The sequence below is a fragment of the Stenotrophomonas sp. YJH_SMC_37 genome (assembly GCF_059370035.1).
In genome coordinates this window covers 111712-166995 of the sequence record NZ_JCAFTG010000003.1, presented here as the reverse complement: position 1 = coordinate 166995, position 55284 = coordinate 111712, and the positions used below count along the sequence as shown (strand labels likewise).

The 55284-nt window shown below is 66.8% G+C and carries 55 protein-coding genes and 1 pseudogene (2 of these 56 cut by a window edge); 22 read left to right on the top strand and 34 right to left on the bottom strand.

Annotated elements, in window-relative coordinates; genetic code table 11:
• Positions 1-1668: the 3' portion of an efflux RND transporter permease subunit gene (locus AC5P8J_RS05495; RefSeq protein WP_495216672.1), read on the top strand. 1410 nt of this gene lie to the left of the window's left edge; only the last 1668 of its 3078 coding nucleotides appear in the window; its start codon lies beyond the left edge, outside the window; the stop codon is at positions 1666-1668.
• Positions 1669-1785: 117 nt separating this feature from the next.
• On the opposite strand, the gene AC5P8J_RS05490 is transcribed toward AC5P8J_RS05495, so the two are convergent.
• Complete coding sequence (locus tag AC5P8J_RS05490) at positions 1786-2529, bottom strand: SDR family oxidoreductase (protein ID WP_134735453.1); 744 nt, start codon at positions 2527-2529, stop codon at positions 1786-1788.
• Positions 2530-2635: 106 nt separating this feature from the next.
• Here AC5P8J_RS05490 and AC5P8J_RS05485 point away from each other — a divergent pair, with 106 nt between their 5' ends.
• Entirely contained in the window at positions 2636-3589 is a 954-nt protein-coding gene (locus AC5P8J_RS05485; protein ID WP_134735454.1) for a LysR family transcriptional regulator, read from the top strand.
• A 19-nt stretch (positions 3590-3608) separates the two neighbouring features.
• Here AC5P8J_RS05485 and AC5P8J_RS05480 read toward each other — a convergent pair whose 3' ends face one another.
• The 4 genes from AC5P8J_RS05480 to dkgB are packed head-to-tail and all read right to left on the bottom strand — an operon-like array spanning position 3609 to position 6676.
• The gene (locus tag AC5P8J_RS05480) at positions 3609-3932 is read right to left on the bottom strand and encodes a MoaF-related domain-containing protein (RefSeq protein ID WP_134735455.1); all 324 of its coding nucleotides are present in this window, start codon (positions 3930-3932) and stop codon (positions 3609-3611) included.
• A complete protein-coding gene (locus AC5P8J_RS05475; RefSeq protein ID WP_134735456.1) occupies positions 3929-4867 on the bottom strand; it encodes a cyclase family protein in 939 nt (312 codons plus the stop codon). The genes AC5P8J_RS05480 and AC5P8J_RS05475 overlap by 4 nt, the downstream gene beginning before the upstream one ends.
• Before the next feature lie 19 nt (positions 4868-4886).
• Positions 4887-5861 (bottom strand): TIGR03571 family LLM class oxidoreductase, encoded by a 975-nt coding sequence (locus tag AC5P8J_RS05470; protein WP_227844285.1) that lies wholly within the window; start codon positions 5859-5861, stop codon positions 4887-4889.
• 11 nt (positions 5862-5872) lie between these two features.
• Positions 5873-6676, bottom strand: coding sequence for a 2,5-didehydrogluconate reductase DkgB (dkgB, locus tag AC5P8J_RS05465; protein ID WP_478405286.1), 804 nt, complete (start codon positions 6674-6676; stop codon positions 5873-5875).
• 118 nt (positions 6677-6794) lie between these two features.
• On the opposite strand from dkgB, the gene AC5P8J_RS05460 reads away from it, so the two are divergent.
• The gene (locus tag AC5P8J_RS05460; RefSeq protein WP_111101885.1) at positions 6795-7697 is read left to right on the top strand and encodes a LysR family transcriptional regulator; all 903 of its coding nucleotides are present in this window, start codon (positions 6795-6797) and stop codon (positions 7695-7697) included.
• A 153-nt stretch (positions 7698-7850) separates the two neighbouring features.
• Here the strand turns inward: AC5P8J_RS05460 and AC5P8J_RS05455 are convergent, their stop codons facing one another.
• Positions 7851-8324, bottom strand: coding sequence for a MerC domain-containing protein (locus tag AC5P8J_RS05455; RefSeq protein WP_134729093.1), 474 nt, complete (start codon positions 8322-8324; stop codon positions 7851-7853).
• Between the two features lie 32 nt (positions 8325-8356).
• Between AC5P8J_RS05455 and AC5P8J_RS05450 the strand changes: the two genes are divergently transcribed.
• The 8 genes from AC5P8J_RS05450 to AC5P8J_RS05415 all read left to right on the top strand — a co-directional run bounded on the left by AC5P8J_RS05450 (position 8357) and on the right by AC5P8J_RS05415 (position 15020).
• Positions 8357-8890: a ZrgA family zinc uptake protein gene (locus tag AC5P8J_RS05450; RefSeq protein ID WP_134729095.1), complete on the top strand. Its 534-nt coding sequence runs from the start codon at positions 8357-8359 to the stop codon at positions 8888-8890.
• Positions 8887-9582 carry an ATP-binding cassette domain-containing protein gene (locus AC5P8J_RS05445; RefSeq protein WP_478405285.1) on the top strand — a complete coding sequence of 232 codons (696 nt, stop codon included), beginning with the start codon at positions 8887-8889 and terminating at the stop codon, positions 9580-9582. The genes AC5P8J_RS05450 and AC5P8J_RS05445 overlap by 4 nt, the downstream gene beginning before the upstream one ends.
• Positions 9575-10828 (top strand): ABC transporter permease, encoded by a 1254-nt coding sequence (locus tag AC5P8J_RS05440; RefSeq protein WP_111101888.1) that lies wholly within the window; start codon positions 9575-9577, stop codon positions 10826-10828. The genes AC5P8J_RS05445 and AC5P8J_RS05440 overlap by 8 nt, the downstream gene beginning before the upstream one ends.
• A gap of 2 nt (positions 10829-10830) precedes the next feature.
• Positions 10831-11382, top strand: coding sequence for a DUF3299 domain-containing protein (locus AC5P8J_RS05435; RefSeq protein WP_021202315.1), 552 nt, complete (start codon positions 10831-10833; stop codon positions 11380-11382).
• Positions 11372-11992 (top strand): DUF3299 domain-containing protein, encoded by a 621-nt coding sequence (locus tag AC5P8J_RS05430; protein ID WP_478405284.1) that lies wholly within the window; start codon positions 11372-11374, stop codon positions 11990-11992. The genes AC5P8J_RS05435 and AC5P8J_RS05430 overlap by 11 nt, the downstream gene beginning before the upstream one ends.
• Entirely contained in the window at positions 11992-12738 is a 747-nt protein-coding gene (locus AC5P8J_RS05425; RefSeq protein WP_021202317.1) for a hypothetical protein, read from the top strand. The genes AC5P8J_RS05430 and AC5P8J_RS05425 overlap by 1 nt, the downstream gene beginning before the upstream one ends.
• A gap of 181 nt (positions 12739-12919) precedes the next feature.
• Entirely contained in the window at positions 12920-14452 is a 1533-nt protein-coding gene (locus AC5P8J_RS05420; RefSeq protein WP_134735464.1) for an MFS transporter, read from the top strand.
• Positions 14453-14456: 4 nt separating this feature from the next.
• Positions 14457-15020 (top strand): TetR/AcrR family transcriptional regulator, encoded by a 564-nt coding sequence (locus AC5P8J_RS05415; RefSeq protein ID WP_111101893.1) that lies wholly within the window; start codon positions 14457-14459, stop codon positions 15018-15020.
• Between the two features lie 330 nt (positions 15021-15350).
• Here the strand turns inward: AC5P8J_RS05415 and AC5P8J_RS05410 are convergent, their stop codons facing one another.
• On the bottom strand, positions 15351-16247 hold the full coding sequence (locus AC5P8J_RS05410; RefSeq protein ID WP_227854200.1) for an AraC family transcriptional regulator: 897 nt from the start codon (positions 16245-16247) through the stop codon (positions 15351-15353).
• A 106-nt stretch (positions 16248-16353) separates the two neighbouring features.
• Between AC5P8J_RS05410 and AC5P8J_RS05405 the strand changes: the two genes are divergently transcribed.
• The gene (locus AC5P8J_RS05405; RefSeq protein ID WP_019659816.1) at positions 16354-16890 is read left to right on the top strand and encodes a carboxymuconolactone decarboxylase family protein; all 537 of its coding nucleotides are present in this window, start codon (positions 16354-16356) and stop codon (positions 16888-16890) included.
• Between the two features lie 39 nt (positions 16891-16929).
• Here AC5P8J_RS05405 and fdhD read toward each other — a convergent pair whose 3' ends face one another.
• Complete coding sequence (gene fdhD, locus AC5P8J_RS05400; RefSeq protein WP_021202320.1) at positions 16930-17778, bottom strand: formate dehydrogenase accessory sulfurtransferase FdhD; 849 nt, start codon at positions 17776-17778, stop codon at positions 16930-16932.
• Between the two features lie 244 nt (positions 17779-18022).
• On the opposite strand from fdhD, the gene AC5P8J_RS05395 reads away from it, so the two are divergent.
• Positions 18023-20305, top strand: a complete 2283-nt coding sequence (locus AC5P8J_RS05395; protein WP_021202321.1) for an FdhF/YdeP family oxidoreductase — start codon at positions 18023-18025, stop codon at positions 20303-20305.
• Between the two features lie 18 nt (positions 20306-20323).
• On the opposite strand, the gene AC5P8J_RS05390 is transcribed toward AC5P8J_RS05395, so the two are convergent.
• The gene (locus tag AC5P8J_RS05390; protein WP_021202322.1) at positions 20324-21340 is read right to left on the bottom strand and encodes a DUF4034 domain-containing protein; all 1017 of its coding nucleotides are present in this window, start codon (positions 21338-21340) and stop codon (positions 20324-20326) included.
• Positions 21341-21972: 632 nt separating this feature from the next.
• Here AC5P8J_RS05390 and AC5P8J_RS05385 point away from each other — a divergent pair.
• On the top strand, positions 21973-22509 hold the full coding sequence (locus AC5P8J_RS05385; protein ID WP_019659812.1) for a DUF411 domain-containing protein: 537 nt from the start codon (positions 21973-21975) through the stop codon (positions 22507-22509).
• A 116-nt stretch (positions 22510-22625) separates the two neighbouring features.
• Here the strand turns inward: AC5P8J_RS05385 and blaL1 are convergent, their stop codons facing one another.
• Positions 22626-23495: a L1 family subclass B3 metallo-beta-lactamase gene (gene blaL1 / locus AC5P8J_RS05380; protein ID WP_021202323.1), complete on the bottom strand. Its 870-nt coding sequence runs from the start codon at positions 23493-23495 to the stop codon at positions 22626-22628.
• 203 nt (positions 23496-23698) lie between these two features.
• On the opposite strand from blaL1, the gene AC5P8J_RS05375 reads away from it, so the two are divergent.
• Both AC5P8J_RS05375 and AC5P8J_RS05370 read left to right on the top strand, forming a co-directional pair.
• On the top strand, positions 23699-23965 hold the full coding sequence (locus tag AC5P8J_RS05375) for a hypothetical protein (protein WP_021202324.1): 267 nt from the start codon (positions 23699-23701) through the stop codon (positions 23963-23965).
• Between the two features lie 9 nt (positions 23966-23974).
• Positions 23975-25147, top strand: a complete 1173-nt coding sequence (locus tag AC5P8J_RS05370; RefSeq protein WP_021202325.1) for a low temperature requirement protein A — start codon at positions 23975-23977, stop codon at positions 25145-25147.
• Positions 25148-25248: 101 nt separating this feature from the next.
• On the opposite strand, the gene AC5P8J_RS05365 is transcribed toward AC5P8J_RS05370, so the two are convergent.
• From AC5P8J_RS05365 to pip, 8 genes are all read right to left on the bottom strand, one after another.
• Positions 25249-25764: a DUF1697 domain-containing protein gene (locus AC5P8J_RS05365; RefSeq protein WP_021202326.1), complete on the bottom strand. Its 516-nt coding sequence runs from the start codon at positions 25762-25764 to the stop codon at positions 25249-25251.
• Positions 25761-26402: a response regulator transcription factor gene (locus tag AC5P8J_RS05360; protein ID WP_021202327.1), complete on the bottom strand. Its 642-nt coding sequence runs from the start codon at positions 26400-26402 to the stop codon at positions 25761-25763. Before AC5P8J_RS05360 ends, AC5P8J_RS05365 begins: the two co-directional genes overlap by 4 nt.
• Entirely contained in the window at positions 26395-27450 is a 1056-nt protein-coding gene (locus AC5P8J_RS05355; protein ID WP_019659806.1) for a sensor histidine kinase, read from the bottom strand. Before AC5P8J_RS05355 ends, AC5P8J_RS05360 begins: the two co-directional genes overlap by 8 nt.
• A 235-nt stretch (positions 27451-27685) precedes the next feature.
• A complete protein-coding gene (locus AC5P8J_RS05350) occupies positions 27686-28423 on the bottom strand; it encodes an MgtC/SapB family protein (RefSeq protein ID WP_021202328.1) in 738 nt (245 codons plus the stop codon).
• A gap of 30 nt (positions 28424-28453) precedes the next feature.
• The gene (mgtA, locus tag AC5P8J_RS05345; protein ID WP_227854198.1) at positions 28454-31213 is read right to left on the bottom strand and encodes a magnesium-translocating P-type ATPase; all 2760 of its coding nucleotides are present in this window, start codon (positions 31211-31213) and stop codon (positions 28454-28456) included.
• A gap of 63 nt (positions 31214-31276) precedes the next feature.
• Positions 31277-31576: a hypothetical protein gene (locus AC5P8J_RS05340; protein WP_005413574.1), complete on the bottom strand. Its 300-nt coding sequence runs from the start codon at positions 31574-31576 to the stop codon at positions 31277-31279.
• A gap of 291 nt (positions 31577-31867) precedes the next feature.
• The gene (locus AC5P8J_RS05335) at positions 31868-32167 is read right to left on the bottom strand and encodes an EF-hand domain-containing protein (protein WP_021202331.1); all 300 of its coding nucleotides are present in this window, start codon (positions 32165-32167) and stop codon (positions 31868-31870) included.
• A gap of 206 nt (positions 32168-32373) precedes the next feature.
• Positions 32374-33321, bottom strand: coding sequence for a prolyl aminopeptidase (gene pip / locus AC5P8J_RS05330; RefSeq protein WP_495216665.1), 948 nt, complete (start codon positions 33319-33321; stop codon positions 32374-32376).
• Between the two features lie 114 nt (positions 33322-33435).
• On the opposite strand from pip, the gene AC5P8J_RS05325 reads away from it, so the two are divergent.
• Together AC5P8J_RS05325 and AC5P8J_RS05320 are read left to right on the top strand one after the other, a co-directional pair.
• Positions 33436-34101, top strand: a complete 666-nt coding sequence (locus AC5P8J_RS05325; RefSeq protein WP_227854196.1) for a TraX family protein — start codon at positions 33436-33438, stop codon at positions 34099-34101.
• A 452-nt stretch (positions 34102-34553) separates the two neighbouring features.
• Positions 34554-34910 carry a hypothetical protein gene (locus AC5P8J_RS05320; protein WP_227854195.1) on the top strand — a complete coding sequence of 119 codons (357 nt, stop codon included), beginning with the start codon at positions 34554-34556 and terminating at the stop codon, positions 34908-34910.
• 97 nt (positions 34911-35007) lie between these two features.
• Here the strand turns inward: AC5P8J_RS05320 and AC5P8J_RS05315 are convergent, their stop codons facing one another.
• On the bottom strand, positions 35008-37206 hold the full coding sequence (locus AC5P8J_RS05315; protein ID WP_495216663.1) for a TonB-dependent receptor: 2199 nt from the start codon (positions 37204-37206) through the stop codon (positions 35008-35010).
• A gap of 241 nt (positions 37207-37447) precedes the next feature.
• Here AC5P8J_RS05315 and AC5P8J_RS05310 point away from each other — a divergent pair, with 241 nt between their 5' ends.
• Positions 37448-38050, top strand: a complete 603-nt coding sequence (locus AC5P8J_RS05310; protein WP_021202336.1) for a TetR/AcrR family transcriptional regulator — start codon at positions 37448-37450, stop codon at positions 38048-38050.
• A 36-nt stretch (positions 38051-38086) separates the two neighbouring features.
• Positions 38087-39175, top strand: coding sequence for a DNA glycosylase AlkZ-like family protein (locus AC5P8J_RS05305; RefSeq protein WP_495216661.1), 1089 nt, complete (start codon positions 38087-38089; stop codon positions 39173-39175).
• A gap of 252 nt (positions 39176-39427) precedes the next feature.
• On the opposite strand, the gene AC5P8J_RS05300 is transcribed toward AC5P8J_RS05305, so the two are convergent.
• The 3 genes from AC5P8J_RS05300 to AC5P8J_RS05290 all read right to left on the bottom strand — a co-directional run bounded on the left by AC5P8J_RS05300 (position 39428) and on the right by AC5P8J_RS05290 (position 41378).
• On the bottom strand, positions 39428-40021 hold the full coding sequence (locus AC5P8J_RS05300) for a mechanosensitive ion channel domain-containing protein (protein WP_111098501.1): 594 nt from the start codon (positions 40019-40021) through the stop codon (positions 39428-39430).
• A gap of 6 nt (positions 40022-40027) precedes the next feature.
• Entirely contained in the window at positions 40028-40894 is an 867-nt protein-coding gene (locus AC5P8J_RS05295) for a glucose 1-dehydrogenase (RefSeq protein ID WP_227854192.1), read from the bottom strand.
• Between the two features lie 100 nt (positions 40895-40994).
• On the bottom strand, positions 40995-41378 hold the full coding sequence (locus AC5P8J_RS05290; RefSeq protein ID WP_058982857.1) for a sensory rhodopsin transducer: 384 nt from the start codon (positions 41376-41378) through the stop codon (positions 40995-40997).
• Positions 41379-41437: 59 nt separating this feature from the next.
• Between AC5P8J_RS05290 and AC5P8J_RS05285 the strand changes: the two genes are divergently transcribed.
• Positions 41438-42424 carry a TIGR03885 family FMN-dependent LLM class oxidoreductase gene (locus AC5P8J_RS05285; RefSeq protein WP_227854191.1) on the top strand — a complete coding sequence of 329 codons (987 nt, stop codon included), beginning with the start codon at positions 41438-41440 and terminating at the stop codon, positions 42422-42424.
• Here the strand turns inward: AC5P8J_RS05285 and AC5P8J_RS05280 are convergent.
• On the bottom strand, positions 42394-43980 hold the full coding sequence (locus tag AC5P8J_RS05280) for an alpha-amylase family protein (RefSeq protein WP_134729172.1): 1587 nt from the start codon (positions 43978-43980) through the stop codon (positions 42394-42396). The genes AC5P8J_RS05285 and AC5P8J_RS05280 overlap by 31 nt on opposite strands.
• A 161-nt stretch (positions 43981-44141) precedes the next feature.
• Here AC5P8J_RS05280 and xth point away from each other — a divergent pair, with 161 nt between their 5' ends.
• Positions 44142-44933: an exodeoxyribonuclease III gene (xth, locus tag AC5P8J_RS05275; RefSeq protein ID WP_134734803.1), complete on the top strand. Its 792-nt coding sequence runs from the start codon at positions 44142-44144 to the stop codon at positions 44931-44933.
• Here xth and AC5P8J_RS05270 read toward each other — a convergent pair whose 3' ends face one another.
• The 11 genes and pseudogenes from AC5P8J_RS05270 to AC5P8J_RS05220 form a co-directional block, all read right to left on the bottom strand.
• Positions 44934-46652: a sensor domain-containing diguanylate cyclase gene (locus AC5P8J_RS05270; RefSeq protein ID WP_134734804.1), complete on the bottom strand. Its 1719-nt coding sequence runs from the start codon at positions 46650-46652 to the stop codon at positions 44934-44936.
• 120 nt (positions 46653-46772) lie between these two features.
• Positions 46773-46967, bottom strand: coding sequence for a hypothetical protein (locus AC5P8J_RS05265; protein ID WP_019659790.1), 195 nt, complete (start codon positions 46965-46967; stop codon positions 46773-46775).
• A complete protein-coding gene (locus AC5P8J_RS05260; protein WP_026346997.1) occupies positions 46967-47602 on the bottom strand; it encodes a DNA-3-methyladenine glycosylase in 636 nt (211 codons plus the stop codon). The genes AC5P8J_RS05265 and AC5P8J_RS05260 overlap by 1 nt, the downstream gene beginning before the upstream one ends.
• 72 nt (positions 47603-47674) lie before the next feature.
• Positions 47675-48634, bottom strand: a complete 960-nt coding sequence (locus tag AC5P8J_RS05255) for a cation diffusion facilitator family transporter (protein WP_111098495.1) — start codon at positions 48632-48634, stop codon at positions 47675-47677.
• Between the two features lie 69 nt (positions 48635-48703).
• Positions 48704-49288 carry an AprI/Inh family metalloprotease inhibitor gene (locus tag AC5P8J_RS05250; protein WP_021202346.1) on the bottom strand — a complete coding sequence of 195 codons (585 nt, stop codon included), beginning with the start codon at positions 49286-49288 and terminating at the stop codon, positions 48704-48706.
• A gap of 209 nt (positions 49289-49497) precedes the next feature.
• Positions 49498-49755 (bottom strand): hypothetical protein, encoded by a 258-nt coding sequence (locus AC5P8J_RS05245; RefSeq protein ID WP_134734805.1) that lies wholly within the window; start codon positions 49753-49755, stop codon positions 49498-49500.
• On the bottom strand, positions 49752-51104 hold the full coding sequence (locus tag AC5P8J_RS05240; protein ID WP_180832459.1) for a TFIIB-type zinc ribbon-containing protein: 1353 nt from the start codon (positions 51102-51104) through the stop codon (positions 49752-49754). The genes AC5P8J_RS05245 and AC5P8J_RS05240 overlap by 4 nt, the downstream gene beginning before the upstream one ends.
• Before the next feature lie 20 nt (positions 51105-51124).
• Positions 51125-52264, bottom strand: coding sequence for an SPFH domain-containing protein (locus AC5P8J_RS05235; protein WP_197577931.1), 1140 nt, complete (start codon positions 52262-52264; stop codon positions 51125-51127).
• A 101-nt stretch (positions 52265-52365) separates the two neighbouring features.
• A pseudogene (locus tag AC5P8J_RS05230) lies at positions 52366-53256 on the bottom strand (NAD(P)-dependent oxidoreductase); the annotation flags it as partial.
• Positions 53257-53301: 45 nt separating this feature from the next.
• On the bottom strand, positions 53302-54594 hold the full coding sequence (locus AC5P8J_RS05225) for a transporter (RefSeq protein ID WP_227854190.1): 1293 nt from the start codon (positions 54592-54594) through the stop codon (positions 53302-53304).
• Positions 54595-54640: 46 nt separating this feature from the next.
• Positions 54641-55284 carry the 3' portion of a hypothetical protein gene (locus AC5P8J_RS05220; protein ID WP_197574998.1) on the bottom strand. Its footprint extends 106 nt past the window's final position, so only the last 644 of its 750 coding nucleotides appear in the window; its start codon lies beyond the right edge, outside the window; the stop codon is at positions 54641-54643.

The window sequence follows — 55284 nt, the reverse complement described above, 5'->3', positions numbered from 1 at the left end:
GTGACCTCGGCATTGATCGGTGCATTGATCCTGGCACTGACCGTGGTGCCGTTGTTCTGCTACTGGTGGCTGCGGCGCGACCGCATGCGCGACGGCAATCCGCTGATGGACCGCCTGACCGGCTGGTACCGGCCGGTCCTGGAGCGCGCACTGGCCCGCCCGCGTGCGGTGGTACTGACCGCAGTCGCGCTGCTGGTGGGCACGCTGGCGCTGGGCACCCGCCTGGGATCGGAGTTCCTGCCCGAGCTGGACGAAGGCTCGATCTGGCTGACCGCCACGCTAGACCCCAGCACCAGCCTGGCCGAAGCGCAGCAGCAGTCGCGGCGCATCCGCGAACTGGTCGGCACGTTCCCGCAGGTATCGACGGTGGTGGCCAAGCTGGGACGCCCGGAAGACGGCTCCGATGCCAAGGGCGCCAACCAGATCGAGGCGCTGGTGGCGTTGAAGCCTGAGAAGGAATGGCCGAAGGGCGTGGACAAGCGGCAGCTGGTGAGCGATCTGCAGCGCACCTTGGAGCAGCGCATTCCGGGCCCCGAGTTCTCGATCTCGCAGCCGGTGCGCGACAACATCCTGGAGAGCATCTCGCAGATCAAGGGCCAGGTGGTGATCAAGGTCAGCGGCTCGGATCTGAACGTGCTCAACCAGCAGGCGCAGGCGATCCTGGGACAGGTGCGTAGCGTGGAGGGCGTAGAGAGTGCCTTCATCGACCGTGACGGTTCATTGCCGCAGCTGCAGATCGAGATCGATCGCGACCGCGCCGCGCGCTATGGCTTGAACGTGCGCGACATCGACGAGGTGATCGAGACCGCACTGGGCGGGCGCCAGGTCGGTGAATTGTGGGAAGGTGACCGCAGGTTCCCGATCACGCTGCGCCTGGACGACGCCGACCGTGACCTGCAACAGTTGCGCACGGTCCCGGTCGGCATCGGCGATGGCCACACGGTGACGCTGTCCGACGTCGCCGATTTCCGCATGGCCAGCGGCGCGATCAACATCTCGCGCGAGAACGCACAGCGCGTCAAGGCCGTGAGCATCTTCATCGCCGGCCGTGACATGGGCAGCGTGGTGGCCGACATGCGCAAGCGCGTGGACGCCAACGTGCAGCTGCCGGACGGCTACCGACTGGAGTGGTCTGGCGAGTTCGAGAACCAGCAGCGTGCGATGAAGCGGCTGGGCTGGGTGATTCCGCTGTCGGTGCTGATCATCTTCGTGCTGCTATTCGATGCCTTCAAGGACATCAGCAGCGCCGCGCTGATCCTGGCCAACGTGCCACTTGCGATGATCGGGGGCATCCTCGCCCTGTGGTTGACTGGGATTCCACTGTCGGTGTCGGCGGCGATCGGCTTCATTGCATTGTTCGGGCAGGCGGTGCTGAACGGGGTGGTGATGCTCAGTCGCTTCGCGCAGCTGCGCGAGCAGGGCATGGACCTGCTGCAGTCGGTCGTGCAGGGCTCGCTGCAGCGCCTGCGCACCGTACTGATGACCGCACTGCTTGCGATGTTCGGCCTGCTGCCGATGGCCACCTCGCATGCGATTGGTGCCGAGACCCAGAAACCGCTGGCGGTGGTGGTGATCGGCGGCCTGCTGTCGGCGATGCTGCTGACCCTGCTGGTACTGCCCACGTTGTACTACTGGGTGCATCGCCGCCGCGAGGCGCGCATCGCCTGACCTACCTGTAGAGCCGAGCGCATGCTCGGCTGCTTCTGGCCTTTGCGCGAAGAGCAGCCGAGCATGGGCTCGGCTCTACAAGGGCGTCGCGCCATGCGTGGATGCCACCTGTGCGGACTACACCATCCCGCCATTGGCGCGCAGCACCTGGCCGTTGATCCACCCGCCATCGGCACCAACCAGGAACGCCACCGCACCGGCGATGTCCTCCGGCGTACCCAGCCGCTCCAGGGGGTTCATCTTCGCCAACCGCTCGATCAGCTCGGGCGATTTCCCATCCAGGAACAGATCGGTGGCGGTCGGGCCCGGCGCCACGGCGTTCACGGTGATGTTGCGCCCGCGCAGCTCCTTGCTGAGGATCGCGCCCATGGTCTCCACCGCCGACTTGCTGGCCGCATACACGCTGTAGTTCTCCAGCCGGGTCCCGACCACGCTGGTGGACAGCGTGACGATGCGCCCGCCGTCGCGCACCCGTCGCGCGCTTTCGCGCAGCACGTTGAAGGCGCCCTTGAGGTTGATGCCGATCACCCGCTCGAACAGGGCGTCGTCGGTGTCGGCGAGCGGCGCCAGCTGCAATACGCCGGCGCTGTTGACCACCACGTCGATGCCGCCGAAACGGGCCTCGATGGCGTTGAACAGCTGGTAGACCGCCTGCGGATCGGCCACATCGGCCTGCAGCGCGATGGCCTGCGCGCCGGCTGCGTTGAGTTCGGCCGCCAAGGCTTCGGCGTCGTCGCGGCGGCCCGCATAGTTGATCGCGACCGCGTGGCCATCGGCGGCCAGGCGGCGGGAGATGGCCGCGCCGATGCCACGGGAGCCGCCGGTGACCAGAGCGACAGAGCGGGCGGGGGAGAGGGTCATGGTGGCTTCCACTGGGGCGCGCCGGAGCGGCGCAGGGCCATGTTCGCGCCATCGCACGTTCGGATAATCCTGCATAATCCGCCAACATCATCCGGATAGCCGAACAATGGACCGCTTTACGGCCATGCGCGCCTTCGTCCGTATCGTCGAGCGCCGTAGCTTCACCCGGGCCTCCGAGGACCTCGGCCTGCCGCGGGCCACGGTGACCGACGCGATCAAGGCGCTGGAACAGCGGCTGGGCGTGCGCCTGCTGCACAGGACCACGCGGCTGGTGGTGCCGACGTTGGAAGGCGAGGCCTTCTATGGCCGTTGCCTGCGCCTGATCGCCGACATGGACGATGCCGAGGCCGCCTTCCGTGACGCGCCGCCGCGCGGCCCCTTGCGCATTGAAGTGCACGGCACGCTGGGCCGGCACCTGCTGTTTCCGCAGCTGCCGGACTTCCTGCAGCGCTACCCGGAGATCGAACTGGACGTCAGCGAAGGCGACCGCTATGTCGACCTGCTGCGCGAAGGCGTGGATGCAGCGTTGCGGGTGGGGACGCTGGCCGATAGCGATCTGGCGGCGCGCCGGTTGACGATGCTGCGCGAGGTGACGGTGGCCTCGCCAAGCTATTTGCAGGTCAGGGGCGCGCCGGGCAGCATCGATGCCCTGCAGGACGGCCACCAGATGGTCGGCTATCGCTCCAGCGCCACCGGCCAGCTGATTCCGCTGGAGTTCCAGCAGGGCGGGCAGGTACGCTACGTGCCGCTGCCGGCGCGGGTGCGTGTGTCCGGTGCGGATGCGTTCCTCGGCGCCGCGCTGTCGGGCCTGGGCATCATCCAGGCTCCGCGCTACCGGATGGACCCGTATATCGCGCGCGGGCAGCTGGTGGAGCTGTTGCCGGACGCGCCGCCGACCCCAAGCCCGTTGAGCCTGGTCTACCCGCGCAACCGCACGCCGTCGCCGCGCTTGCGGGTGTTCATCGACTGGGTGGCCGGGGTGTTCGAGCAGACCGGGGTTGCCGGCCAGCGGCCGGCACTACCGGAGCGGCACGCGAAGCTGTCCGACCGCAGGGGGTAGTGCCGGCCGCTGGCCGGCATCACAGCGCGTGCAGCGGCCCCTGCATGCGATGGAAACTGCCATCGGTGGCGGTGAACCAGGCCAGCGAATGCCCGCACGCGAAGTCATCGACATGCACGACCGTAGCGCCATCGGCTTCCTGCCACGAAATGGCATAGACCCCGTCGCGGATCTGCTGCCACTCGCAGGCGGCTTCACCCTGTGCACCGGCATAGGCGCCTGAGACGATGGCGTACTGCACATGGCGGCCATCGGCACTGTATGCGTTGTCTGCCGTCAGGCCGTCATAGCTGACGCGGAAGCGGCGGCCGGCGAACAGTGGCAGGGTGGACGCCGCGTTCATCGGATCGCCACCGGGTTTATGTTGACCTGGGTCGAGCCGACGTACAGCGGCTGGCCGAGCACGAACAGGAATTCCCAGGCCTTGTCGCGCACCAGCGCACGGCTGTCGATCAGCTCCAGGTTGTAGATGCCGCGCTTGGCCAGCATGTACTGGTTGATCGGGAACTCCTCGGCACCGATCGGGTTCGGGTAGACCTCCGAGGCCCAGGTGTCGCCACCGAAGGCGACGATGCCCTGGTCGGCCAGCCACTTCGCCGCCTCCATGCCAATGCCCGGTTCCACTTCCAGGAACTGTTTGTCGTCCTTGCCGATCAGTTCCAGCCAGCCGGTGTTGAACAGCACCACGTCGCCCTTGCGCAGGCTCAGGCCCTGCTTCTTCAGCACGGCCTGGATGTCGGCCACGGTGAACTCGGTGCCGCCGGGCACGATCGCCTTGCCGTAGTACGCAGTCATGTCCAGCACGACGCCGCGGGTGACCATCGGCGGCACCTTCTCGACGCCGAGCTTGCGCACACCGTCCACGGTGACGAAGTCGGCGGCCTTGTTGCCGTTGTAGTAGACGTTGTCGATGCCGATATGGCCGATGCCGTTGAGCTGGGTGCCAACGCCGGTCCAGGCGTTCACCAGTTCATCGTTGAAGGTGAACTTGTTGGGCCCCAGCGACGTGCCGGCCTGCTGGCCGACCTGCACGTTGTACAGGCGGAAGCTGCGGTGGCGGAACGCGGGCAGGTTCTTGTCCACCGGCACCGCCAGCGGATAGGTCTTGCCGGTCCTGACCAGCGATACCGCGTGCTTGACCACGTCCGTGGTGAGCAGGTTGGCGGCGCCGATCTCGTCGTTGGCGCCGTAGGCAGAGGGGTACCAGTCCTCGGCGGTGGCCTGGAAGGACAGCGGCAGGGTGGCCAGCGCAAGCGCGGCCAGGGTCTTGATCTTCATGGCAAAGCTCCGGTAACTGTCAGGCCGTCGCGGGGGCGGCAAGCGGGGCATGCGGCGCAGCGGCGTCGGCATGGGCCGGGAAGTGCGGCAGCACGTACTCGGCGATCTCGTGGAAGGTCTCGGCCAACGGCCGTTCGTTGCGGCGGAACTGCAGGCCGATGTGGTCGACACCGGCCGCCTGCATGGCGTGCAGCTCGGCCAGCAGGGCCTTGCGGCCGCCGCGCAGCCCAAAGCGCCAGCGCTGCAGCGGGGCATCGGCATCGGCCACCAGGTCCAGGTGGATGAAGCTGGCATACGGCTTGTTGCCGGCCACGGCGCGCCAGGCCGCCACGCGCTGCGCATGGTCCTGTGGCGTGCCCGGGTAGGCCAGGCAGCCATCCATGTGCTGGCCGATCCACGCCGGTTGCTGCTGGGCCAGGCCGGCCACGAACAACGGCAGGGCTGGGCCAACCGCAGGCAGCACGTCCAAGCCCTGCGGCAGGTGCGCGGCGGCGCCTTCGCGCAGCAATGCGATCTGCTCGCGGAAGCGGCTGCCCCGCGTGTCGAAATCGCGGCCGAACAGCGGGTACTCCACCGGGCGGTCGCCACTGGCTACGCCCAGCAGCAGGCGGTCTCCGCTCAGCCGCTGCACGCTACGCGCCGACTTCAGGGTCAGCAACGGCTCACGGATCGGCAGCACCACCGCACCGGTGCCCAGCAGGATGTCATTGGTGATGCCGGCCAGGTAGCCGAGGTAACTGAATACCTCGAACACCTGCGCCGCATCGCCGAAGGCTGGGTCGTACACCGGTACGTCGCGCACCCACAGCGCACGGAAGCCGAGGCGGTCGGCCAAGCGTGCCAGTTCTGCATGGCGCTGCAGGTCCGGTTCGCCGGGCAGGCGTCGCGCGGCGCGTCGTGCCTGTTCGCCCAGCGGCGTCCAGTCATTGTCCAGCGGTGCTTCGATGCCGATGCTGAAACCACCGGCCTGCAGCCGCGCCAACGCACTGCCCATGGCGAGGCTCCTCAGTCCCAGGCCGGGGCCAGGCCCGGCGGATCGACTTCGCGGCCGTTGCGGTCAAGCGCGGCGATCGCGGCCATGTCATCGGCATCCAGGCGCAGGTCCTGGGCGAGCAGGTTGCTGGCCAGGTTCTCGCGCTTGGTCGAGGACGGGATGACCGAGTAACCCCGCTGCAGCGCCCACGCCAGCGCAACCTGGGCCACGGTGGCCTGGTGCTTGCCGGCGATGGCGGCCAGCACCGGATCCTTCAGCACCTTGCCGTAGGCCAGGGTCATGTAGGAGGTCACGGTGATGCCCTGGTCCTGCAGGAAGGTGGTCAGTGCCGGGTTCTGCAGGTAGGGGCTCAGTTCGATCTGGTTGGTGGCGATCTCGCCGGCACCGACCACCTCGATGGCCTGCCGGGTCAGCTCGATGTTGAAGTTGGACACACCGATCTGGCGGGCCACGCCCAGCGTCTTGGCGTCGGCCAGCGCGGTCATGTATTCGCGCAGTTCAACGCCATTGCCCGGCGCCGGCCAGTGGATCAGCAGCAGGTCGACGTACCCGGTGCGCAGCTTGGCCAGGCTGTCGCGCAGGCTCGGGATCAGCGTGTCGGCGGCGTAGTTGTCCACCCAGATCTTGGTGGTCAGGAACAGCTCGTCGCGCGGGACGCCGGATTCGGCGATGGCCTGGCCGACTTCGGCTTCGTTGCCATAGATCTGCGCGGTATCGATCGCACGGTAGCCGACCTCAAGGGCGTTGCGCACCGAGTCGATGACGGTCTGGCCGGTCAGGCGGAAGGTGCCGACGCCAAAGGAAGGAAGGCTCATGATGGACTCCAGGGACTTCGTTGAGAGCCGGTGGGCTCGGGACAGGGCGAAGTGTGGGCGCTTTAAATTTGTTGATTAAGCTGTGTATACGGGAAACGCTTTTGCGCCGAGGTAAAAAATGAAAACCACCCTGGATGAGCTGAAGGCCTTCGTGGCCGTGGTCGACAGTGGTTCGATCACGGCGGCGGCCGAGGCGCTGGAGCTGACCATCTCCGCCACCAGCCGCACCCTGGCGCGGCTGGAAGACAAACTGCAGACCACGCTGCTGCGGCGGACCACGCGGCGGCTGGAGCTGACCGAGGAAGGCGCGGCGTTCCTGGAGTACGCGCGCACGATCCTGGCCACGGTGGACGAGGCCGAGGAACAGATGGCCGCGCGGCGGCTGCAGCCGGTCGGGCGCCTGCGCGTGGACGCCGCCACGCCGTTCATGCTGCATGTGATCGTGCCGTTGCTGGAGGGCTTCCGCGAGCGCTACCCGCAGGTCGAGCTGGAGCTGAATTCCAACGAGGGCATCACCGACCTGATCGAGAAGCGCACCGACGTGGCGTTCCGCATCGGTGTGTTGCGCGACTCGACCCTGCATGCGCGGCCGATCGGCCACAGCCGCATCCGCGTCGTCGCCAGTCCCGAGTACCTGCGACGGCATGGCACGCCGACACGCGTGGAGCAGCTGCGCAAGCACGATCTGCTGGGATTTACCCAGCCCAGTTCATTGAACGAGTGGCCGCTGCACGATGCCGATGGCGGGCCTTTCGTGATCGCGCCGGCGATCGCTTCATCCAGTGGCGAGACGCTGCGGCAGATGGCGGTGGCCGGGCTGGGCATCGCCTGCCTGTCTGATTTCCTGACCCGCCAGGATCGGCGTGAGGGCCGCCTGGTGCAGCTGTTCGCCAAGCAGACGCAGGAGGTGCGGCAGCCGATCAATGCGGTGTACTACCGCAACACCGCGCTGGCCGCCCGCATCACCTGTTTCGTCGACCACGTGACGCAGACGCTCGGCCAGCGTCCGTTCGACGAGTAGAGAAGGGTAGAGCCGGCCGCTGGCCGGCTTTCCCCACCTGCCGGATCACCGCAGCTGCCGGCCAGCGGCCGGCACTACCGTTGGCTGCGTCGAGCGCATCGGTAGATCCACGCCATGCGTGGATGGCGTGTTCCAACCGACCTGCGGCCGGCACTATCGTTTGCGCAGCGCCCGCCGGTTGCCGATGTGAGCGAACGCCAGCAGCGCGCCACCACTGGCTGTCACTACGCCATGCCAGAGCAGCGATTCCTTCAGCGGCAGATACAGAGAGGCCGACAGCAGCAGGATGGCGCCGGCGCAGGCCAGCCGCAGGGGCTGCCAGCGCCCGTGCCGGTGCACCCCGGCCGAGGTGCTCGCCAAGGCCAGCGAGGAGGCCAGCAGCGCGAACAGCCACTCCCAGCGCGACATCATCAGCAGCAATGTCATCGCGCCATGGCCGGGATGCTGGAACGAGCGCAGCGCCATCATCGCTGCCGGCACGAAGGCCAGCAGCAGGGGCAGGGCGATGCAGTGGGCGGCGCAGGCCAGGGACAGCCAGGCACCGGCAAGATCGAAGCGGGGGTGCCAGCGTGCCGAAGTTGGCGGCTGGGCCAGGGCCCTTGCGGGCGTCGTGGGGATATGGTCCATAATGTTACATAGTAACAATTGGAGACTCCCCCATGAAGCTTCCTGCTGTTCTATTCCTGCTGCTGGCTGCCAGCGCCGCACAGGCCCATGACATCCGCCAGCACGCACCGCACGTGCATGGCCAGGCAACAGTGGATGTTGCGCTTGACCAGCAAACCCTGGAATTCGCCCTTCAGGCCCCCGGCATCGGCATCCTCGATTACGAGCGGCCGCCGGCCAATGCAGCCGAGCAGGCCGCGCTGGCACGGGCGACGTCATTGCTGAAGGGCGGCAACTGGGTCACCTTGCCCACCGCTGCAGAGTGCCGTCTGGCCACCGGTAAAGCCGATGCGGAGGGTTTCGACGCGACGGCCGCCGCGCCGCCGCCGGGACAGCACCGGCACGCAGGTTTCAGCGCGACGCTGCAGTACCACTGTGCCAAACCTGCCGAGCTGCGGGCGATCGTCGTGCGCTTGCCCGTGCTGTTCCCGGGCCTGCACGAAGTCATCGTCAACAGTGCAACCGCCAATGGCCAGAACCGCAGTGTGCTGACGCCCGACAACCTGCGCGTGGTGCTGGCACCGTGAGCGCGGCACCGGTGATCTCGCTGGAAGACGTGCAGTTCGGCTACGGCACGCGGCTGGTGCTGGACATCCCGCGGTTGTGGGTCGAGCAGGGCAGCAGCGTGTTGCTGCGCGGCATCAGCGGTGGCGGCAAAAGCACCCTGCTGGGCCTGCTGGCGGGCGTGCTGCTGCCCGGCAAGGGCCGTGTCGAGGTGGCCGGCCACGCACTGCAGGACATGGGGGGTGCGGCGCGGGATCGTTTCCGTGCCGACCAGTTGGGCGTGATCTTCCAGCAGTTCAATCTGCTGCCGTTCCTCACCGTGCGCGACAACATCGCGCTGGGCCTGCGCTTCTCGCGCCTGCGCGGCGCACGCATCAGCGGGCCGCTGGATGCCGAGATCGCCCGCCTGCTGCAGGCCCTGCAGCTCAATCCTGAGCTGATGCAGCGGCGGGCGGGTACGCTTAGTGTTGGCCAGCAACAACGCGTGGCGGCAGCGCGCGCCCTGATCGGCCGTCCGATGTTGCTGCTGGCCGATGAGCCTACCTCGGCGCTCGACCGCGAAGCGGCGACCGCCTTCCTGCAGCTGATGTCCGCGCAGTGCCAGGCGGCCGGCACCACGGTGCTGGTGGTCAGCCATGACGACAGCCTGCAGCCGTTGTTCGACCGCACCATTTCACTGTCCGAGATCAACCAGGCAGGTGCCGGCCATGCTTGAGCTTGCCTGGGCCAGCCTGCGCAGCCGCGCGTTGAGCGTGGGCCTGACCGTGCTGGTCATCACCCTCAGCGTGGTGCTGCTGCTGGGCGTCGAGCGTGTACGCACGCAGGCGCACGAGGGGTTTGCCAGCACCGTATCGGGCACCGATCTGATCGTCGGTGCGCGTTCGGGACCGGTGAACCTGCTGCTGTATTCGGTGTTCCATATCGGCGACCCGACCAACAACGTGTCCTGGCAGTCCTACCAGGAGCTGTCCGCATTGCCGCAGGTGAAGTGGTCGGTGCCGTTGTCGCTGGGCGATTCCTGGCACGGCTACCGCGTAGTGGGTACCACTGGCGGCTACTTTGAACATTATCGTTATGGTTCCGGCCACGCGCTGGCCTTTGCACAGGGGCGGCCCTTCGATGATCTGTATGACGCGGTGATCGGCGCGGAGGTGGCTCGCGCGCAGAAGGTCGGCCTCGGCGACGAGATCGTGCTGGCGCACGGCACCGGCGCGGTCACGCTGGCCACGCATGCCGACAAGCCGTTCCGCGTTGCCGGCATCCTGCAGCGCACCGGCACGCCGGTGGATTCGTCGCTGCTGGTCTCGCTGCCGGCCATCGAGGCGATCCATGTTGACTGGCGATCGGGCGTGCAGCTGCGCAGCCAGAGCGTCAGCGCCGAGCGGGCGCGCCACCTGGACCTGACCCCGACCAGCATCACCGCCTTCATGCTCGGCCTGAACTCGCGCATCGCCACGTTCTCGGTACAGCGCAGGATCAACGAGTATCCGGACGAGGCGATGCTGGCGATCCTGCCCGGCGTGACCCTGCAGCAGCTGTGGCAGTCGCTGGGCACCGCCGAGCGAGCCCTGCAGCTGATCAGTGCAATGGTGGTGCTGCTGGGCATGGTCTCGCTGGTGGCGCTGCTGGTCTCCACCCTGCAGGAGCGGCGGCGCGAGATGGCCATCCTGCGTGCCACCGGTGCGCGACCGGGCTACATCGCTGGCCTGCTCGTGGTGGAAGCGGTGGCGACCAGTGCGGTGGCCAGCGTGCTGGCCCTGTCGCTGCTGGTGGTCGCCAGCATTGCCGGGCGCGGCTGGGTACTGGCCACCTTCGGTCTGTCGATCACCCATGTCTGGCCGGATGGCCGTGAACTGGCATGGGCTGCGGGCGTGCTGCTGATCAGCGCCGTAGCCGGGCTGGTCCCGGCGTTGCTCGCTTACCGGCGCACCTTGGCCGATGGCCTTTCACCGGGAGGCTGAGCATGCGATGGATGCGGGTAGCGGCAATGGTGCTGGCGCTGGCCGCCTGTGAGCGGCCGGTGGATACCGGCGTACAGGCCTTGCCACCCTCGCCGGTCGTCGACCGCGATGAGCCTGCAGGCGCTGTGGAGCAGGAGCTGGACTGGTTGCAGATGATGCCCAAGGACGAACTGGCCGCGCTGGAGCGGGGCGAGGGCCCGGAGGTCGAGCACAGCGGCAACCGGCGCATGCCGCAGTTCGGTACGTTCCGTACGGTGGAGACGGTGCTGCAGCGACCGGTGCGCCTGCCGGGCTACGTGGTACCGCTGGCCAACGCGCAGGACGGGCGGCTGACCGAATTCCTGTTCGTGCCGTACTACGGCGCCTGCATCCACGTGCCACCACCACCACCGAACCAGATCGTGCACGTGGTGCTGCCGCGCCCGATCGAGATGCCCGACATGTACTCGCCGTTCTTCCTGGCCGGCACCCTGCGTGCCGAACGGTTGGACGACGATCTGGCCGGTTCGGCCTACACCATGCGTGACGCACAGTTGAGGCCCTATGAACCGTAGTTGCCTGCTGCTGGTACTGGGGTGCGTCGGGTTGGCAGGCTGTACGGCGCCGGGCGGCGACGCCGTGGTGGTCACGCCGCAGGACAAACCGGCGCCCTCCGCCACGGCCGAAGCCCCCATCGACCGCTGGGACGCGTTGCGGCCCGACGAAGTGACCTACCAGCGCCCGCCGCCGCAGATCGGCCTGTCACGCGGTGGCATGGACGGCGTGGGCGGGCTGATCGACGACACCGGCTCAGGCACGCCGCCGGGGCAGGAGATCGACCATTCCAGCCCGGATCGCGCCAAGCAGTTCGGCTCTTCGCGCGTGGTCGACGCTGTCGATGGTCGCGTGGTGGATCTGGATGGTTACGTGGTACCGCTCGGCACCAACGATGCCGGCCTGGTCGATGAACTGCTGTTCGTGCCGTTCTACGGCGCGTGTATCCATGTGCCGCCGCCGCCACCCAACCAGATCATCCACGTGACCCTGGCGACACCGATCGCGCTGGGCGATCTGTGGGATCCGTACCGGCTTGCCGGCCGCCTGCAGGTGAAGCGTTTCGACGCGGACATCGCCAGCGCGTCCTACGATGCCGCGGCAGCCACGCTGACGGCGATCCGCAACTGATGCGCAGGCGATGGCTCATGGCTACCGGGGTGCTGCTGGGCGCGGTGGTGCTGCTGGTGTGGTGGCAGCGGCAGCGCGCACCCACCGCGCCGCCGGCGGTCGCGTTTCCGGCACCGGCGTCCGATGCCAGCCAGCGCATCGAACAGCGCCTGGGTGATGACCCCGCGTTCCGCAACGACGTGCTGTTCCTGCTCGCGGCGACCCTGCGCGACCGCTGCCAGCCGGCGCAGGCCGGGCTGCTGGCGCGCATGGCCAATCGTGCGTCACTGCCGGTGCTGGCGGCGGTGAGTGCGGTGACCCAGCAGGATCCAGCGCTGGACCGACCGATCTACCAGTACATCCAGCATCGCGCCGATGCGACGCCATGCGGCCAGCCGCTGCAGATGCCGTTGGCCGGTGGGCGCAGCATGGCCGTGGACATCGAACAGTATGCGCGCACGTTTCCGGACAGCTACTTCGACCCGCAGCGCAGCAGCGAACCGCGGGATTTTGGTGGACTGCCGTTGCAGCAGCGTGCCGGCAATGCCTGCAACAGCGTGGTGTATTCGGTGTTGCCATTGGGCGGTACCGATTGGCGGTGCAGCAGCCTGCGCGCGAATGCCCGTGCGCGGGTGCGCGGCCTGTGCGAGGACGAACTGCGGCGCCAGCACGGTGGCATCGGCGGCGAGCTGGACGCCGCCGTGGGGCAGGGCATGCAGAGCGCGGTGGTGTCGGCGGTTGCCGTGCTGCCCGAAGACTGCCGGTGAGCGTCCACCCACAGTGCCAGGCCACCCCTGGCCCGCTTCAGTAGAGCCAGGCCATGCCTGGCTGGCGGCGCAGTCGAGCAAGCCCGCCTCTACAAAAGCTGAATCGGTGGGCTTTGAAGGTCATAACTATACAGGACATCCGGTATAGTTATGGCCGTATTCCACCCCACCAGGTTCTCCCATGGCTTTGTCCCAGCCCCTGGCCGGTGCTCCGGCCCTGTCGCGTGCCCGTCGCTGGGCACTGCTGTTCACCGTCGCCGCCGGCCTGCTGCTGGTCACGCTCGACAACTCCGTGCTCTACACCGCACTGCCCACGCTGACCGAAGAACTCTCGGCCAGTGCCGGCCAGGCGCTGTGGATCATCAACGCCTATCCGCTGGTGATGGCCGGCCTGCTGCTGGGTGCGGGTACGCTGGGCGACCGCATCGGCCACCGCCGCATGTTCCTGATCGGCCTGGTGGTGTTCGGCGTGGCCTCGCTGGCGGCGGCGTTCGCCGACACCGCAGCGCAGCTGATTGCCGCACGCGCGTTCCTGGCGGTCGGCGCGGCCGCGATGATGCCGGCCACGCTGGCGCTGATCGGCCTGAGCTTCCACGAAGAGCGCGAACGCAACATCGCCATCGCGATCTGGGGTTCGGTGGCCATCGTCGGTGCGGCGCTCGGCCCGATCATTGGCGGCTGGCTGCTGCGGCACTTCTGGTGGGGCTCGGTGTTCCTGATCAACGTGCCGGTGGTGGTGGTCGCCTTCGTGGCCACGCTGCTGCTGGCACCGGAAGGCCAGCGCGACACCTCGCGGCCATGGGACCTGGTTTCGTCGCTGCTGGCTCTGGCTGCACTGTCGGGCCTGGTGCTGGCGATCAAGTCGCTGATCGCTACGCCGCCGTCGTATGCGCTGGGTGCAGGCGCGCTGCTGTTGGCCGTCATCAGCGGTGCGGCGTTCGCGCGCCGCCAGCAGCAGTTGCCGTACCCGCTGCTGGACTTTGCGATCTTCCGTAATCCGGCGTTCCTGGCCGGCACGCTGTCGGCGGTGTTCACCCTGTTCGCGATGGCCGGCCTGCAGTTGGTCACCACGCAGCGCTTCCAGCTGGTGGCAGGTTTCACGCCGCTGCAGGCGGGCCTGCTGGTGTCGGTGGCGGCACTGGGCAGCCTGCCCAGTGCGCTGCTCGGCGGCAGCATCCTGCACCGGGTTGGCCTGCGCCCGCTGATCTGTGGTGGCCTGGCCGGAGGTGCGCTGGGCGTCGGCGTGGTGGCGTTCGGTTTCCCGCATGGCCTTGGTTGGGTGGTGGCTGGCATGGCCATCACCGGCTTCGGTATGGGTTCGGCCATCTCGGTGGCGTCCACCGCCATCCTCAACAACGTGCCGGCGCACCGTGCGGGCATGGCCTCGTCGGTGGAAGAAGTGTCCTATGAGTTCGGTGGCCTGCTGGCGGTGGCGATGCTGGGCAGCCTGAGTGCCGCAATGTACAGCGCGTTCCTGCCGGTCTCGGCCGATATGCCCGCGCTTGCCCGCGAGGGTTTCACCCAGGCGCTGCATGCCGCGCGCGAGAGCGGGCAGGGCGAGTGGTTCGCACTGGCTGCGGCCGCGTATGACCGTGGCTACCAGATCGTGCTGCTGGTGATCACGGCGGTGCTGGCGCTGGGTGCGGCGATCATCGCGCGCCTGCTGCGCGGCCGCGTCGGCAGCCGCGAGGGCGCGGCCGATCGCGTAAAATGAGGTAATGAGAACCAGCAAGCGCGACCGCATCCTCGACGCCGCCGTCAACGTGATCAATCGTGACGGCGTGCGTGCGGTGACCTTCGAGTCGGTGGCGGCCGAGGCCAAGCTGACCCGCGGCGGCCTGCTGTACCACTTCCCTTCGCGCGAGGCGCTGCTGCGCGGCATCGACGAGCACCTGGTGCAGGCCTGGGAGACGTCGATGGAAGCGTTGCTGGGCAAGACCGCCGAGCAGGCCACTGCGTTGGAGCGTTACCAGACCTTCGTGCGCGTGTCTGCCCAGAGCGCCACCCGTGCCGAACTGATGTTCATGCTGGAATCGGCCGACCCGGACGCCGAAGAGCGCCCGTGGGGACCGGCGGTGCGTCGCTGGGCACCGCTGCCGCCGGAGGCGGGTACAGCAGAAGACAGCGCAGCGCTCGACAATTTCGTGGCGCGGCTGGCTGCCGATGGCCTGTGGATCTACGAGGCGATGTACCAGGGCCAGCTGGATGCAGGCGTGCGCGCCCGTGTTGCCGAGCGCATCGCCGGGCTGTTGGCGAAGTCTGACGGATCGCCGCACTTGTAGAGTCGACTGTCAGTCGACTGCTCTTCGCTCAGACAACGAAACCCCGCGCTTCGCGCGATAGTCGACTGACAGTCGACTCTACCGCTCGCGCGTCTGCCCAGCCTGGCCCCCAGCCGCTTGCGGAACGCCTTCGACAGCGAGAATGACGGAACGTCCAGTTGAGCGGCCCGCCGGCGCGCAGACATCGCCCGTGGTAGAGCCGACCGCTGGTCGGCTGCCCTTCGGTCAGGCCACGAAAATGCGCTTCGGTAGAGTCGACTGTCAGTCGACTGCCCTTCGGTCAGACAACGAAACCCCGCGCTTCGCGCGCTAGTCGACTGACAGTCGACTCTACCGCTCGCGCGTCTGCCCAGCCTGCGCGGCGCTCGCGGCCAGCCACGCCCTCGGCGATACCCCCAATCGCTTGCGGAACGCCTTCGACAGCGAGGCGGTATCGGCAAACCCCACCTCGATCGCCACCTGCTTGACCGCCACGCCTGCCCGCAGCTGCGCGCAGGCCAGGCTCAGCCGCCAGTCCAGCAGGTAGCTGGCTGGCGTTGCCTCCATCACGTCCTTGAACACGGCCGCGAACGCGCTGCGCGACATGCCGGCGGTCGCGGCCATGCGCGGCAGCGTCCATTCGTCCTGCGGTGCCTGGTGCATCGCCACCAGCGTGCGTGCCAGCCGCGCATCGGACAGCCCCCGCATCAACCCGTGGCTGACGCCGGCTGCATCCGGGTGGTCGACCACCCAGCGCAGGATCTGGATCAGCGCCACCTCGAACAGGCGGTTGGTCAGCAGCCGTGACCCGCAGCGCTGGCGATCGGCTTCGGCGAACAGCAGCTGCAGGGTGTCATCCAGTTCGGTGATCGCGGCCAGCGGCACCACCATCACCGGTGGCAGCGACAGCACGATCGGATTGCGCGCGCCACCATCGAAATCCAGCGTGGCACAGGTGAAATCCGGGCCGTCCAGCGGAGCGTTGAAGAACACATGGTGCAGCGGCTGCGGATACAGCAGGAGGCTGGGTGTATCGATCTTCAACCGGGGCAGCGTGCTATCGCCCCCAGGATGACGGACTTCCATCTCACCCTGGCGCAGGATGTGCAGGAACGCACGACCGGGCTGCGGCTCGAAGACATGCTGCCCGCACAGCGGGCCACTGTGGAACAGGGCCGCCTGCACCCGGAAGCGTTCCAGCAGGGAGGAGAGTCGATCTGGCGCAGGGGTGGCGGCGCGCATGCTCATGGACGTATGGACAACATATGTGGCGCATTGAGGATGTTACGTCCAGGGAGTCTACCTAGGATGGGCGGGTCGTCCAATCCCGGGCGCTTTCCCAAGGAGATCCACCATGTCCCGTGTCCCCCTGATCGATGCCGCCAACACCACCGCCGACCGCCAGGCCCTGCTGGGCCAGGTCCACGCTGCCTTCGGCGCCACCCCGGCCATGTTCCGCGCCGTGGCCAACTCGCCGGCTGCCCTGCAGAGCATGTGGGGTTCGTTCGGCGCGCTGGGCGGCGGTCGCCTGTCGCCGCTGCTGGGCGAGCAGATCGCCGTGGCCATCGCCAACCGCAACGCCTGCGAGTACTGCCTGGCCGCGCACACGGCATTGGGCCGCAAGGCCGGCGCCAGCAGCGAGCAGATGGCTGCCGCGCAGATCGGCCAGTCCAGCGACCCGGCCACTGCGGCGGCGCTCGACTTCGCGTTGAAGGTGGTCGAGCAGCGTGCGCAGATCGCCGACGGCGACGTGCAGGCGCTGCGCGCGGCTGGCTTCGATGATGAGCAGGTCGTCGAGATCCTCGCGCATGTGGCGCTCAACCTGTTCACCAACTACGTCAACGTGGCGTTCGACGTGCCGGTGGACTTCCCGAAGGTCGCGCTGCGCTGAGGTGTACCGGGCCGGGGGACGCAGTGCTCCCGGCCATCCTCAGCGGGCGTGGCCGTCGTGCGCCTGCAGCCGCTCCGGATGGGTATACACATTGAACCCGCTTTCCCGCGCGAACCCGACCAGGCACAGGCCGGCGCTGCGGGCCAGATCGATCGCCAGCGCGGTCGGCGCGGACACCGCCGCCAGCACGCTGGCGCCGGCGCGCACTGCCTTGCTGACCATCTCGTAGCTGGCCCGGCTGGAAATCACCAGCAGGCCGCCTTCGATGGCGTGTTCATTGTGGTGCAGGGCACCGATCAGCTTGTCCAGTGCATTGTGGCGGCCCACGTCCTCGCGTACCCAGCCGATGCGCCCACTGGCGTCGGCCCAGGCCGCGGCGTGGATCGAGCCGCTTGCCGCATTCATCGGCTGGTGCTGCGCCAGGCTGGCCAACGCCCGCTGCAGGGCGGTGGCGGAATAGCTGCGGCGCTCGCGGATCTGCGGCAGTGGGCGCAGCACTTCTTCCAGCTGGCGCGTGCCGCACAGGCCACAGCCACCACGGCCGGGCAGCAGGCGCCCCTTGTCGGGGTCGAGGTTTGCGCCGGGCGCAGCCTCGTCCACGGTCATCTGCAGCTCGATGCCTTCCAGCTGTGGGTGGATATCGATCGACAGCAGCTGCGAGGGCGCACTGATCAGGCCTTCGCTGAGCGAAAATCCGAGTGCGAAGTCCTCCAGATCACAGGGTGTGGCCATCATCACGGCAAAGGCGGCATCGTTGTAGCGCAGCGCCACCGGCACTTCCTCGGCCACCACGTCGACCTGCTGCTGTTGCGTGCCGCCGCGCCAGCGCTGCAACGGGCGTTGGGCGGTGCCGGCAGGCGGGGTGTGCAGCGGGATCGAATCAGGCATGCAGCGCGTCCGGACAAGGGAGAAACGCGGGCGGGCCACCGCCTGCGGTTTCGAGGATAGCGCAGTGGTCGCGCGCAGACTCGGCTGTAACCGTTGCCATGGCAGGTTGTGCTGAAAACAGCCTGTGCCCTCTGGCGAAGCGCCGCGGGCCGTGCTTGACTGTGCGGCTGGTCGTGCCACTGAATGCACCGCCGGACCGCGTTGTGCCGTTCGTTGTTGCGTTCCTTCCGCCAGGTTCCCGAACATGTCCGAGCAGAAACCGCCGCGCTACAAGCCCTACAACCAGCCGGCCGGAGGCTGGGGTGCCGCTGGTGCCACGGCCAAGGTGCTGCTGCAGCAGAGTGTCATCGGCAAGGGGTCGAAGGCGCTGCTGGCGATGAACCAGCCCGGTGGCTTCAAGTGCCCCAGCTGTGCGTTCCCCGATGCCGACGAACGCAGGAAGCTGGAGTTCTGCGAGAACGGCGCGAAGGCACTGGCCTGGGAAGCCACGCAGTTCCGTGCCGGTCGTGAGCTGTTCGCCCGGCACACCGTGACCGAGCTGATGGCGCAGACCGACTACTGGCTGGAGATGCAGGGGCGGCTGACAGAGCCGATGCGCTACGACGCTGCGACCGATCACTATGTGCCGTGCAGCTGGGACGATGCCTTCGCACTGATCGGCCGTCACCTGCGGGCACTGGACAGTCCTCACCAGGCCGAGTTCTACACCTCCGGGCGCACGCCCAACGAAGCGGCGTTCCTGTATTCGATCTTCGTGCGCGAGTTCGGCACCAATAATTTCCCGGACTGCTCGAACATGTGCCACGAGCCGACCAGCCGCGGGCTGCCGCCGGCCATCGGGGTGGGCAAGGGCACCATCGTGCTGCAGGATTTCGATCACGCCGAGGCCATCTTCGTGATTGGCCAGAACACCGGCACCAATTCGCCGCGGATGATGAGCAACCTGGTGGAGGCACGCAAACGCGGCATTCCGATCGTGGCGGTCAACCCGATGCCCGAGCGCGCGCTGATCCGCTTCGCAGAACCGCAGGACGTGGTGCAGATGGCCACGTTCGGTTCGACAGAGATCAGCAGCGAGTTCGTGCACATCCGCATCGGCGGCGACCTGGCCCTGATCAAGGGCATGATGAAGGTGATGTTCGAGCGCGAGGCGCAGGGTGAGCGTGTGCTCGACCATGCATTCCTCGCCGAACACACGGTGGGCCTGGAGGCGCTGCGCGACGACGTGATGGCGCAGGACTGGGATCAGATCGTGCAGGTGTCCGGCATTTCGCAGGCGCAGATCCGTCGCTGTGCGGAGATCTACATCCGCTCCAATGCCACCGTGATCTGCTACGGCATGGGGCTGACCCAGCACCAGTACGGCTCGCGCCTGCTGCAGCAGGTCGCCAACCTTCTGTTGTTGCGTGGCAACTTCGGCAAGCCCGGTGCTGGCATCGGGCCGATCCGGGGCCATTCCAATGTGCAGGGCGACCGCACTGTCGGCATCGATGAAAAGCCGAAGCCGGCCTACCTGGACCGCGTGCAGCAGGTATTCGGCTTCGACCCGCCACGCGAGCATGGCCATCACGTGGTCGAGTCGATCGAGGCGATGCTGGATGGCAGTGCCAAGGTGTTCATCGGCCTGGGTGGCAACTTCATTCATGCGGTGCCTGATACACCGCGCGCGTACGAGGCAATGCGCGGCCTGGACCTGACCGTGGGCATCGCTACCAAGCTCAACCGTGGGCATCTTGTTCATGGCCGCGATGCGCTGATCCTGCCGGTGGTGGCGCGCTCGGAGCGCATCGTCACGCCGACCGGCGAGCAGTTCATCACCATTGAAGACGCGATGTCCAATGTGACCGACTCGCGGGGCGTACTCGAGCCGGTCAGCCCCGATGTGTTGCCCGAGGTCGAGATCGTCTGTCGCATGGCGATGGCCACGCTGCCACGCAGCAGGGTCGACTGGGCAGGCTGCATGCACGACTACGCACACATCCGTGAGTTGATCGCGGCCGTGTACCCGGAGATCTACACCGGCTTCAACCAGCGCATCCAGCAGCCGCACGGCTTCCATCTGGATATCCCGCCGCGTCGCCGCGTCTGGCCCACGCCCAATGGCAAGGCCAACATCCTGGTGATGCCTGGCCTGGACGTGGATGATCCGGTTCACGACCCCGACATGCTGCGGCTGGCCACCGTACGCTCGCACGATCAGTACAACACCACCATCTACAGCTACAACGATCGCTATCGCGGCGTGTACAACGATCGCATGGTGCTGTTCATGAACATCGAGGACCGGCTGGCGCGCGGGCTGCGGAAGGAGGCGCTGGTCAGCCTGGAGACGATCAGCAGTGATGGCGTGCAGCGACGCATCGAAGGCTTGACCGTGCTCGATTACCCGATGCCGCGCGGCGCGCTGGCCGGCTACTACCCCGAACTGAACCCGTTGCTGCCGCTGGATTACCACGACCGGATCAGCGGCACCCCCGCAGCCAAGTCGATCCCGGTGCGGATGCGGGCGATGCCGGCGGTCACCTAGCAGTGGATCAATCCAGTCCTATGGGCTTCCGGCATGTGGATTGGGTTCATCCAGCGCAAAGGAGCAACGGAAATAGTTGGCGCTATCCCGCCAGGCGCCCACGATCGGTTCCTGGATCTGTGCCAGCAGTTCACGGGCCTTGACGGGATCATTGGCCTGGCAGGCGAAGTAGGCGAATGATTGCAGGTTCCATGGCGAGGGATAACGTGACAGCACGTCTTCGAAGCCGCGTTTCATGGTCGGCCAGTTCACTTTCGACTCGGTGAACAAACGGTCCTCGTACTCCCGCTGCGAGGCGACCCAGTAGATACGGGCGTACAGCATGTATTGGTCCTGCGGTGGGGCCGCAGCCATGACCCTGCGTGCATAGGCTTCCAGGCCAGCCGGATCGCCGCCCCACTTCGGAGCGAAATAGCGCACGGCAGCAAAGTAGAGCGGGAAGTAGCCCGGATAGCGCGCGATGCCTTCGTCATGCAATGCGAAGAAGCGGTCTGCATCCCAACTCTGTTCGATCGCCCGGTGTTCCATCGACTCGTACCAGTACGGGTCCGTGCTGGCGATGTCCTTGTACTTCAGCAGGTAGTCAACGGCCTGCTGCTGCAGCGCCTTGAACGGTGCCCAGTCCTCTTCCTTCACCGTATTTGCATAGCCGGGGCCGCGGATGCTCCAGCCTTGGCGGCTGAGCATCTCAGCCATGGCCAGGCGCGCCGACGGCGACCTGGGGTAGCGCGAGATCCATGCCTGCACGAGTTTCTCGCGACCCTGCCAGTAGGCCGGGTCACGGTTGCTCATGCTGAAGGCATAGCCGATGCCAACGTAGTACGCCGAGAGCTTCCAGACACCGCTGCTGAAGTAGCGATCCGTATCCCGGTAACGACTGGCGAGTTGCTCCAGTCTGGCGAAATCCTGCTTCTCCAGCAGTTGCTTTGCCTGCCGGGAGACTTCGGCGCGTTCGCTTGCTTCATCTTCACCGGATGCACCGGCGTGGGCGATGGTCGCGCACGACAACAACAGCATCACAAGCAGTGTTCGCATGAATCCATTCATGGGAGAAACTCCGTGTCAGGGACAGGGGCATGGCAAGGCAGTGGGCCACGATCGCCATCTCGCCATAGCAGGGGCCGTCGCGCAAGTCGGCAGCGTGGCTGCCAGGCGGGCGTGGGCGCTGCCACCCCATGCTGTGCAGTTGTGCATCGGCTATCATCGGCGGGTGAACCTGCCTGGCCTGCTGCTGCGATGGATGCTGCTTGTTGCCCTGGTGCTGAATGCACCGGCGCTGGCGCTCGCCGCGTCTTCCTACAGCGGTCCGGCCAGCCAGGACCATTGCGTGGCACCGCACTCGGCCGGGATAGCTTCGGCGGGGTGTTGCGATGATGCAGGTCCGGCGGCTTGCCAGAGTGGCCAGTGCGAATGCCCGCCGGCGTGCTTGGGCATGTTGGCAACGCTGAACGGGACACCAGCCTCCCTTTGGCGCGAGGCGCCCGCTCCAGCCAGTAGCCAGCAACGCGCGCCCCCGTTGATGCCGGATCCGTTGCGTCCCCCCATCGCGTGAATTCCTGCAGGCCTCAAGCGCCTGCCATGACTGTTCGACTTTCTCTCAACGCTACCTGCGCCTTCAATGCGTGGGTGGCGGGCCGCTTTGCCCGCCTCTGCAAAGGAATCACTCAATGAACCGTACTCTTTCCCTCGGCCTGCTGCTGGGCACCGTGCTGGCCACGACCGCCTGCGCTCGTGCCGCCGAAGAATCCTCCGCGGCACCGGTCGCCAGCGAAGCACCGGCACCGGCCCAGGCCAGCCCGGCCAAGATCGATCCAGCCTTGCCGGTCGCCATCGTGCACAAGACCGCCAGCTGCGGTTGCTGCGGCATCTGGGTCGACCACCTGAAGGCCGCCGGCTTCCAGGTCGATGTGCGCGACACCGATGACATGAATCCAATCAAGGTCCGCCTGGGCGTGCCGGTCGGCAAGGCCTCCTGCCATACCGCCGAGATCGGCGGTTACGTGGTCGAGGGTCACATCCCGGCCGAGGACATCAAGCGCCTACTGGCCGAACGCCCGGCCGCGCGCGGGCTGGTGCTGCCCGGCATGCCAGCCGGTTCGCCGGGCATGGAAATGCCGGACGGCTACGTGCAGCCGTACACCGTCGAGCTGGTGCGCACCGACGGCAGCACCGAGCCGTTTGCCCAGCACGGTCAGGGCGGCTGATGGACGGAGGGTGCCGGTCGTCCTGACCGGCACTCTCCGACGCGTCTTGTGTAGAGCCGAGCCTATGCTCGGCTGTGTTTGGCCGGCAAGCCGAGCATGGGCTCGGCTCTACAGGATCAGCGTGCCGTGGCCGTTTCCTTGGCCAACTGGGCGTCGAACTTCTTCTCGGCCGCATCCGCGTAGGCTTTGCAGCTCAGTACCTTCTCGCTGGCGTTGCTGCCAGCAGCATAGTTCCAGTTGCTGGCGCCCGGATGCGGAGTCAGCAACAGGTCGCAGGGCAGGCCGCGCACCATGGCGAAGCTACGTCGGTAGTCCTGGACCAGGCGGGGATAGCGGGCGTTGCCCTGGAGCTGGTAGCCCGGCGCGCTCAGGCTGTCGGCATAGGCGATGCGCACCGGCTTGCCATCGCGGGTATCGGTCCAGGTCCAGGCAGTGCTGCCCGGGGTGTGTCCCGGCATGAAGTGCGCGGTGAACGCGATGCCGCCCACGTTGACCACCTCGCCATCCATGATGATGCGGTCGGTGCTGACCGGCGGAAAGGTGATGCTGTCGCCAAAGTGCAGGTCGTTGCTGCCACCGCGCGCCAGCAGCACCGCCGTTTCTGCATTGGCCGCCACATGCGCGCCGGTGCGACGCTTGAGCTCGGCGACCGGGCCGGCGTGGTCGGCGTGCGCATGGCTGAGCAGGACCAATCGCAGGTCCTGCGGGGCCACGCCGCGCAGCTTCATGTTGTCCAGCAGGTGACCGGCCATCTGCGGCATGCCGCCGTCAAGCAGCACCGCACCGTCGGCGGTCTGCACCAGTAGCGCGGTCAGGTCCTCGGTGCCGATCTGCCAGGTGTGGTCGGCAATCTGCAGCGGTGCCATCGGCTGCAGCCATGAACTGTCCACCGTGTAGGCCCGGAGCTGGGGCAGCGGTTCGTCGGCGGCAGTGACATCAAAGGCAAGCGTGGCAGCCAGGGCGAGGGTAGTCAGGCAGAGGCGCATGGCAGAAAGGTGTCTGGACTGGGGCCGATGAAGCTAGCACGTACCCTGGGCGGGCCGTTTCGCGAATAATTCATGGCTGCGATAAGCTCCGCCGCAGTCGATGCAGGGATTGTTCGCTTGCTGTGGATTGTGAATCCATCTCCACAGGCTGGAGCGCAGAATCGGCCGGGGCTAGCCTGCTTTCAGTCTCAAGGAGGTGGACCATGCATGTGCTCATGGTGATGCTGGGTGGCGTGCTCCTGCTAGGGGTGTTCCTGCTGTTTGGCCGCCTCTGGAGCGTGGGCACCTCGCAGCTGCCCACGGCGCTGATCGCCTTCATCGCCACCTGGCTTCTGGTGGCCGTGGCCAACATGTGGGTGGGGGTCAGCAGGGCCGGTTACGCAGTACGCGAAGAGCTGCCGATCCTGCTGCTGGTGTTCGCCGTGCCGTCGCTGCTGGCCGGTTTCCTGTACTGGCGCCTGGCGCGCTGAAGGAGTTGCATGAGTACCCGACTGCGCCTGCCCGCGCTGCGCCACCGCGATGGCCATCATGCCCGCGTGACCTACGAAGAACTGTTCTTCGACCTGGTCTACGTGTTCGCGGTCACCCAGCTCAGCCACCATCTGCTGCATCACATGGACCTGGCCGGCGTGCTGCAGACCCTGGTGCTGTGGTTCGCGGTCTGGCTCGGCTGGCAATACGCGTGCTGGGTCAGCAACTGGTTCGACCCGGAGGCGCCGCGCATCCGGGGCCTGATGTTCGCCACCATGCTGCTGGCGTTGTTGATGTCCTCGTCCATTCCCGAGGCATTCGCCGATCGTGCGTGGATCTTCGCCGGGGCGTACGCCACGATGCAGGTCGGACGCACCGCGTTCGTGTTGCTGGAGGTCGGCCGCAACCATCCGTTGGCTCCGAACTTCCGCCGCATGCTGGCCTGGGTCAGCGTGTCGGCCTGCTTCTGGCTGGCCGGCGCGGCGGCCGAGGGCCACCTGCGGCTGGCACTGTGGGCGATGGCGGTGGCCTGCGAATACATCTCGCCGATGTTTGGCTTCGCGTTCCCGGGCATGGGTCGTTCGCACACTCGCGACTGGACCATTGAGGGGGGGCACCTGGCCGAACGCTGCCAGCTGTTCGTCATCGTCGCACTGGGTGAGACGTTGCTGGCCACCGGGGGTGTGCTCAGCGACGTCGAGCACTGGGACCTTGAAGTGGTATCGGCGGTGCTGGCCACCTTCGCCGGCACGATTGCCATGTGGTGGCTGTACTTCGGCATCTCCAGCCACGATGCCACAGAGGCCATCACCCACGCGGAAGACCCCGGACGGATGGGGGCCAACTTCCATTATGTGCATGCATTGCTGATCGCCGGCATCATCGCCACCGCGGTGGGCAACGACCTGGTGATGGATCACCCGGAAGCGGCGGTGACGCCGGTGTATGCAGCGGTGCTGGCCGCCGGGCCGTTGATCTACCTGCTTGGCAGCGCCCTCTACAAGCGCGTTGTGTACGGGCGCGCCCCGTATTCGCATCTGTTCGGTGCCATGGCGCTGGTCGTGTTGGGCGTGGTCTTGCCGCACAGCCATCTGCTGGCCGCCGGTTGGCTGACCAGTGCGGTGCTGCTGGCCGTGGGGTTGATGGATACGCGGTTGAAGCGTCGCCTGCAGCGGGCGTGATCCGTTGCGTCAGCAAAGCGCTCCAGCCGCCATCGAGCGCAAGCGCCGAGCAGTCAACTGACACTCGACTTCAGCACCGCTGCACAAGAAATGCTGGCAGGCTAGGCCAACGCGGCGACCATCGCGGCAAGCTTGCCCACCGTGTTCATGTTGCGGGCAGTGCCTTGCTGGGCATAGGGCATCCGCAGGCGCGAGTCGGCCATGCCAGCACCGTAATGAACGAAGATCTCGCGCGTGCCGAGTGCGAGCTGTTCGTCACGCCGGCCGGTCACGCCGTCGAGCGGATCGGCGGGCAGGCTGCCGTCGAGGAACAGGGCGACCACACGATTGCCGGCCGCCTGCGGAAATGGATTGCGCGCCACCACGCCGGCGATCTCGTTGGCCGAGCGCACCAGCACGCCCACCGGCTTGCCAGCATAGACCTTGAGCCGCTCGCCGAGGGCCTGGCGCACGCCCGCCTCGTCGAGCGAGCTGCGGAACACCACGTTGCCGCTGGCGATGTAGGTGCGGACATCGGCGAAGCCTGCGTCCTCGCACATCGCCACCAGTTCGCGCATAGGGAGCTTGCCGGTGCCGCCGACGTTGACCGCGCGCAGCAAGGCGACGTAGGCGTTCATGGCGTCCCCGCCTGCAGGCGGTCGTACATGCGTACCAGGTCAACCAGGGTGCGTGCGCCCATCTTGCGCATCACCTGCGCACGGCGCACCTTGACCGTGATCTCGCTGACCCCGAGGTCAGCGGCGATCTGCTTGTTGAGGCGGCCGCGCACCACGCCATCGACCACCTCGCGCTCGCCCGCGCTCAATGAATCCCAGCGCTGCTGCAGGGCGCCCAGCACGTCGCCGTCGCGGCGGCGCTGGCGGTCGATCTCGATGCCCCTGTGGATGGCATCGAGCAGCTCCTGGTCACGGAAGGGCTTGGTCAGGAACTCGATGGCGCCGTCCTTGATTGCGTTGACACCCATGGCGATGTCGCCGTGGCCGGTGATGAACACCACCGGCAGCCGCAACCCATGGTTGCCCATCGTGCGGTGGAATTCCAGGCCGCTCTGGCCGGGCATGCGCACGTCCAGCACCAGGCAGGCCGGTGCGTCTACCAGGTCGTGTTCAAGGAACGCCTGGGTGGATGCAAAGGCGTGCACCCGCAAGCCCATCGATGCCAGCAGGTCTTCCAGCGCCGCGCGCACCGACGGATCGTCGTCGACCACATACACGATGGGTGCCGGATCGACGGCAGGGGTAGCGGGCCTACGCATGTTGGGCATCCGTGACGATGGGCAGGTCGAACACGAAGCAGGCACCGCCGCCTGCCGGCCGTTCGGCGCGGATCTGGCCGTCGTTGGCTTCGATCATCGAACGGCTCAAGCTGAGGCCCAGGCCCAGCCCGTGTGACTTGGTGGTCCAGAACGCATCGAAGACGCGTTCGGGATGGTCGGCGGGCAGGCCGACGCCACGGTCGCGTACGCTGAGGCTGACACGCTGGCCGTCGCGCCGGGTCAGCAGCGACAGACGGCGGTCGCCTGCGGGTATGGCTTCCATTGCATCCACTGCATTGAGGATCAGGTTGCCGATCACCTGCTGCACCTGCACGCGGTCGGCGTGTACCTGTGGCAGGTCGGGGTCCAGCAGCAGGGCTACGGCCACGCCATGCCGGTTCAGTTCGCTGCGCGACAGCGCCAGCATTTCCTCCACCGCCTGGTTCAGGTCGAAGGCGCGTCGTTCCGGTGCCGCGCCCTGGGTCAGGCCGCGGATGCGGGCGATCACGTCACCGGCGCGGTGCGCGTCGGCGAGGATGCGGGCCACGGTCTGCCGGGCCTTGTCCACGTTCGGCGGGTCCTGCGCCAGCCAGCGCTGGCAGGCTTCGGCGCTGCTGGCGATTGCGGCCAGTGGCTGGTTGACTTCATGGGCGATGGAGGTGGTGAGCTCGCCTACGGTGGACGCGCGTGCCACCCGCAGCAGGCGGCCCTGCGCTTCCTGCACTGCGGCCTTGGCCGCTTCCATGTTCAGAGCGAGATAGGTGGTGATGCCGATCACCAGCATGCCGATCACCGAGTTGACCAGGCCGATGCGGTAGGTGCCGAAGCGGGTCAGGAAGAAGCTCAACCCGGTCAGCGCGATGCAGGCGATGGCCAGGGTGATCAGCCCGCGCGCGCCCAGCACGCGCGACGCCGCAAGGATGACCGCTGCATAGAAGCAGGCCGCGGCAACCGCATAATCGGTGACGGTGTCGATCAGGAAGATCGCCGCCATCACGACGATCAGGGCCAGCAGCACCAGCGGGCGGCGGGGCGACAGCGATGGCATCGGGGAGCTCCCTTGCGTGGGGGAAAAGGATAGCAAAGCCATCACCGTTGGATGCCGACCTTGGTCGGCGTGCTCTCGTGCGGTGGGTGCCGACTCCTGGTAGGTGCCGACCGTTGGTCGGCACAGCAAGTGAATGGCGGGGGCGATGAGGGTTTGTGCCGACCAACGGTCGGCGCCCACCAAAGCGATGCACGGTGCGTCCGGGGATCATGGGGTTGCCGGCCGGCGGCCGGCACTACTCCTCAAGGCTGGCGTTCCAGAAGCCCTGCAGCACACCGGGCGTGGTCGCCAGGGTGGCCAGCACGGCATCGAGCTCACCGGCATCCACCGTGGTGGCATACAGCACCGCTTCGATCTCCACGTCACGCTCGCCGAATGGCCGCTGGTCCACCGCGCGCACCGGATACTGCGCCTGCTCAAGCAGCAGCAACAGCCGGTCCAGTACCTCGGCCTGCTGCTCGCGCTGGCAGACCACGTTGATCGCATAGGTCGCCTCGCTGAACGCTTCCGGCAGCGGCTGCCGCTGGATGCGGTTCACCACCGGCCGCAGCAGGGTGTTGGCGGCCAGAACGAACACTGCCGCCAGCACCGCTTCGGGCAGCAGCTTGATTCCGGCACACGCACCCACCGCCGCCGAGCCCCACAGGGTGGCGGCGGTGTTCAGGCCGGACACCTGGGCGCCGTCCTTCATGATCGCACCGGCGCCGAGGAAGCCGACGCCGGAGATCACATAGGCCACCACATGCAGCGGCGAGGGTGGACCACCGTACAGGTCATGGAAGCGCACCGCCAGATCGACGAAGACTGCCGCGCCCACCGCCACCAGCGTGTTGGTGCGCAGGCCTGCGGTGCGCTGGCGCAGCTGCCGCTCCAGGCCGATGACCGTGCCCAGCACGAACGCCACCGACAGGCTGATCAGCGAGCTCAAGGTCGCGCCGGCGTTGAAGGCCGGCAGGTTGGGATTGATGTCCATTGTGTTTCTCCCTGGACAAGCGGCGGGCGTTTACTGCCAGCCGTACCGGCGGATGTAGAACTTCTTCAGCGCGGTGGTCAGCACCGCATAGCCGAACAGGATCGCCACCAGGAACGGCCAGTAGCCAGCCGGCAGCGCCTGCAGCTTGAAGTAACCGGCCAACGGGCTCATTGGCAGAGCCACGCCGATGGCCATGATCAGGCCGGTCATCAGCAGCAGTGGCGGCGCGGCGATGCTCTGCAGGAACGGTACCTTCGGCGTACGGATCATGTGCACGATCAGGGTCTGGGTCAGCAGGCCGACCACGAACCAGCCGGACTGGAACAGGCTCTGGTCGCCGGCGGTGCGCGCATCGAACACGTACCACATCAGCGCGAAGCAGGTCAGGTCGAAGATCGAGCTGATCGGCCCGAAGAACACCATGAAGCGGCCGATGTCCGCCGGGTTCCACTTCAGCGGCTTGCGCACCAGTTCCTCGTCCACGTTGTCGAACGGAATGGCGATCTGCGAGATGTCGTACAGCAGGTTCTGCACCAGCAGCTGCAGCGGCAGCATCGGCAGGAACGGCAGGAAGGCCGAGGCTACCAGCACCGAGAACACGTTGCCGAAGTTGGAGCTGGCGGTCATGCGGATGTACTTCAGCATGTTGTTGAACGTGCGCCGGCCCTGGATGACACCTTCCTCCAGCACCATCAGGTTCTTTTCCAGCAGGATGATGTCAGCCGCCTCCTTGGCGATGTCCACTGCACTGTCCACGCTGATGCCGATATCGGCCGCACGCAGTGCCGGGGCATCGTTGATGCCGTCACCGAGGAAGCCGACCACCTTGCCTTGGGCGCGCAGCTCGCGTACCAGCCGTTCCTTGTGCAGCGGCGTCAGCCGCGCGAACACGCGGTGGTGGTGCAGCGCCCGTGACAATGCGCCATCATCCATGCGCTCGATATGAGGGCCGGTCAGGATGGTATCGGCGTCCAGCCCCACCTGCGCGCAGACGCGGGCGGTCACCAGTTCGTTGTCGCCGGTGAACACCTTGACCTCCACGCCATGCGCGGCCAGCGCCTGCAGCGCCTGCGCTGCCGATTCCTTCGGCGGGTCCAGGAAGGCGACGTAGCCGACCAGGGTCAGGCCACATTCGTCGGCCTGCGAATAGGTGGTCTGGCTTGCGGCGGTCTCCTTCATCGCCACCGCCACCACGCGCAGGCCCTGTTCGTTCAGTTCCTCGGTGGTCTGCCGCACGCGGGCCAGGCGGTGCTCGTCCAGTGGCATGTCCTGGCCGTTCTCGCGCACGGTGCTGCACACCGCCAGCATTTCTTCCACGGCCCCCTTGCAGATCAGCTCGTGGTGATCCTCGCGCTCGGAGACCACCACCGACATGCGGCGGCGCTCGAAGTCGAACGGGATCTCATCCACCTTGTGGTAGTCCTGCGACAGCCGCAGCGAGCTTTGCAGCTCCACGTGCTCCAGCACTGCACGGTCCAGCAGGTTGATCAGCCCGGTCTGGAAGTGGCTGTTGAGATAGGCGAACTTCAGCACGTCTTCCGAATCCTGGCCGAACACATCGGTATGACGCTCCAGCGCGATCCTGTCCTGGGTGAGGGTGCCGGTCTTGTCGGTGCACAGCACTTCCATCGCGCCGAAGTTCTGGATGGCATCCAGGCGCTTGACGATCACCTTGCGCCGCGACAGCAGCACCGCACCCTTGGCCAGGGTGGAGGTAACGATCATCGGCAGCATTTCCGGCGTCAGGCCCACCGCCACCGACAGCGCGAACAGGAATGCTTCGGTCCAGTCGCCCTTGGTCCAGCCGTTGATCAGCAGCACGAACGGCACCATCACCAGCGCGAAGCGGATCAGCAGCCAGCTGACACTGTTGACGCCGGCCTGGAACGCGGTCGGTGCACGGTCGGTGGCCGTGCTGCGCAGGGCCAGCGTGCCGAAATAGGTGCGGTTGCCGGTGGCCAGCACAACGGCGGTGGCAGTGCCGGACACCACGTTGGTGCCCATGAACAGCAGGTTGTGCTGTTCCAGCAGGCCAGCCAGGCCGTCGCCCGGGTGCGCGAACTTTTCCACCGGCAGCGATTCGCCGGTCATCGCCGCCTGCGCCACGAACAGATCCTTGGCGGTCAGCACGCGGCAATCGGCCGGAATCATGTCGCCGGCCGACAGCACGATGTGGTCACCGGGCACCAGTTCGCGGATCGGCAGGTCCAGCAGGCGCGCCGGGCGCCGGCTGTGCAGGTGCGCGCCGAAGTACTGGTCGGCCACATCCGCAGCCTCGGTGCCCGGATTGCGGCGCAGCACGCGTGCGGTATTGCCGACCAATGCCTTCAGTCGCTCGGCGGCGCGGTTCGAGCGACCTTCCTGCACGAAGCGGATCAGCGTCGACAACAGCACCATCGTGCCAATCACGATCGTCGCCTTGATGTCCTCGGTCAGCCAGGACACCGCCGCCAGCACGGTCAGCAGCAGGTTGAACGGATTGCGGTAGCACTGCCACAGATGGCGCCACCACGGCAGCGGCTTTTCGTGATCCACCTCGTTGGGGCCGAGCGTGGCCAGTCGCTCCTCGGCCTCATGCGGGCTGAGGCCATCGGCATGCGATTCCAAGGTGGTCAGCAGCTGGGTTTCATCCTGCTGGGCAAGGGTGACCAGGCCGGTGGTGAGCGCGAACGGCGCCGCTTCGGCGCTGCCCGGGCCAAACCCGGCTTCGGGCATCGCGCGGCGGCGGAACAGGTTGCCTGCGCGACGGCTGCGCAGGAAGGCGTTGAACCAGGCATTGAGCAGGCTCATGGGACGCTCCTCGAATGTCAGAGCCGGCCGCAGCCGGGACACGAACGGAATGAGTGAGGCAGATCAGGCGTGGCGCATCGCCAGCACTGCCGGCGACCACGGCTGCATGTGCAGGCGCTGGCTGCCGCCGATGCACAGCGGCTTCATTGCATCGCGCAGGGGATAGGGCAGGTGGCGCAGCACGGTGATGCGCTCGCTGATCGGCAGCAGCGACAGCGCGTCGGCCACCACGCGTGGCGAACCGAGTGACAGCGAACGGGCGAACATCACGGGGCCGTGCTGCAGCAGCTGGCTGCGCAGGGCGGCGACATCGCGCTCGCCGATCAGGCGGCGCAGGGTGATGTAGAGGATCTTGTAGGACATGGGGCGATCTCCAGACAGGCGGCGCCTGGCGGTCCCCCGTCACTCAGGCAGGCAGGGACCGGCGGGCAGGCGCCAGGAACAGGCAACAAGCGGTCATCCGGGGCGCGGTGCGCCCAGCAGGGTCGGGGTCCATCTGCGTCTCCATGAGGGGAGGGTGCCAGCCAGGGTTGCCCTGGCCAGTGGCGCTATTGTCCGCCCCTGAATGGGGCAGGCCTAGAGGCTCGTGGGTTAGCCCGGCTATACCTTGGTATAGCCGGCATGCGCAGCGCCAGTCGAGGGCTCAATGATGGATCAATGCGAAGCGCTGGTCTGCTTGCACACGTCGTACTCGCCGCGGCTCAGCGTCTTGTTGCGGTCGGTGTCGCAGGCGTGCAGTCGTTCGGCCCAGTCCGGTGCCACGGCATCCACCTCGGCCAGCGTGACGATGCCGTCCTTGTCCTTGTCCAGCGATTCGTAGGCAGGGATGAGCCTTACTTCTGTCACGTCCTCGGCGGCGGTGGCCTTGCTGGCCTCCTGGGGATTGGAACAGGCGCCCAGCAGCAGGCCCCCACATAGCGAGAGAGCGATGGGAAGGCAGCGATAACCGGTCATGGTGTGCTCCTGAGGAAAGGGCGAACCACCGGTGCGGTGGTCACCGCCGGATCTTCTGCGCGGGGCTGTAAGCGGGCTGCGAAGAATGGGGCCGTGGGCCGTTGCCGGTGGGCCGCCATTCACCGGGCCGCGCAGCAGCGATTGCGCGGAGTCGACGCAACCCTCGAACGGTGGCATGCCGGCCAGCGGCCGGCACTACCATCTGCTCAGAAACGGTCGGCAAAGGCGTCCGTCGCCCGCACCAGCGCATCCACCGTGGCCGGCTCGTTCGCGCTGTGGCCGGAGGTCACCATCTCCAGCCGGGCTTCCGGCCACGCCTTGGCCAGATCCCAGGCGCTGCGCGGCGGGCAGATGATGTCGTAGCGCCCCTGCACGATCACGCAGGGCAGATGGCGGATGCGATTGATGTTGCGCAGCAGCTGGTCGGGCTCCAGGAAGATGCCGTTGCGGAAGTAGTGCGCTTCAATACGAGCCTTGGCCAGCGTATCCAGCGGATCATCGGTGGATTGCGCATCCACGTCGTGCTGCAGGGTGGCGGCGTTGTCTTCCCAGCCCAACCAGGCCTGCGCGGCTTCGACGCGGGTTGACTGATCCGGGCCATCCATGCGCGTCCAGTAGGCCGCGATCATGTCGCCACGCTCGGCTTCCGGGATGTAGGCCTCGTAGCGGTCCCAGCGCTCCGGGAAGATCCAGCGCGCACCACCGTCGGCCTCGGCGAACCAGCGGTTCTCGATCTCACGACCGAGGAACACGCCACGCACGATCAGGCCCGTGGCGCGCTCGGGATGTGCCTGTGCATAGGCCAGCGACAGCGTCGAACCCCAGGAGCCGCCGTAGACCAACCAACGCTCGATGCCGAGGTGCTCGCGCACCTTCTCGATGTCGGCCACCAGGTCCTGCGTGGTGTTGTCGCGCAGTTCGCCAAACGGCGTGGAGCGGCCGCTGCCACGCTGGTCGATCAGCACGATTCGGTAGCGCGCCGGGTCGAAGAAGCGGCGATGGGTGGGTGAAATGCCAGCGCCCGGGCCACCGTGCAGGTACACCACCGGGATTCCCTCCGGCGTGCCGCACTCTTCGATGTGCAGCGTGTGCAGATCGCTCACCTGCAGGGTGAACTGGCGGTAGGGCTCGATGGCCGGGTACAGGGTGCGCATGGCAGGTGTCTCACAAGCAGGGGCGGCCAGCATAGCGCCGCCATCTACGGCTTGCAGTGGCGGGCTCCTGCGCGGCGCTGGAAATGCGCTGGCCGATGCGCATAAGCTTCCGCGATGCTAGCGACCACGACCGGGACGTCCACGTTCAACCTCAGCCTCGGCAGCGGCGCGCGCGAGCTGTTGAAGTGGATCGCGCTGCTGGCCATGACCGGCGACCACGTGGCCAAGGTGGTGCTCGGGGGCTACGTGCCGGTGGTCAGCGAACTGGGGCGTATCGCCTTCCCGCTGTTCGCGCTGGTGATGGCCTGCAACCTGGCCCAGCCGGGCGCCGACCTGCGCAAATCGATCCGCCGGCTCGCGCTATGGGGGCTGATCGCGCAGCCATTGCACGCATTCGCGTTTGGTTCCTGCCTGCCGCTCAACATCCTGCTTACCTTCACTTTGGCGGTTGTGGCCGTTCATGCGCTGGCGAACCATCGGCCCGTTCTGCTGTTGCTGGCTGCCGGCGTGCTGCCGATGTTCGTGGATTACCAGTGGGCGGGTGTCGGCTGCGTGCTGCTGGGATGGATCGCGTTCCGGCATCGGGCGTGGTGGCTGTTGCTGGTTGGGCTTGCAGCGGTGTGCTGGGCCAACCACAACGGCTGGGCAATGCTGGCTGTTCCTATGGTCGTGCTGGCGACGCGGGTGCCGAGGCAACTGCCGCGCTGGCGTTGGGCGTTCTATGGGTACTACGTTGGGCATCTGGCGGTGCTGGCATTGGTTGCCCATCTGCTTGCGTAATGTCGGAACTGGCATGTGGCATGTCCTGAATGCCGGATGCGGTCAAGGAATGCGCGGTGCCAATGCGTGTGAAGCATGCCGCCATCGGCATGGTGCGAGTTATTGAATTTTCGGCGCGATTGTCGATATGCGACAATGCTGCCACTGCGTGAACGTTGCTGTCTTTGCACTTGGGTTGTTGTCGCCTGCCACCCCGCTGTGCACGTGATGGATTGCCACCGAAAAAGGGTGGCCGGGTGTGGAAACCCGTTTAGCTATGCGTTGTCTACGCTTGCCAGCGGGCGTCGCCTTGCGCGGCGCCGGCTGGCATTCCGTTCGCGTTCTATGGCGGGCGGTACGTGGGGTGCGCGCAAGCGAACCCACCGGGTAATGACGCTTAGCTACCGGTTTCCACACACGTACCGTCCGCCGCCTTTGTTAAGGGTCCCGCATGCCTTGCACAGAGACCTGCCATGAACGCATCGGAGTTCCCCCATCAGCGCGCCCCGGCCAATGCCGATGAGGGGCACGACATCCCGCCCGATCCCAACAACCTGACGGCCCTGCTGCACAGCATCGGGCTGGGCGCGGCCTCTGACGGCCAGCCTTGGCCCGAGCGCCACCAGCTGCCGGGCCGGTGCCTGGCGTTGGCCGACGCCGACGGTGCGCTGGCCGGGCTGCGTGTGGTGCAGGAGATCCTGCTGGCGGCCGAACGCGCCCGCCAGAATGGCGGCCCGGAACAGTACGTGGGTGATCGCGTAATGGAAGGGCTGAAGCTGGCGGCATTCGCGTTGACCAGCCACGCCATCTATCGCCTGCATCCGGAATGACACGTAGATCCACGCCATGCGTGGCTGCCGTTCGCGGATTGCCTGACGACCTGTAGAGCCGAGCCTATGCTCGGCTCTACAGGGGTTCCACGCCAGCTTAGAAATCCATCGTTGCCGACACCAGCACCGTCCTCGGTGCACCCAGCGCCAGGCTCGACAACAACGGCATGCCCCAATACGACTTGTTGGTCACGTTGTTCACGCTGGCCCGCAGCGCAAGCGATCGACCCGCCACGGTGGTGCTGTAGCGCGCGCCCACGTCGAACAACGTACGCCCCGGTACCGACAGGCGGTTGTCGGCACTGATGTACTGCTTGGACATCGCCGTGGCAGTGCCGGTCAAGGTCAGGCCCTGCAAGGTCGGCACATCCCACTCCACGCCCAGCTTGGCCTGCCGCTGCGCCACGGCGGTAGCGATGCGCCCTTCATTCACGCCACCGGCCGTGCGGGTCAGCTTCGGCTGCACATAGGCCACGCCACCGAGCAGGCGCACGCCGTCCAGCGGTGCGCCGAAGAAGCCCCATTCCACGCCGCGATTACGTTGCTCGCCGCCAAACGAGAAGATATTCGTGACCGGGTCGGTATAGCTGCTCGGTCGCTTGATCTCGTACACGCTGAAGGTGTGCGCGAAGCGGCCCAGGTCCAGCTTCAGGCCCAGCTCCTTCTGCTTGGTGCGGAACGGTGCGAACACATCACCGGCATTGGCAGCGGTCATCGGCGCGGTGGCGCCCTGGCTGAGGCCTTCGATGTAGTTGGTGTAGAGGGAGATCGTGTCGGTGGCCTTCAGCAGCAGCGCCGCAGCCGGGGTGGTGGCGCTCTCGTCGTAGCGTGAAGTGCGTGCGCCCGTGGCCACGCTGAAGGTCTCGCTGACTACCTGCTGGCGGCGCACGCCCAGCGTCAGCTGCACGCGGTCATCGGCGAAGGAGAGGGTATCGGCGAAGCCGAGGCTGTCCAAGCGCAGCTCGGTATGCGAGATGTGCGGTGCCACGAACGGCGCGGCCGGGCCCCATACCGGGTTGTACAGATTGGTGGTCCAGTCCCAGCCGGGTACGCTGCGCCGGCCGTAGTCGTTCTGGGTGTGCTGGTAGTGGGTCACGTTGGCGGCCCACTGGTGGCCGACAGCGCCGGTGCGGAAACTGCCACGCAGACCAGCATCTGCGGATTGCTTCTTGATATTGAAGGCGAGCTGGCCGATCACTGTGGTGAAGTCGCCGGCTGGATTGAGGATCTGCGCGCTGATCGAACCGTTGTAGCGGTAGTCGGTCTTGCTGGTGCCGTAGGCCAGGTAGGCCATCAGGGTGTCATTGATGTCCAGCTCGCCGCGCAGCATCGCGCCCTTGTCCTGGCTGTCCACGTAGGCCCAGTCCGGGTTGATCAGCGTATCGCCGCGCGGCGGGCGCGGAATGGCCACACCCGGTGCCAGGCCGACGCCACGCGAGGGGCCGTCAACACGGTCATCGGCGCTGTACAGATCGGCCGACAGCCGCGCACGTTCGCCGCGCCAGTCCAGTGCCAGCGAACCGAGCTGTACCTTCTTGCGCTGCTTGCCGACGGCGCCGTCACCATCACGGTAGGCACCGTTGAAGCGGATGCCGAACTGCTTGTCGGCACCGAGGCGGCGACCCATATCCACATGGGTACCGAACTGAGCATCGGAGGCGAAATTGGCACTGACCCGCAGCAGCGGTTGATCGCCGGCACGCTTGGGGACCAGGTTGACGCTGCCACCGACCGAGCCGCCCGGCGGCATGCCGTTGAGCAACGCCGAGGGGCCTTTCAGCACCTCGATGCGTTCGAACATTTCCGGCGAAGTGCGGTAGTAGGGCGCCATGCCGCTGAGGCCATTGAAGGTGGTGTCGCTGGTGCTGGAGGCGAAGCCGCGGATCGCGTAGTTCTCGCTCCATGCGCCGGTGACGCCGTTGCTGAAGACGGTGGGGTCGGTGGCGGCGATGACGTCGGTCAGGTCCTTGGCCTGGCGGTCACGGATGAACGACTCGGTGTAGCTGACCGTACTGAACGGCGTGTCCATGAAGTCCTTGTCGCCGAGCAGGCCGACGCGGCTGCCAGCCGCGACCTGGCCGCCGGCATAGTCACCCGTGACGCGGCGCTGCTCCTGCACCTGCACCGAGGGCAGGGTGGATGGCGCGGTTTCGGCCAGCGCGGCTGGCGATGCCAGCAGGGCCAATGCCAGGGCCGAAACCCGGTAGCGCCGGGCCACGTCCGGCGGATGCCCCAGGACAGGGTCTGCAGGGGGTGCGGGACGACGCGGCGGGGAAGTGAGGTTGAACACGGGCATGCCAGGTTCCTGTGGATCGCAGGTGCGACGGCGCCCGGCGCGCGGCCATCGGCTCGCACGGGATTGGGGCGCGGTGCAGGGTTGTTGGCTGGGTGGAAACCTGGCGGGAAGGTGAGCATTGGGCTCGGTTGCCAACGGCGCGCCGGTGATGAACCAGACGCATTCCGAATTAGTTGAGTAAAATAAACTAAATTGAGCGAAGCGGACAAGAGGGTCCTTTTGCTGGCACCCTCAGCAGGGTATGAGCACGCACCCCGATCCAACGGCGCCGACCCGTGGCCGCCCGCCCACCATCACCCCGGAGCGCCTGGCCGACATCGGCATCCGTCTGGGCCTGCCCAACCTGACCATGGCCAACGTGGCCGCCGAACTGGCGGTGACCCAGGCGGCGCTGTACAAGCGCGTGGCCAACTTGGAGGCGTTGAAACGCCTGGTGGCCGAGGCGGTGTTCCAGCGCTGGGAGATTCCGCGCGCGTCGGTCGACGCACCGGGTGGGCTGGAGGCCTACCTGATGCGGTTCGTGGAGTCACTGTGCGAGGTGGTGAAGGCACATCCCGGGCTGCCACCGTACCTGTTGCGGCGCACGGTGGCGACCGCGCCGATGCTGGAAAAGATCGCCTCGCACCAGGCGCATGTGGCCGAGGTCTTCGGCCTGCCGATGGACAAGGCACGCTGGCTGCTGGCCACGATCGCGTTCTACTGCATCGCCGGCGCCGACACCATCTACGCGATTGCGGATGACGAAGAGGGCCAGGTGATCTCCGAGTTCAAGCAGGGCATGCGGGCGCTGGTGATCGGGTCGTTGCAGTTGTTGGATGCGGAGGACGCGGACGGATCACCGTGATGCCATCGACGCATGGCGTGGATCTACAATGCGGCCATGCCTGCCACGCCCACCCTTGAAGATCTGCGCCGCTACGCGGTGGCGCGCACCCTGTTCAAGCCGACCACGCTGCTGACCGCGATCCGGAAGCTGGGCTTCGTGCAGGCCGACCCGATCCGGGCGCCGGCACGCGCGCAGGACCTGACCCTGCGGCACCGGGTGAAGGACTACCGCGCAGGTGATCTTGAGCGCCGCTATGCGCGCCTGCCGGTGGAAGAGGACTGCCTGGTGAACTACGGCTTCCTGCCGCGCGAGCATCTGGCACTGATGCACCCGCGCGTGTCCAAGCGCGAATGGGACGCCGAGACCCAACGCCGCGCCGCCGACGTGCTGGCCTTCGTGCGCGAGCGCGGCAGCGTGCACCCGCGTGAGGTGGACCAGGCGTTCGCGCATGGGCGGGTGACCAATTACTGGGGCGGCACCAGCAACGCAAGCACGCATCTGCTTGACGGCATGCACTACCGTGGCCTGCTGCGGGTGCAGCGGCGCGATAGTGGCACCCGCATCTATGCAGTGGCCGAGCACGCCGAGCCGGACGCCAGCGAACAAGCGCAGGTCGAGCGCGCCGCCGCCCTGATCGACCTGGTGGTGCGCAAGTACGCGCCGCTGCCGTCGGCCAGCCTGACCTATCTGGTGCGCCTGCTGGGCTATGGTGCGCCGCATCTGGCCGAGCAGACCCGCAAGGCATTGGCGCTGGCCAAGCAGCAGCTGGCCAGCTGCACGCTGGAGGGCACCACCTGGTACTGGCCGGCGGACGAGAATCCGCGTTCGCGCCGCTATGCACCGGACGAACAGGTGCGCCTGCTGGCGCCGTTCGACCCGGTGGTGTGGGACCGCCGTCGCTTCGAGCTGCTGTGGGGATGGGTGTACAAGTTCGAGGCCTACACGCCTGCACCGAAGCGCCAGTATGGCTACTACGCACTGCCGGTGTTGTGGCACGACCAGGTGGTGGGCTGGGCCAATCTCAGCGTGCGCGAGGGTGAGTTGGTGTCGAACGTGGGTTATGCCGGCAAGTCGCTGGCCCGCGACAAGGTGTTTGGTGGCGCGCTGGACGACGAGCTGCAGCGCATGGCGGAGTTCCTGTAGCGTCAAGCGGCGCATGGGTACCTATCTGGTGCTGGCCGCGTTGATGTGTTGGTCTGTGATCGGGCTGGGCTTCGGCTGCTTCCCGGCACACAGTGCTGCACAGCTGGACCCTATCCAGGCATTGACGGCGGAATAGGGCCGCCCGCTATGCACCTGTAGAGCCGAGCCCGCGCTCGGCTGCACTCCGTTCAGGTCTCGCTGCACCGAGCGCTGCACGCAGCAAGCCGAGCATGGGCTCGGCTCTACAGCTACTCAGCGCGCCTTGCCTTTGATTGGCACGCCTCCCGGCAGCTGGGAATACCCGCCGTCACCCCAGTGCCGGGTGATGCGCTGGAAGAACAGAGAGTTGGGCACGCGCAGCAGGCAACCGCGCGCGCCTTCGCCACGATCACTCAGCGTGGTGTAGATCAGGTTGATGTCCACCACCTGGCCGCACAGGCCCGGCTTGTCCACGCTTTCCAGCACTTCGATCGTGTCGTTGATGCGGAACGGGCGCGTAGCCACGATCAGGAACGAACAGAACAGGTTGGACAACACGCTCCACGCTGCAAAGAACGCCACCGCACCGACCGCCATGAACCCGGTCAGCGCGGTCCACAGCACCGAGCGCGAAACGCCCAGCCGCTCCAGTATCAGCAGCGCGGCCGCCAGATACAGCAGCAATGCACCGCCGCGGCGCAGGCCCACATGAAGCTCTGGAGCCAGCCTGCCGCGCTGCCGGGCCTGCACCAGCAGCCACGCCAGGGCGCGCACCATCACCCACGCGACGCCGAGGATGGCCAGCACCTCGGCCACCGGCACAACCACGGTCAGCCAATCCTGGATCCAGGCGGGCAATCCGGCCATGAGGGGTCACAGTGTTGCCGCGCCGCCGGAGATGGTCAGCAGTGCACCGGAGGTGTAGCTGGCGGTGTCCGAAGCCAGCATCACATAGGCCGAGGCCAGCTCGGCCGGCTGCCCGGGGCGGCCGAATGGCGTCTGCGCGCCGAACTGTTCGACCTCTTCGGCGGCCATGCCTGCGGGAATGAACGGCGTCCAGATCGGGCCGGGCAGCACGGCATTGACGCGGATCTGATGCTCGGCCAGCAGGCCGGCCAGCCCCAGCGTCAGGTTGGCGACGGCACCTTTGGTTCCAGAATAGGGAAGGATGTTGGGCGTCGGCCGTTTGGAGTTGACCGACGCGGTGTTGATGATCGCACCGCCACCGCGCAGGTGTGGCACGCACAGCCGGGTCAGATTGAACACGGCATGCACATTGGTATCGAACGTCCGCTTCCAGTCATCCAGGGTGATGTCGTCGAAGTGCTCGTAGTAGCGCTGGTACGCCGCGTTGTTGACCAGGATATCGAGACCGTCCAGTTCGCTGGCCACGCGGTCCACGAGCGAGCGCGCCTGTGCCGGGTCGCTGATGTCACAGGGCACCAGCACGGCCTTGCGCCCGGCCTGTTCGATCTGCTGCTGCACATGGCGGGCATCGTCCTGCTCACCATCGAGGAACGCGATGGCAACGTCGGCGCCTTCGCGCGCGAACGCGATTGCCACCGCCGCGCCGATGCCGCTGTCACCGCCAGTGATCAGTGCCTTCTTGCCCTGCAGCAGTCCATGCCCGCGGTAGCTGTCCTCGCCGTGGTCCGGCCGGGGCTGCATCTGCGCGGTCTTGCCGGGGAAGGATTGCTGTTGGGCGGGGAAGGGCGGGCGTGGGTAGTCGGGCAGGGCCATCGTCACTCTCCGGAAGGAAACCGGGGCCAGTGTCCCTCCATGGCGGTAAACGGCCGGAGGGCGCGGTGTCGTTGCGGCGTGGATGTGTGCGCGCAGGACTTCACAGCGGATGGGCGATGGTGGTCATGATGCTGTTGGCCGGTTGACGCGAATCCAGTCGCGTGTGCTGCACGATGATCGGCTGGTCGGATTCGACGAGGGTAGCGAAGCCGGTGCCGCGCGGTACCGGCGCCGGATCCTGCAGGTCATTGAAGCGCAGGTGACAAGTGCGTCGTGCCGGCACGGTGACCCGGTACGGGCCCACGGGATCTCGGTCTTCGAAGTAGAGGGTCAGGGTGACATGCGCGTCCTCGTTGCCGGCATTGAGGACACAGCAGGTTTCGTGACTCTGCATCTCCGGTGACGGTCCGTTGCTCCAGGCTGGAATGTAGCCTTCGGCGATAGCCCAGCGTCGATGCCCGATGCAGGAAGCGTTCGTTTCCATGACGCCGTTTTAGCCCGGCGGGTGTTGCCATCGTGTCCAGTCCCCGCACGGAATCCGTGATGACCATCGGCTACCACGCATCGCATGAGCAGTTCCCGCCCGCCACTTTGCTGGGCCTGGCACTGCGCGCCGAACAGGCGGGATTCGAGGCTTTGATGTGCTCGGACCACTTCCACCCGTGGACGACCTCGCAAGGGCAGTCCGGCCACAGCTGGGTATGGGCCGGCGCGCTGGCGGTGCAGAGCGCATTGACCCTGGGCATGGTGACCTGCCCGATGCTGCGCCAGCACCCGGCATTGGTGGCACAGGCAGCGGCGACGCTGGAGCAGTTGGCGCCGGGCCGGATCTGGCTGGCGCTGGGTACCGGCGAGGCCCTGAACGAGCGCATCACTGGCCAGCCGTGGCCAGCCAAGCGCGAGCGGCAGAAGGCACTGCGCGATGCGGCCGAGGTGATGCGGCGGCTGTGGGGCGGCGAGCAGGTCGACCACGACGGTGGCTTCCGGGTGCGCCAGGCACGGCTCTACAGTCGCCCGGCGCTTCCCCTGCCGCTGCTGGGGGCGGCCGTCACCGAGGAAACTGCACGCTGGATAGGGGGCTGGGCCGATGGCCTGATCACCATCAGCCAGCCACTGGCGCAGTTGCGGCGTGTGGTGGCGGCGTTCGAGGACGGCGGTGGCAGGGGCAAGCCGATGTACCTGCAGGCCAAGCTGTCCTACGCGCGCGCCGAACAGGCGGCGCTGGAAGGTGCGATGGAGCAGTGGAGCGCCAACGTGCTGCCGCCGGAACTGGCCGAAGGGCTGGACCAGCCCGAACAGTTCGAAGCACAGGCCCGATCGGTCAGCGCCGAGGTGGTGCGCCAGCACGTGCATGTCTCGGCAGACCTGGGCCAGCATCGGGCCTGGCTGCAGGAGCTGCAGGGACTGGGCTTCGATCGCATCTACCTGCACAACGTGAACCGCGAGCAGGAACGCTTCATCGATGATTTCGCCGAGCACGTACTGCCTGCGCCGCGCACTCAGGCACCCTCGGCGGCCAGCCACGTATAGCCATGGCCTTGCAGGTAACAGCGGCGATCCTGCAGCTTGGCGCCTTGGCCCACCAGCGTGTTCAACGGACCGCCCAGGGGCACGTCCACCTCGACCGGCTCGTCGCCGAAGTTGATCAGTGCCAGTGCCTGATGGGGTGCCTCACCGTAGCGGAGCATCAGCAGCGCGGGAGATGGCGGGTCGAGCGTGTGAGGACCCTGCTGCAGCACGGGATGTGCATTGCGCTGCTGCAGCAGCTCGCGCACCCGCAGCAGCAGTGAACCTGGCGTCGCGCGTTGCGCCTCGACGTTCACCGTGCGGTAACCGTACGGGCCGTCTGCCGGTGGTGCGCGCCAGGCATGCCGCGGTTGATCGGTAAACCCCGCCGCTGGTCCACCGTGCCAGTGCATCGGCATGCGCACGGCATTGCGCTCTGGCAGCTCCAGGCAGTCACCGAGGCCGATCTCTTCGCCATAGCGGATCACCGGTACCTGGCCCAGCGACAGCAATGCCGCCCAAGCCATACCCTGCCATGCGATGTCGCCCTCCAGCATCGGTGCCAGCCGGCGGCGGATGCCACGGGCATAGATGCGCATGCCACGCTCAGGGGCGAAGCGTCCCATCACCGCTTCGCGCTCGTCCGGCTCCAGCTGCTCCAGGTCAAGCTCATCGTTGTTGCGCAGCCAGGCGATGCGGGTGTGCGGCGGCGCCTGCGGTCCGTATTCGGCCATGACCCGGGCCACTTCGCTGGCGTCGCCGCGCGCCAGGGCCAGGAAGAAATGATTGTTGAGGTGGAAATCCAGCAGGTGCGAAAGCCGCCGGCCCTGGCAGAGGAAGTCACCGTAGCGCGACGCGGGGACGTCCGCTTCGCCGATCAGCGGCAGGCCTGGCTGCTGCGCGTCTGCCGTGGCGCGCATTTCCTCCAGCAGCCACAGCCCGTCGTCGCGGGGGTCGGCGTGTCGCGCGCGCTCGGCCATGTACGGCACCGCGTCCACGCGGAAGCCGGCCACGCCGCGCTGCATCCAGAACGTCATCACCCGCAGCAGTTCGTCGCGTACTGGCGCATGGGCCAGCTCCAGGTCTGGCTCGTGCCGGTAGAACATATGCCGGTTGAACGCGCCGGCCTCGGCGTTCCAGGTCCAGGCAGACGCCTCGATCGGCGGGAACATCGGCTTCAGGCCATCGTCGGGCACGTGGTCGCTCCACAGGTACCAGCGGCGCCAGGCCGGGTCGCCGCGCTGCGCGGCGACGAACCACGGGTGAGCGCTGGCAGTGTGCTGCATCACCAGCTCGACGATGATGCCGATACCGCGTGCGGCGGCAGCATCGACCAGGCGCTGGAACGCCGCCTCGTCACCCAGGCGTGGATCGATGCGGTAGTGATCGGTGACATCGTAGCCACCGTCACGGCCGGCGTTGCAGTAGAACGGCAGCAGCCACAGGTGGCTGACACCGAGCCACTGCAGGTAGTCCAGCTTTTCGGTGATGCCATCCAGGGTGCCCCAGCCGCGCCCATTGCTGTCGCGGAACAGGTAGGGGTCGACCTGGTAGATCGCGCGCAGCGGGCGCACCGCCATTGGGCTTCTCCGTCACTGTCCACGGGTGACCAGCCTGCTGCGCGACATGGCAGCGGTCCGTGAACCGGACGGCACCGCATCATGACGTGGCATCCACGGTCCCTGCATGCCTGGGCGCGCAGAGTGAATGCTCGTCCCGCTGCGTCGAGGAACCTTTATCCATGCCCCGCCGCAAAACGCTTCGTATTGCGACGTTCAACGTCAACGGCATCGGCACACGCCTGCCGCAGCTGCTGGACTGGCTGCACAGGGAATCGCCGGACGTGGTTGCCCTGCAGGAACTGAAGGCCACCGACGCCGCGTTTCCCGCTGCGGCATTGGAAGAGGCCGGCTACGGTGCACTCTGGCAGGGTGAGGCGCGCTGGAACGGCGTGGCGCTGCTGGCCCGGGGCACCATGCCGGTCGAGAGCCGCCGACGATTGCCGGGCGAACCCAAGGATACGCAGAGTCGCTACCTTGAGGCAGCGGTGCACGGCGTCATCGTGGGTGCCCTCTACCTGCCCAACGGCAACCCGCAGCCCGGGCCGAAGTTCGACTACAAGCTACGCTGGATGGAACGCCTGATCCGGCATGCGCGCAGCCTGGTCGAGGTGCCGCACCCGGCGCTGCTGCTGGGTGATTTCAACGTGATTCCCAACGAAGCCGACGTCTACGACCCCAAGGCCTGGCGCCGCGATGCGCTGTTCCAGCCCGAGGTTCGCGATGCCTTCGAGCGGCTGCTCGCGCAGGGCTGGACCGATGCGCTGCGAAAGGTGCACGGCGACGCCACGATCTACACCTTCTGGGACTATTTCCGCCAACATGCCGAGCGCGACCGTGGGCTGCGCATCGATCATCTGCTGTTGAATCCGATACTGGCGGGGCGACTGAAGGATGCCGGCGTCGACCGCTGGGTACGACTGCAGGAAAAGGCCAGCGACCACGCGCCAGCCTGGGTGACGGTCAGGGCGTGATCAGCGTGCGGCCGGGTCTTCGCGCCGCTCGCGGCGTACCCGCGCGCGGGTGCGGTACAGGCGGCTGTCCGCCTTCTGGATGGTGTCGGCCACGGGTTCGCCGGGCGTGTTGATGGCCGCACCCATCGAGAACGCGCTGGGCGAAAGCGCGGCGTGGTCCTGGTACCAATGCTCCAGTTCGCTCAGGCGGCCATTCGCTGGCGCGACCAGCACCACCATGAACTCGTCGCCACCCAGCCGTACCACGGTCTCGTCCTTGCCCAGCGGCGAGCGCAGGAAGGTGGCGAACTCGACCAGCACGGCATCGCCACGGCGGTGGCCCTGGGTGTCGTTGATGTGCTTGAAATGGTCCAGATCGAACATCACGCACGCCCAGCGCTCGTCAATCAGTTCATCCAGCCGGTGCAGGTAACGCCGGTTGTAGCACTGCGTGAGCGGATCCTTGAAGGACATGTCGCGCAGCTGCTGCTCCTGCATCCTCAGCGCGGTGACGTCCTGCGCATGCCCCAGCACGTAGGGCGGGCTGGCTTCGTTGTCGAGCACGTTGTGGTACGCCCAGTAGTGGCGCGTACCATCGGCGGCAATCAGCTCGATCACGCCAGCGTCGGTGTGGTTTGCCTGGATCCGGGCGAGGTAGGCCTTGAAGCCCTCGCGCTTTTCCGGTGGCATCAGGTCACACAGGCTGCGCCCGATCATCTGGCTTTCCTCGAAGCCCAGCGACTGCACCGCCGCCGGATTCACCGAGGTCAATGTCCCGTCCAGCGTGTGGGTGCAGATCAGGCCCAGGCTGTAGTGGAACAGTCGCCGGTAGCGGGTTTCGCTGGCTTCCAGCGCGTCGAGCGCGGCCCGCTCGTCCGTGATGTCCTGGATGGCCCCGACCAGGCGCGGATGGCCGTCGACCTGTTGCCGGCTGCCGACCACCCGGGTCCAGATCGCGCGCCCGTCGGCGGTCGTCATTGGCAGCTGCACCTCCCAGGACGTGCCTTCGTCGATGCAACGCTGCACTGCCGCGCGGATGATGTTGCGGCTGTCTTCGCGATAGAACGACAGCGCGGTGTCGAGCGTCGGTTCAAAGTTGCTGCGCACGCCGTGCAACTGCTTGGTCTCGCGGGTCCAGCGCACTTCGTTGGTGACCAGGTCCATCTCCCAGCCGCCCACCCGCGCCGCGCGGTTGGTGCGCTCCAGGAAGTCTTCGCTGCGTTTCAGCTCGCGTTGCAGCGCTTTCGCCTGGCCCACCTGCGCCATCAGGGTACTGCGCTGTTCCAGCACCTGGGTGGTGACCCGCGCCAGATGCACCATCAGTTCGCGCTGGGAGGGGGACAGCACGCCGGGCATCGGGTCGAGCAGGCACAGCGTGCCGATACGTGCGCCGTGCGCCGAGCCCAGGGGGATGCCAGCGTAGTGGCGGATGCGCGGCCCACCTGTCACCAGCGGATTGGTGGAGAAACGTGGATCCTGGCGCGCATCGGGTATCTCGAACAGCTCGTCCTGGCGTATGGCATGGGTGCAGAAGGAAATTTCGCGAGCCGTCTCGCTGACGCCCTCAAGGCCGATGTTGGCCTTGAACCACTGGCGGTCTTCGGCCACCACGGTGATCAGGCCCATCGTCAGGCCGGTCGCGGCGCGGGCGGCGGCGACGATGGCATCGAACACCGGCTCCGGGGGCGTATCCAACAGGTGCAGTCGTTCGATTTCGAGCAGTCGTTCGGCTTCGTCCATGGCGCTTTTCAGGGCTGGGTGGCGAGGGCGGTTGCGGCGGCTGTCTTGGATCACGGTAGTGCGTGCGGCGTTATGTATCGCCATGGCAGGGTGATGCCGGCGTGAGGCGCGCGCGCCGGCTCAGTGTTGCCGGAGCGATGCCTGCAAGGCGGTAGCCAGCGCGGCATCACCGGACACCAGGTCCTGCCAGCGCAGCGTGATGCCCTTGCGGCGCCCCTTTTCAACCAGCTTCAGTCCTTCGGGGTCCACGATGAGGGTGTAGGGCTGGCCATCGATGTCCAGTTCGCGTCGCAGCGGTTTGTCGAGCGGGGTCATCATCGTTTCCTCGCCGGGGAGAGAGCGCGGCGTGGCTGTATCGATACGTGACGATGATCACGGACGTGCCAACGCCAGGGGAAATCAACAGCGCGGGTGATGCCGATGCGGGGCCCGACCACTGGATCCTCCGGCGGCGGCACGCCGTCGCTGACGATGACAATGCCGTGGTTGCCGGTCACCAGATCAGCGCCGTCGAAGCTGCGGTCCAGCCCGAAGGCCTGCGAGAGCTTGCCGGGCCCGCTGGCCAGATCGTGGTCGCGGCGCGCAGCGGGGCGCAGTTCGCGCATGCGCTCCAGGCCCACCAGCGGCTCGATGGCCCGCAGCAGCACCGCCACGCCTTCACCCACTTCGCCGCAGACAACGTTGCTGCCCCAGTGCATCCCGTAGGTGAAATAGACATACAGGTGGCCGGCCTCACCGAACATGCTGGCCGTGCGCGGCGTCTGCCCGCGATAGGAGTGTGCGGCCGGATCGACACTGCCCGCGTAGGCTTCGACTTCAACGATGCGACCGGCCCGGCCATCGTCACGGACCAGGAGCTTGTTGAGCAGCTCGGGCGCAACCTCGACGGGCGGGCGCCGGTAGAAGCTGCGCGGGAGGATCTGAAGAGAGGCAGGCAACCAATCCGGCACGGTAGAGGCAGGCTCGGGCAAACGGTGATGGCACTGTGGCATCAGGCAGGTGAAACGGGCGCAGACGCAGTGTCATTGCTGCGCAGGACCGGCGGCCAGTGCGGCTCTCCGTGCGGCATAGACCTCCGGCGTCTGTGGCTTGATGAACAGTGCCACCAGTTCCGGATACTCGCGCTTCACCGCCGTTTCGATGCGGGTGATGCAGGCTTCGATCTGCGGGGTCCGCCGGTCATCCTCGAACTCGGCGCTGAGCATGGCCACGACCTGTTCCGGGCCCATCTGCATGGTGGTCACGCCATTGGCGCGGCGCAGGTCTGGATCGGTTTCCGCCACGGCCATGATCCGATCGGCCACCGCCGGGTGGGCCGGCTCACCCACCAGCAGTCCCTTGGTTTCGCGTGCGAGGAGAAAGGCGGTGGCGGCAAGCACGCCCGCGATGCACAGCGACGCCACACCATCAAGCACCGGCATGTCCAGGATCTGTGCGGCCACGAGCCCGATCAGTGCGAAACCCAGGCCCAGCAGGGCCGCGCTATCCTCCAGCAGCACGGTAAAGGTGGAAGGATCCTTACTGCGGCGGAAGGCTTCGAAGTAGCCAAGCTTGCCCTTGGTACGCCGGAACTCGCGCAGCGCCACCCACCAGGAGGCACCCTCGAACAGGATGGAGATGCCCAGCACGCTGTAGCTCAACGCGTGGTTGGTGGCCGGCTCCGGCTGGCGGATGTGCTGGATACCTTCGTAGGCCGACACACCGGCGCCGGCAGCGAACACCAGCAGGGCGACGATGAAGCTCCAGAAGTACAGTTCGCGGCCATAGCCGAACGGATGTACCGGGTCCGGCGCCTTGCCGGCGCGGCGCAGCCCGTACAGCAGCAGCACCTCGTTGAGGGTGTCGACCAGCGAATGCACGCCTTCGCTGAGCATGGCCGAGCTGCCGGAGATACCGGCGGCGATGAACTTGGCGATCGCAATGGCGAGGTTGCCCGCGAGCGCGGCATAGATGACAAGGCGGGAACCGGTGGGAGCGGACATGTCAGCAGCGGGGCACGGTAGACGGCTGATCTTCGCGGTCTGCCCGTGCCCATCGCGTGCACGTCGCGGTCAACGCCCCCTGGGATTGAGATAAAGCCGGGCTCCATCCGACTCGCGGAACCCCGACCAGCGCCCGCTGCCCGACGCGCGGAAACGCCCGTACACCGTATTGCTGGTATCGGTCAGCAGCAGCTGGTTGCCCGACAGTACCCAGCGGTTGGCCGAGAAGAAGCCGTCCGGGCAGCCGGCAGGCACGTAGGCGCTGTAGCCACCGAACCACTCACTGTTCTTCAGCTCGATGGTGCAGGTGCTGCCGTTCTCCTGGCCCAGCGTCCAGCTGCCGAACAGATCGCTGTCGCGCACATCGCGGTCGCCGCGGTGGCGGTCATGGTTCCAGTCGTCGTTGTCGTCGTGGAAACCGAAGCCCACGTCGATCTCCTTGCTTTCGGTGCGCGACTCGGACTGGGAGCTGCCACTGGTGGTGGTCTGCGTGGTCATTGAACCACTGGTCTGGGTCTGGGTGCTGCTGGATTGCGTGGTCTGGTCGGTGTGGGTGGTCTGTTCGCCGAAGCCGGACGAAGCGTCCTGGGCAAGGGCGGGCAGGGCCAGGAAGTACAGCGCCGACAGGCAGCTACGGGCAAGCAGAGCAGCCATCGCAGGATCCTCGGAAGGGTGGATCGCGCGAGTATCGAACCGGTGGGGTGGGAGACGGTGTGAGGGCGCGCCCTGAGGCAAGCCAGCCAAGAACAGGTGCTGTCCGCTGAAGGGTAGTGCCGGCCGCTGGCCGGCTCCCCTTTGACGCCCAGAGCCGAAGGAATGCCGGCCCGCGGCCGGCACCTCCCGCAGCCAGGCATGGCTTGGCGCTACGGGTCGGGTTTCACCCTTACCACCCGTTTCCGGTACTCGTACACGTTGTCACCGCGGATGCGCTTTTCCTCGGTGCCGGTGACCCGGCCCACCTGCTTGTCCGAACCGGTCACGGGCTGTGCCTCGATTTCGGTCTCGTGCTCGAAGGAATGCGATTTGTCGGTGTTGCGGTAATAGCGGTACAGCGCCCAGTACAGCGCGGTCGCGCCGGCTGGACCTGCCGCCAACAGCCAGAGTCCACTGTCGTCGCTCATGTCGATGCTACCAGGAAGGCAATTGCGAGGGCTTCAATGATGGTGCCGGTGGCCAGTGCCGCCAGCAGCATCTTCCATTGCTGCACGGGCACGCTGCCCATGGTTTCGCCGGTACGGCCGTTCACCGCGATGTAGTGCAACATGCCGCCGTTCTTTCCGGGCTGGTGATACGAGTACAACCACACCGGCAGGTACATCGACACCCAGCGCGTTCCATGCACCTCCAGCTGTTCCTGTTCCCAACGCACGCCACGGTTGTAGCGCCTCACCGAACCTTCCACCTGTGCGCGGGCAATCGACAGAAGCTGGTCTTCCAGCCGCGGCCGCAGCTTTTCCACGTCGAGATTGCGTTTTTCAGAGGTGAAGCCGGCCAGGTACGAAGCGTTCCATTTCACCGCGTTCTTGGTGTCGAATGGCAGGATGGTGTTGATGATGTTGTTGGTGTTGGCCCGGGTATCCAGATTGCCGCGCTCGGCCGAGGATTCCAGGGGCAGGTCATCAACGGTGAAATCGACCTGGCGTTCGACCTGGTAGACATCGGCGTCGTAGAGGGTGCGCTTGTTCTTCTCGCTGCCCACCGTGTACTCGCGCGTCTTGATCTCGCCCTTGCCGGCCACGGCCGCGCTTACATTGCTGTCGACGATCATGTAGGGGAGGAACACGCCCACCACGTTTTCCGGGGTGAACTGGTCCTTGAACGCTTTCAGCGCGAACATCCGGCGCTTGTCGACGAACTGGCGGATGCGCGCGACCGCATCGTCCTTCTTGATGTGGAAGGGCAGCACTGCATCGGGCACGGCGCCATTGCTGATCTGTTCGTTGACGCCGAAGACGTGGCGGCACCAGTGGCAGCGCGCCGTCATCGTGCTTTCGGTATTGACCGTGACCTCGGCACCGCAGCCGGTGCACTTGAACGTCATCAACGCCGAGGTGTCGGCGTCGATGTCACGCGCGCCGGAGGCGATGACCGTACCGCGCAGCTGGTCGATGGCCTCGCCCAGCCCGAATTCCTCCTCCACGCGCGCGCCATGCCATTCGTGACGGCAGTACAGGCAGACCAGGATATCGGTGCCGGCCTTGGGCCGGATGTCGGTGGCGCCGCACTTCGGGCAGCGGTTGAGACCGTCTTTCAGCTCGCTGGCCGAGGTATCGATGGCCACAGGATCGGGCGCTTCCACTTCATCGCGGATGGCCTGTGGCAGAGTCGGCGTGTCCAGCGGGAAGCTGCCGGGCAGGGGAGGGACGTCCTGCGGCGAACCGGGCCCATCCAACGACGCCGCCGGCAGGGGCGGCGGCGTCGCGGGCACGGATCCGGGCAGCGGCGGTGGGCCGTTTCTGGGATCGGACATGTGGGTTGTGCGTTCTGCTGTTACAGGCCCAGTGCCTTGGCTTTCAGGGCGTCATAGTCGCCTTGGGTGATCAGGCCCAGGTCCAGCATTTCCTTTGCCTTCTTCAGCTTGGCCACCGGGTCATCCGCAGCCGGGGTGACCGGCTGCTGCATGCCGCCCACACCGAACATGCCCGAGGCCATGCCGACACCGACCAGGCCCGCCGCACCGCCGTTCTCGCCGGCCGACTGGATGCCCTGGGCGACGCTGGCCTGCAGGTTGGAATTGCCGCGCGAACCGGACAGCGCATCGGCGCGCTGCACGGTCTTCAGCAGTTCGCGGGTGTTGGCGTCGTACTCGATCGAGACGATGGCGGTCTTGACGATGGCCAGGCCGCGGTCGGACTTCCACTGGTAACCCTGCTCGACGGCGGCGGACAGGCTCTGCGCGAAGCCCAGCGAGTCCTGCTGCAGCTTGGTGATGCGGTTGCCCTTGCCCGGATCGTTGGTATACAGGCTGAAGGCCGGGGCCAGCGAACCGACCACTTCATTGAACAGTTGGCTGGCAGCGGCGTTGTCCAGATCCGTGAAGTCGAACACCTGGCCCGGCCGCAGGTAGCTGGCCGGCACGAAGTTCTTCACGAACAGGATCGGGTCGACGATCTTCAGCGTGTACGAGCCGCGGGTGATCGCACCGACCTGGGTATTGAGGAATCCGTCGTCCCAGTAGATTTCCGACTGGGTGCCGAAGCGGTTGTCCGGCAATTCCTTCAGCGAGACGAAGTAGGCCGCCTGCTGCGCGCCCGGCTGGCCGCCGAACTTGAAGCGTTCCCAGCTCTGCTTGATGAAGGTGCTGACCAGGCCGTCGCCGGCGAAGATCGACTGCGAGTTCAGATCGTCCGAACGCCATTCGTAGCCACCCGGTTCGGCGACGAATGCGGTGATCGCACCGTCCTGGAACAGCAGCAGGCCGTAACCTTCGGGCACGATGATTTTCGAGCCGTTGGTGATGATGTTGGACGAGCCGCTGGTGTTGGAGCCGCGGCCGGCATTGGTGCCCTGCGGCACTGCCGCGAACAGGGCGGCCGTGGACGGCAGGCCCGCCGGCACGGTGTAGAAGTCCTTCCACTGGTCGGCCAGCACACCGCCAACCGCACCCTTCACCGCCTGTACCAGACCCATGACCAACTCCCTGTGATTCGAAGGCAGGCACCATGCCTGCCGAGCTGGACTGAATATAGCAGCGGTGGAGGACGGCAGTAGTGCCGGAACATGAATCCGGATCAGCGCCGGCCAGTGCCGGTTGGCCCGGCCCGTACCGCCTGCAGCACGGCCGCCATGTCCAGCGCCCCCGATCCGGACGCCAGTGCCTGTGCGAACAGCGCGTCGCTGGCGTCGATCAAGGGCGCATGCATGCCCACCTCATGGGCGGCAGCGGCTACCAGCCCACTGTTCTTGCGCACGTCGGTGATCGACGCCTGCACGCTGAAGTCACCACGGATCATTTTGTCCAGCTTGATTCGCGATACTTCGCTGGCCATCGGCCCTGCGTTGAGCACCTGCGCGAAGCGGTCAAGCTCGATGCCGTGTGCTTCGGCGAAGTACACCGCTTCGGCCAAGCCGGTGACCAAGGTGATCAGGTACAGGTTCACCGCCAGTTTCATGCGCAGTGCGGACGGCACTGCACCACAGCACACCGTTTGCCTGCCCATCGGTGCAACCAGTGGGGCGGCTGCCGCGAGGTCGACATCGGCACCGGCCAGCAGGATCACCAGCTGCGCCGCTTCGGCCTGCACGCGTGAGCCAGACACCGGCGCTTCCACGTAGCGGCCGCCCGCGGCACGGATCTGTTCGGCCAGCGCCTGTGAGTACGTTGCCGAGCTGGTACCCATGTTGATCAGCAGGCGGCCCTCGACCCGCTCGCCAAACGCCGCGCCATGCCGATCGAGCACGCTGTCGATGGCATCGTCATTGGCCAGCATCAGGATGAGGGTGTCGCAGGCCGCGAATACCTCGTCCACCGCCTCGCAGACGTTGATGCCGGCGGTGCGCGCGGCCGCATGGTTGCGGTCGGAGCGCGACCAGCCGCATACCTCGTAACCTGCGCGAGCCAGATGGGCCGCCATGGGCGTTCCCATCACTCCAAGTCCCAGGAATCCGATGCGCATGATGGACGTCCGCTGGCCGCAGAGCGCCCATCATGCCATGGGCAGTGGCCGCTAGAGCATGTAAGGAATCTTGAACGCCAGCGTGAAGTCCGGTGCGTCCGGGGTCAGTCCGATGCCCAGCAACGTCACCAGCGTGGTGTGCTGGTTCAACGCATAGGTCACGCCCAGGTTCAGTGATGCCGCATTGGCGTCACTGCCGATCACCTTCATCCACTTGCCACCCTGGAAGCGGGTGGAGGCGCGGGCGCTGATGCGGTCGCTGAAGGACAGGCTCAGGCTGGTCCGCTCGTTGAATGCGAAGGCCACCCCAGCACCGAAGTACACCGAGCCGCCCAGCTTCACGTCGCCTGGGTTGACCGTATCCGGATTGCTGTCGATGTCGCTGAAGCCGCGAGGGATGGAGTGCACGTACCCGATGTTGGCGAACAGGATGGCCGGGTCAGCGGTCTTCACCATCGACAGGCCGAGGTTGGCCTGCCATACGCCGTTGCCGGTGGGTTGCTCGCGCGGCACGGCGAAGCGGATGTAGTCGTCGTCATCGCGTTCGATCACCTTCCAGTCCAGGCCGTAGGGCGCGCGCCCGGTGGGGGCGGTGACACCGGCCGTGAGCACGGTCTCAGGGCGCCAGCCGCGTTCGCCGAACAGCCGGTAGTTCGCGCTCAGGCCAATGTCGCCCAGGCCGTTGCCGTTGGTCTGCTCCTGCGCGATGGCGGCCGCTGCACCGCCGGCGCCGCCTTTCTGGTACACGGTGCGCCGCGCCAGGTAGGGCACATCCAGGTTGAGGGTCAGGTTCGGGCTGACGCCCCAGCGGGCCGCCACGTTATAGGTCAGCGAGTCGGACTCCACGTTCTCGATGGCGATATTGCCGAGGAAGATGGCGTCCAACGCGAGGAAGCCGTTGAGGGTGAGCTGCTTGCGGTCATAGCGGGCGTAGGTGAGGCTGTTCTCGATGGTGAAGCGACGCGAGAACAGGGCCGATTGCTGCTGCTTCACGTCGTCCACGCTGCGCCGCGACTCCTGCCTGGCCTGCTGGGCCTCGGCAGCGGTACTGGCGTAGGCCTCGCTGCTCGGTGGAACCGCGGCGGCCGCCGCCTGCGCCAATGGCGCGGCAGGTGGGGTCGAGGCTGGGCCAACCCGCCCGCCCAAGCGTGCCTGCATGGCCTGCACCTGCATGTCCAGTTCGCGCAGCCGCCGCACTTCCTGTGCGTAGTTGGCTTTCAGCTGTTCCAGCTGGTTGGCCAGGGCCTGCACGTCTGCGCCATCGTCAGGCGTCGGCGGCACGGCAAGGGCGGTGCCCGCCAGCGCCGCCAGCGCCAACGGGGTGATCCTCATCAGGGTGTGCATGTTCGTGTCCTGCGTTGTGGAGCGTTTCCCCCAATGCCAGGCCCTTCTACTGGCCCGGCCCCATGCCGCGGTTCAACGCAATCGCCTGGGCCACGTTCTGGCTCAACGGCAGGTTGCCGCCCACGGCGTTGCGCACCAGCTCCAGCCGCAGCTGGTTGCTGGCGATCTGGCCGTCACCGGTAAGGGCGATGCCCTGGCCGACGCTGCCATTGCGGATCCACTGCTGCACCAGCCCCTGGCCATCCACCTGCAGCAGCAGGTGTGCCTGGTTGCCTTCCAGCACGGCCGTCGCGCTGGCGCCGGCCGGCTGCGCGGTGACGTTGCCTGCGCCATCAGAGAGAACAGCCGGCACGCCACCCTCGCGGACGGTCAGCGTGGTGACGTTGCGCGCGACATTGCCATCGCCGGCCACCTGCACGCTCTGCACCAGGCCGCTGGCATTGGCCAGGCCGCTGCTGTCGATGCTGCGTCCGTGGGTATCGGGCAGCGGCGCATCGGCTGCCGTGACATTCACGCTGGGCTGGAAGCTGAGCTTCGGCGCGCCAGCACCACGGAAGTCCATGCCCAGGGTCAGGCTGCCCTGCAGGGTCGTGCCGTTGCTGGCCTGCCACTGCGACACCATGGTGACCCCGAACCAGGCAACGTTGTTGCCACCCACGGTGTAGCGCCCCCGCATCAGGCTCAGCTCCG

Bases quoted from the DNA above. Each gene is read 5' to 3' on its own strand.
- AC5P8J_RS05395 (WP_021202321.1), top strand. From the start codon at position 18,023: ATGTCCGAGCAGAAACCGCCGCGCTACAAGCCCTACAACCAGCCGGCC.
- AC5P8J_RS05490 (WP_134735453.1), bottom strand. From the start codon at position 2,529: ATGACCCTCTCCCCCGCCCGCTCTGTCGCTCTGGTCACCGGCGGCTCC.
- mgtA (WP_227854198.1), bottom strand. From the start codon at position 31,213: ATGAGCCTGCTCAATGCCTGGTTCAACGCCTTCCTGCGCAGCCGTCGC.
- AC5P8J_RS05285 (WP_227854191.1), top strand. From the start codon at position 41,438: ATGACCATCGGCTACCACGCATCGCATGAGCAGTTCCCGCCCGCCACT.
- AC5P8J_RS05415 (WP_111101893.1), top strand. From the start codon at position 14,457: ATGAGAACCAGCAAGCGCGACCGCATCCTCGACGCCGCCGTCAACGTG.
- AC5P8J_RS05270 (WP_134734804.1), bottom strand. From the start codon at position 46,652: ATGGACGAAGCCGAACGACTGCTCGAAATCGAACGACTGCACCTGTTG.
- AC5P8J_RS05425 (WP_021202317.1), top strand. From the start codon at position 11,992: ATGCGCAGGCGATGGCTCATGGCTACCGGGGTGCTGCTGGGCGCGGTG.
- AC5P8J_RS05405 (WP_019659816.1), top strand. From the start codon at position 16,354: ATGTCCCGTGTCCCCCTGATCGATGCCGCCAACACCACCGCCGACCGC.
- AC5P8J_RS05360 (WP_021202327.1), bottom strand. From the start codon at position 26,402: ATGCGTAGGCCCGCTACCCCTGCCGTCGATCCGGCACCCATCGTGTAT.
- blaL1 (WP_021202323.1), bottom strand. From the start codon at position 23,495: ATGCGCCTCTGCCTGACTACCCTCGCCCTGGCTGCCACGCTTGCCTTT.
- AC5P8J_RS05480 (WP_134735455.1), bottom strand. From the start codon at position 3,932: ATGAACGCGGCGTCCACCCTGCCACTGTTCGCCGGCCGCCGCTTCCGC.
- AC5P8J_RS05350 (WP_021202328.1), bottom strand. From the start codon at position 28,423: ATGGACATCAATCCCAACCTGCCGGCCTTCAACGCCGGCGCGACCTTG.
- AC5P8J_RS05385 (WP_019659812.1), top strand. From the start codon at position 21,973: ATGAACCGTACTCTTTCCCTCGGCCTGCTGCTGGGCACCGTGCTGGCC.
- pip (WP_495216665.1), bottom strand. From the start codon at position 33,321: ATGCGCACCCTGTACCCGGCCATCGAGCCCTACCGCCAGTTCACCCTG.
- AC5P8J_RS05255 (WP_111098495.1), bottom strand. From the start codon at position 48,634: ATGTCCGCTCCCACCGGTTCCCGCCTTGTCATCTATGCCGCGCTCGCG.
- AC5P8J_RS05410 (WP_227854200.1), bottom strand. From the start codon at position 16,247: ATGAGCATGCGCGCCGCCACCCCTGCGCCAGATCGACTCTCCTCCCTG.
- AC5P8J_RS05305 (WP_495216661.1), top strand. From the start codon at position 38,087: ATGCCTGCCACGCCCACCCTTGAAGATCTGCGCCGCTACGCGGTGGCG.
- AC5P8J_RS05290 (WP_058982857.1), bottom strand. From the start codon at position 41,378: ATGGAAACGAACGCTTCCTGCATCGGGCATCGACGCTGGGCTATCGCC.
- AC5P8J_RS05320 (WP_227854195.1), top strand. From the start codon at position 34,554: ATGAACGCATCGGAGTTCCCCCATCAGCGCGCCCCGGCCAATGCCGAT.
- AC5P8J_RS05475 (WP_134735456.1), bottom strand. From the start codon at position 4,867: ATGAAGATCAAGACCCTGGCCGCGCTTGCGCTGGCCACCCTGCCGCTG.
- AC5P8J_RS05375 (WP_021202324.1), top strand. From the start codon at position 23,699: ATGCATGTGCTCATGGTGATGCTGGGTGGCGTGCTCCTGCTAGGGGTG.
- AC5P8J_RS05300 (WP_111098501.1), bottom strand. From the start codon at position 40,021: ATGGCCGGATTGCCCGCCTGGATCCAGGATTGGCTGACCGTGGTTGTG.
- AC5P8J_RS05225 (WP_227854190.1), bottom strand. From the start codon at position 54,594: ATGCACACCCTGATGAGGATCACCCCGTTGGCGCTGGCGGCGCTGGCG.
- AC5P8J_RS05325 (WP_227854196.1), top strand. From the start codon at position 33,436: ATGCTAGCGACCACGACCGGGACGTCCACGTTCAACCTCAGCCTCGGC.
- AC5P8J_RS05355 (WP_019659806.1), bottom strand. From the start codon at position 27,450: ATGCCATCGCTGTCGCCCCGCCGCCCGCTGGTGCTGCTGGCCCTGATC.
- AC5P8J_RS05240 (WP_180832459.1), bottom strand. From the start codon at position 51,104: ATGTCCGATCCCAGAAACGGCCCACCGCCGCTGCCCGGATCCGTGCCC.
- AC5P8J_RS05265 (WP_019659790.1), bottom strand. From the start codon at position 46,967: ATGACCCCGCTCGACAAACCGCTGCGACGCGAACTGGACATCGATGGC.
- fdhD (WP_021202320.1), bottom strand. From the start codon at position 17,778: ATGCCTGATTCGATCCCGCTGCACACCCCGCCTGCCGGCACCGCCCAA.
- xth (WP_134734803.1), top strand. From the start codon at position 44,142: ATGCCCCGCCGCAAAACGCTTCGTATTGCGACGTTCAACGTCAACGGC.
- AC5P8J_RS05235 (WP_197577931.1), bottom strand. From the start codon at position 52,264: ATGGGTCTGGTACAGGCGGTGAAGGGTGCGGTTGGCGGTGTGCTGGCC.
- AC5P8J_RS05280 (WP_134729172.1), bottom strand. From the start codon at position 43,980: ATGGCGGTGCGCCCGCTGCGCGCGATCTACCAGGTCGACCCCTACCTG.
- AC5P8J_RS05390 (WP_021202322.1), bottom strand. From the start codon at position 21,340: ATGCGAACACTGCTTGTGATGCTGTTGTTGTCGTGCGCGACCATCGCC.
- AC5P8J_RS05335 (WP_021202331.1), bottom strand. From the start codon at position 32,167: ATGACCGGTTATCGCTGCCTTCCCATCGCTCTCTCGCTATGTGGGGGC.
- AC5P8J_RS05340 (WP_005413574.1), bottom strand. From the start codon at position 31,576: ATGTCCTACAAGATCCTCTACATCACCCTGCGCCGCCTGATCGGCGAG.
- AC5P8J_RS05250 (WP_021202346.1), bottom strand. From the start codon at position 49,288: ATGGCTGCTCTGCTTGCCCGTAGCTGCCTGTCGGCGCTGTACTTCCTG.
- AC5P8J_RS05450 (WP_134729095.1), top strand. From the start codon at position 8,357: ATGAAGCTTCCTGCTGTTCTATTCCTGCTGCTGGCTGCCAGCGCCGCA.
- AC5P8J_RS05455 (WP_134729093.1), bottom strand. From the start codon at position 8,324: ATGGACCATATCCCCACGACGCCCGCAAGGGCCCTGGCCCAGCCGCCA.
- AC5P8J_RS05420 (WP_134735464.1), top strand. From the start codon at position 12,920: ATGGCTTTGTCCCAGCCCCTGGCCGGTGCTCCGGCCCTGTCGCGTGCC.
- AC5P8J_RS05460 (WP_111101885.1), top strand. From the start codon at position 6,795: ATGAAAACCACCCTGGATGAGCTGAAGGCCTTCGTGGCCGTGGTCGAC.
- AC5P8J_RS05440 (WP_111101888.1), top strand. From the start codon at position 9,575: ATGCTTGAGCTTGCCTGGGCCAGCCTGCGCAGCCGCGCGTTGAGCGTG.
- AC5P8J_RS05470 (WP_227844285.1), bottom strand. From the start codon at position 5,861: ATGGGCAGTGCGTTGGCGCGGCTGCAGGCCGGTGGTTTCAGCATCGGC.
- AC5P8J_RS05485 (WP_134735454.1), top strand. From the start codon at position 2,636: ATGGACCGCTTTACGGCCATGCGCGCCTTCGTCCGTATCGTCGAGCGC.
- AC5P8J_RS05370 (WP_021202325.1), top strand. From the start codon at position 23,975: ATGAGTACCCGACTGCGCCTGCCCGCGCTGCGCCACCGCGATGGCCAT.
- AC5P8J_RS05430 (WP_478405284.1), top strand. From the start codon at position 11,372: ATGAACCGTAGTTGCCTGCTGCTGGTACTGGGGTGCGTCGGGTTGGCA.
- dkgB (WP_478405286.1), bottom strand. From the start codon at position 6,676: ATGAGCCTTCCTTCCTTTGGCGTCGGCACCTTCCGCCTGACCGGCCAG.
- AC5P8J_RS05295 (WP_227854192.1), bottom strand. From the start codon at position 40,894: ATGGCCCTGCCCGACTACCCACGCCCGCCCTTCCCCGCCCAACAGCAA.
- AC5P8J_RS05315 (WP_495216663.1), bottom strand. From the start codon at position 37,206: ATGCCCGTGTTCAACCTCACTTCCCCGCCGCGTCGTCCCGCACCCCCT.
- AC5P8J_RS05310 (WP_021202336.1), top strand. From the start codon at position 37,448: ATGAGCACGCACCCCGATCCAACGGCGCCGACCCGTGGCCGCCCGCCC.
- AC5P8J_RS05365 (WP_021202326.1), bottom strand. From the start codon at position 25,764: ATGAACGCCTACGTCGCCTTGCTGCGCGCGGTCAACGTCGGCGGCACC.
- AC5P8J_RS05435 (WP_021202315.1), top strand. From the start codon at position 10,831: ATGCGATGGATGCGGGTAGCGGCAATGGTGCTGGCGCTGGCCGCCTGT.
- AC5P8J_RS05245 (WP_134734805.1), bottom strand. From the start codon at position 49,755: ATGAGCGACGACAGTGGACTCTGGCTGTTGGCGGCAGGTCCAGCCGGC.